This window comes from Haloactinopolyspora sp. (assembly GCF_027324685.1).
Classification (GTDB): domain Bacteria; phylum Actinomycetota; class Actinomycetes; order Jiangellales; family Jiangellaceae; genus Haloactinopolyspora.
Window position 1 is genome coordinate 1 of the sequence record NZ_DAHVSH010000015.1, and the last position, 57,671, is coordinate 57,671.

The window sequence follows — 57,671 nt, forward strand, 5'->3', positions numbered from 1 at the left end:
TCAGCACGTGCCGGAACCGCCACCGGCCACGCTCGTCGGCGTCGAGCAGGCCGGCGTTGGCCGCCTCGGACAGGCCGGCTTTGAACTCCTGCGGCCCCAGCCCGGTGGTCGCACCGAGGACTGTTTCGCTGGACGGCTCGACCAGCGTCGCCGCGGCGTCCAGGACGCGCTGGGCCGCGGGCCCCAGGCGCCCGACCCGTTCCCGCGCGGAGTCTCGCACCGTGGGCGGGACCTGCAACTCGCTGAGGCTCAACCGCACCCATTCGCCGCCACGGAAGACCACGTCAGCGCGGTCGCACAGCAGCCGGACCGACTCCTCCACGGCCAATGGCACGCCATCGGTGCGTTCGTGCATGAACGCGGCGAACTCCGCCGACATCGGCTTGCCGTCCAACATGCTCGACACGAGCGTCGCGGTGTCGTCCTGGTCGAGCGGGGACAGCGCGATCCGCACCAAGGCGCCGCGGGCCGGCGGGCGCGACGACAAGCGCAGCAGCAGCGACTGGTCGTCGACTTCATCGGGCCGATAGGTCACCACGACGTTCATCGCGGGGGCGTGTTGCCGAGAGGCCAGGAACAGCAGGAACTCCAGCGTCACCTCGTCGGCCCAGTGCGCGTCCTCGATGACGAGCACGTCCACGGCGATCGCGTCGATCAACTCCGCGAGTGCACGGAAAAGCCGATGGCGCGCGGCTTTGGCGTCGTCGAGCGGGTCCGGCGACGGCGGCAGGTCGTCGGACCATTCGGGGAACAACGGTCGCAGTGCACCGGCCAGGTCGGTCAGCCCGATGCCGGCAACGCTGGGTCTGGCCACGTGCAGCGCATCGACCACCGGCCCGAGAGTCAGGGATTCACGCAGCGGCGGGCAGACGGCCCGCAGGGCGTGGCGAGTCGACGGTGCTGCCGCGGCCAGTACTTCGTGCAGCAGGCGGCTCTTGCCGATGCCGGCTTCGCCTTCGATCAACACCAACGCGGGTGGACGAGCCAGCGCATCGGTGAGCGCGGCGATTTCCCGGTCGCGGCCCACCAGCTGCGGAACCGCGACGACCAGCGGATTCTCGTCGGCCTCGGAGGCGGAGAGCATGGCCGATGATCTCGCAACCAGCGGCGACGACACAAGGCGCGGTCAGAAACGGGTCGAAACGGGTCGATTCAAGGCCGGGTGGCGCAATCCATTCGGGGTACGCAGCGCGTAGTTGTCATCACGAGGCCGGCGGCATTCGGCGGCGAGGTCCGTCGTCACTGTGGTCGCCTCGGAGGCGACCGGGGAGGGCGCGCGATGGACCACCATGATCCGGCATCGACAGCGATCGGCCAGCACGATGTCCGCGCGGGCATCGACGTGGATCGACGCACCGCATTGATGGGACTCGGCGCGCTCGGGGTCGCAGGGCTTCTGGCCGGCTGCAGCGACGACGACTCCGGCGCGGGTGCACAGAACGACGGTGCGGCGTCGCCGTCGGCGGCTGACGAACCGACTGAGCGCGGCCAGCCGAGCGAGCCGGCCGAGCCGAGCGACGGCGCGGCCGGGGAGGCCGTGGCGACGACCTCCGAGGTGCCGGTGGGCGGCGGCGTGGTCGTCAATGCGCACAGCATGGTCGTGGTCCAGCCGACCGCTGGAGAGTTCCGCGCCTTCAGCAGCATCTGCACTCACCAAGGTTGCTCGGTCACAGCCGTGGCTGACGGGCAGATCGAGTGCCCGTGTCACGGCAGTCGGTTCTCCGCTGCCGACGGCTCGGTGCAAGCCGGACCGGCTACGGCTCCGCTGCCTGAGGTGGCCATCACCGTCGACGGCACGGACATCATCAAAAGCGAGTGAGCGCAGCCGAAGGTGCGGCCCCGGTCGAACCGGGGCCGCACCACGGCGCTGTCTCGGCCCGCCTCAGGCGGGCAGCGACTCGGTGAGCTCGACGAACGTGCTCTCCAGCTCTGCGAGTACATCGGCCACGTACTCGCCGGCCTGCTGGCCACTGATGAACTCATTGCCGACGCCGTTGTCCACCGGCGGCGGTCCGGACCGGTACCCCACCCCGTTCGCGTCGCCGGCCACGGTGATGCTCCCGGCCTCGAGGAAGACGACCTTGTTCTCTTGTCCCGCTGCTTCGATCGTGACGGAGCCGGTGTTGTCGAAGGCCAGCTCGTTGCCGCTGCCGGCGACGGTGACCGAGTCGGCTCGGGCGAAGCCGAGTTGGTTCGATTCACCGCGGACGTTCACATCGGCCGCGATGTTCAGCAGGACGTTGACCGAGTGGGCGTTGACCGCGAGCTCGGTCGGCACGTCGGAGGCCACCAACACGCTCGACTCGGCGCCTTGCACGCTCAGCTCCGGGCAGTCCCCGGTGAGGACGACGGCCTCCAGCGTGGACGCGACGGTGACCGGTTGGCCGCCGCAGTCGTAGGCCCCTTCAGCGGTGACCTGACCACCCTGAGGCCGAGCTTTGATCGTCAGCCCTTCGGCGATACCGGCCGGGTCGGGATCGAAGGCGTCGTCGGCGTCATCGGTCTCGTTCTCGGGCTCGCTGTCGGGCTGGCTGTCGGGCTCATCGGCCGGGGAGCCGACAGTCTCCTCCGGCGGTGTGCTCGACTCGTCGTCGGGCTCGCCGGTGGGAGCCGGGTCGGTGGCCTCCTGGGACTGCGTCGCCGCGGCGTCGGTCTCGTCTTCGAGTCCCACGCTGCAGGCGCCCAGACCGAAGACACAGGTGGCGGCGACGACGGCGACGGACGAGCGGCGGATACGCGAATTCCTCATGATGGATCTGCTCCTTTGCTGGTCACCGGATGCACGGTGGCGATGTGAGCCGTGCTTCTCGTATGACCCACACGCTAGGAACGGTGCATGTCACGGTGGCCGCAGCGATGTCGCAGATCCGCGACACGGCGCACCGATCTCGGCACCGTCGTCGGCGATCACCCGCTCCGGTCGATGGCTGGGATCAGCAGGCGCACCGAGGTCCCCTCGCCGGGGCGGCTGCGCAGTTCCACCGACCCGTCGTGCCGGTGCACGATGGCCCGCACCAGCGCGAGTCCCATGCCGCTGCCAGGGATGGCGCGAACGTCGGCGCCCCGGGACAACTCGTCCCAGACCCCCTCGTGTTCGTCGTCGGGGATGCCGCGGCCGGTGTCAGCGACGTCCACGGCCACCCAGGCCCCGTTCACGTCACTGGCGCGTACCTCGATGGTGTCCCCGGGCGTCGAGTACTTGATCGCGTTGGTGAGGAGGTTGAGGACGGCGGTGTGCAGGAGGTCTTCGTCGCCCAGCACCTTCGGGATCGGCCAGGGTGCGCGGGGGACCGACGTGGTGATGGTGCGCTCGTCGGCTCCGGGTGCCGTCCCGGCGTCGTCGACGACGACGTCGATCAACGCTGCGACGTCGACGGGGCGACGGTCGATGTCGCGGGTCTCGATGTCGGTGAGCTTGCGCAGGTCGGCCAGCAGCCTGGCGATCCGCCGGGACGACGTGCCGATGGCGGCGATGGCCGCCTCCACGTCGGGCCGCTCGTCATGCTCAGCGGTGACGAGCTGCTGGGTGGACGCCGCGGCCGTCTGCAACGCGGTGAGCGGGTTCTTCAGTTCGTGATCGAGCCGGGTCAGCAGCCGCGCCCGCGCGGTGGCCGCGGCGTCGGTGGCTTCGGCGTGGGCCCGGGCTGCGGCACGGTCGCGGCTGCGGCGGGCCGCGACCACCGCGCCGAAGATCACCACGACCGCGAGCACCACCATGGCGATCGCCGCGGGGACCGACGTCGTGAAGTAGACGGTGCGATCCATGATCAGGACCGCCCGACCGGTGGCGACACGTCAGCGGCGAAGCGGTAGCCCGCACCCGGCACCGTGACGATCCAGCGCGGGTCGGTGGCGTCGTCCCCGAGTGCACGCCGCACCTCGGCGATGCGGTTGTCGACCGCGCGGGTGCCGACGGCATCGGCGAAACCCCACAGCACGCCGAGCAGTCGCTCTCTGGACAGCGCCTCGTCCGGATGGACCATGAGGTACTCGAGCAACGTGAAAGCCTTCGGCGTGAGGGTGAGCTCGCGCCGCCCGAAGGTGGCGCGCCGGCCGACGCGGTCCAGGCGCAGCTCTCCGCTGCACAGCACCGACGCTGTGGCCAACGAGCCGCGCCCGGCGCCGGAGCGCCGCAGGACCGCACGGATACGCGCGACCAGCTCGTGCGGATCGAACGGCTTGTTCAGATAGTCGTCCGCGCCTTCCTCCAGGGCCATGGCGCGCTCGACCGCCTCGCCGACCTGGGTGAGCAGCAGCACCGGCACCCAGTCGTCGCGCTTACGCAGCCGCCGCAGTACTTCACGGCCGTCGGCGCCGGGCATCAGGATGTCGAGGACGCACACGTCCGGGGCCCGGCGGTCCACCTCGTCCAGCGCGAGCAAGCCGTCGGTGGCCGTGATGACGTCGAAACCACTGCGGGTGAGAAACGGCTCGACAGCGTCCAGGACGTCGGGCTCGTCGTCGGCGAGCAGCACAAGGGGACGCGGCGGGTGCTGATCCTTGCCGTTCACGGTTGGGCAGCGTACCTGCTGCCCAACCGGGCGACGGCGGTTCGCGACGATTTCGGGCCGGGCGCACCTGTGCACCCGGCCCGAAAGGCACCGTCGTCAGAACGAGGTCGGCGACTCCGGCGGCTCCTGCCCGCCGGCTCCGTATCCGCCGGCCGGGGTGCCCGGGGTACCCGGGGTGGTCGGCGCACTCGGGGCGCCGTCGTCCGGGCGAGGAGCGAGCTTGGCCCACCACTGCTGCGCGGTCTTGATCCCGCCGACTCCGAAGGCGATCGTCCCGGCCACGAGCACCGCCAGGGGCAGGTACTGCAGGAGCGTGTTCTCGATCTTCGCTGTCACCGACGGGGCGAAGTTCAGCGTGTCGAGCGCGGCGAGGACACCGATGACGAGCACGCCGACGCGGATGGCCGTGCTGATCCAGCCCATGTTGCGGCTCTCGGCGAAGGGCCGGACCACTCGCGCGGCCCAGTCGGCGATGGCCGCGGCGATGAACAGCACGAGCAGCGCGACGGCGATCAGCGGAATGTAGGCGATGAGCTCGTTGAGCATCGAGGTCAGCTGCTCGATGCCGAGCACCTCGGCGGCGATCTGGATGAAGACGACGAAGATCAGGAAGTACACGACCTGCCCGATCAGCTGCACCCCGGACGTCCCGGCCTGCTGCAGCGGCCGCTCCAAGCCGGTCGCCTCGGTCAGCCGGCCGGCACCGAGTTTCTCCAGTGCTGCGACGAGGATTCGTCGAATGAGTTTGGCGATCCAATGGCCGACGAGTAGCAGTAGAAGTGCGACGACGAGTCGCGGTACGAAGTCTCCGATGTCGGAACCGAGCTCGGTGAACGAGTCGGTGAGTTCATCGACGAAGTCCACGTCTGTCTTGATCATTGCACCCATCAGGCCTCCAAGATTCATTGCGTGCAGGGCAAAAGATAGTTCTGACGGCGCCGGGCCAGCAGTCGAATCCGTATTGTTCGAATGTTTGCCGTCGACACCCCGGTTGAAAAATGCGGATTGTGCCCGGTTCGACACCGGCGAACTTCGCCGTGGCTGATGTCGAGCCGGTCGTCGCGCGGGGGAGCGGGCTGCGCCCGGACACGTCGGCCCGGCGGCCGGCGATGAGCCGGTGTCGGTGCCGTTGCATAGGCTTGGAGGCGTGGCCGACCCGTCGACGTACCGCCCGGCGCCCGGGTCCATCCCGGTCGAGCCGGGTGTCTACCGTTTCAGCGATTCGAGCGGCCGTGTTCTCTACGTTGGCAAGGCCAAGAGCTTGCGTGCACGGCTATCGTCGTACTTCCAGGACCTCTCGGCTCTGCATCCGCGCACCCTGGCCATGGTCACCGCGGCCGCCAAGGTCGAGTGGACCGTCGTGCGCACCGAGGTCGAGGCGCTGCAGCTGGAATACTCCTGGATCAAGGAGTTCGATCCCCGCTTCAACGTCCGCTACCGCGACGACAAGTCCTATCCGTACCTGGCAGTCACCTTGAACGAGGAGTATCCGCGCGTTCTGGTGATGCGCGGGGCGAAACGGCGCGGCGTTCGATATTTCGGGCCCTATGCCCATGCGTGGGCGATTCGCGAAACGCTCGACCAATTGCTCCGGGTGTTCCCGGTTCGTAGTTGTTCCAAAGGTGTATTCAACCGTTCGCGCCAAATCGGCCGGCCGTGCCTTCTGGGGTATATCGGCAAATGTTCGGCCCCGTGCGTCGGCCGCGTGGATGCCGATGAGCATCGGGCCATCGTCGAAGATCTGGTCGCTTTTCTCGAAGGAAAGACGACGGCGTACGTCCGTCGTCTCGAGCGCGAGATGAAGCAAGCCGCAGCCGAGCTGGACTTCGAGCGTGCCGCCCGGTTGCGCGACGACATCGCGGCGCTGGAGCGGGCCATGGAGGCCAACGCCGTCGTGCTGGGCGACGGTACCGACGCCGACGTCATCGCCCTGGCCGACGATCCGCTCGAGGTGGCCGTGCAGATCTTCTACGTCCGAGGCGGGCGTGTGCGCGGACAGCGCGGCTGGGTCGCCGACAAGGCCGACGACGTCAGCGCGGGCGAACTCGTCGAGCGGTTCTTGCTGCAGCTGTACGGCGAGCTCGGCGGCGAGGCCGTCCCGCGCGAGATCCTCGTCTCCGATCTGCCCGACGACCCGGACGAGGTCGGTGCGCTGGGTGAACTGCTCGCCGACCTCCGGGGTGGCAAGGTCGACCTGCGGGTTCCGCGGCGCGGCGACAAGCGCGCCCTGCTCGAGACGGTGGCGGCCAACGCTGCGCAGGCACTCAAGCTGCACAAGTCGAAACGCGCGAGCGACCTGACCACACGCAGCAAGGCGATCGAAGAGATCCAGGAGGCGCTGGAGCTCGACGCGCCACCGCTGCGCATCGAGTGCTATGACATCTCGAACCTGGCCGGCACCGAAGTCGTCGGCTCCATGGTGGTGTTCGAGGACGGCCTGCCGCGCAAGAAGGAGTACCGCAAGTTCACCGTCCGGGGCGATCAGGGCTTCGACGACGTCTCCGCGATCCGTGAGGTGCTGTCCCGGCGCTTCCGGCGCCTGAGCGAATCCGGCGGTGAGGGCCGTCCCGGCCTCGACGCCGAGACCGGGCGGCCGAGGGCGTTCGCCTACGCCCCGGGCCTGGTGGTGGTCGACGGCGGACAGCCGCAAGTCGATGCTGCGCGGGAAGCCATGGACGAAGCCGGGGTCAGCGACATCCCGGTCGTGGGGCTGGCCAAGCGGCTCGAAGAGGTGTGGCTACCCGACACCGACTCGCCGGTCATCATGCCGCGCACCAGCGAGGGTCTGTATCTGCTGCAGCGAGTTCGGGACGAAGCACACCGGTTCGCCATCACCTTCCATCGTCAGCGCCGGTCCACGTCCATGATCGACAGCGTCCTCGACTCCGTGCCGGGGCTGGGGCCGCAACGACGCAAGGCGCTGCTGGCGGAGTTCGGTTCGCTCAAGCGGCTGCGAGCTGCGAGCATGGAAGACATCGCAGCCGTTCCCGGGTTCGGTCCGGCCACGGCGAAGGCCGTCGTCGAGGCGTTGGCGCAACGCCCGGCGACACCGGAGGTCAACACCGCGACCGGCGAGGTTCTGGAATCATGATCGCCGCCTGGCCATCACCACGGTGCCCGACGGCTCGGCGATCAAGGCGGGGGAGACGTATGGAGGGGGACTCAGGCGATGACCACCGTCAACACACCTGACGATCGGGACGACACGCTGGAACTGCTCTTGGTCACCGGCATGTCCGGTGCGGGGAAGACGGCGGCCACGGCGGCTCTGGACGACATCGGCTGGTTCGTGGTGGACAACCTGCCGCCGTCCCTGCTCATGGACCTCATCACGCGAGTCACCGATCGTGCCGAGCTGCGGCGGGTCGCGGTCGTCGCCGACGTGCGCGGTGGCGTGTTCTTCGGCGAACTGCGTGGAGCACTCGACCTGCTGCGCGAGAACGGTATCGAGCCCACCGTGCTCTTCCTCGAAGCCAGCGACGAAGCTCTGGTGCGCCGGTTCGAGTCGGCCCGACGCCCGCACCCGTTGCAAGACGGCGGCCGGGTGGTGGAGGCCATCGAACGCGAGCGCGAAGAGCTGGCGTCCCTGCGCGCCGCCGCCGACGTGGTGGTCGACACCTCACTGCTCAACGTGCATCAGCTGGCCGCACGGGTGCGGGCATCGTTCTCCGGGCCCGAGGTGGGCTTGCGCGCCATCATCGTCTCGTTCGGTTTCAAGTACGGCCTGCCGGTCGATGCCGACCTGGTCGCTGACATGCGGTTCCTGCCCAACCCGCACTGGGTGCCGCATCTGCGGCCGCAGAGCGGGCGCGATCCGGAGGTCAGCGACTACGTCCTCGCCCAGCCTGGTGCCGAACAGTTCCTCGATCATTACGATGAGCTGATCGCGATGGTCTCGCAGGGCTATCTGCGCGAAGGCAAGCGGTTCGTCACCATCGGTATCGGCTGCACCGGTGGCAAGCACCGCAGCGTCGCGATGAGTGAGGCGCTGGCGCAGCGGTTGCGTAAGCAAGGAATCGAGACTCTGGTCGTGCATCGCGACCTCGGACGGGAGTGAACGCTCCGGCATGAGCGAGCTGCCACCGGCCGCGTCCAAGCTGGCCGGGCCCAAGGTCGTCGCGCTCGGCGGCGGGCACGGCCTGGCCGCGTCGCTGTCCGCCTTGCGGCGGATGGCCGGGCGGCTCACGGCGGTCGTCACGGTGGCCGACGACGGCGGCTCGAGCGGCCGGCTGCGCGGCGAGCTGGGGGTGCTGCCGCCGGGCGATCTGCGGATGGCCTTGGCCGCCTTGTGCGGTGACGACGACTGGGGACGCACCTGGGCGCGGGTCTTGCAGCACCGTTTCGCCAGCGGTGGTGAGTTGCACAACCACGCCGCCGGGAACCTGCTGATCGTCGCGTTGTGGGAACTGCTCGGCGGGCACGTCGAGGGGTTGGACTGGGTGGCTCGGCTGCTCGGGGCGCAAGGGCGGGTGTTGCCGATGTCGCTGGTGCCGATGGACATCGAGGCGATCGTCGGCACCACCGAGCGGCTGCCCGACGGGCGCCGAGAGATCCGGACGGTGTCCGGGCAGCACGCCGTCGCCACGGTCGAAGGCGACGTCGTCGCCGTGTGCCTGGTCCCCAAGGACCCGCCGGCCTGCCCGGAAGCGCGGGAAGCCATCGCCGACGCCGACTGGATCGTCCTCGGGCCGGGGTCGTGGTTCACCAGTGTGATCCCGCACCTGCTCGTGCCCGAGCTGCGGGCGGCGTTGACCGCTACGCGGGCGCGGATCGCCGTGACGCTCAACCTGGCCGACGAAGGCGGCGAGACCACCGGGTTCACCCCGGAGATGCACCTCGAGGTACTCGGCGCGTACGCGCCGGAGCTGACCGTCGACCTCGTCATCGCCGAGCGGTCGTCATGTCCGGACGAGAAGTTGCTGCGGCGGATCGCCGGCGAGATGGGCGCCGAGCTCGTCGTCGCCGACGTAGCCCTGGGCGACGGCACCGCTCGGCACGATCCTGAGCTGCTCGGCGCGGTCTACGCCGAGACACTCGGTGCTCCGCGCACCTCGGGAGGCCTGTCCACTCGTCCGGGCGCTCGTCTGCGTGCTTGAGCCTCGCGGACGGGCAGGCCGGTCAGTGTGATTCAACGACCCCGGGGCATCGTCGCCACGATCGCCACGTCGGCACGTGCCGCGTCCGGGTGTGGCAGGATCACGGTATGGCGATGACCGCATCCGTGAAGGACGAGTTGGCTCGCCTCGAGGTCACCAAGACGTGCTGCCGTAAGGCCGAGGTCTCGTCGCTGCTCCGGTTCGGCGGCGGCCTTCATATCGTCAGCGGCAAGATCGTCATCGAGGCCGAGCTTGATACGGGGGTAGCGGCCCGCAGGCTGCGACGTGACATTGCGGAGGTGTTCGGCCACGACAGCGACCTCGCCGTCGTCGCCGCCGGAGGGCTGCGTAAGGGAAGCAGGTACGTCGTACGTGTCGTACGCGACGGGGAGCAGCTGGCCCGGCAGACCGGACTGGTCGACGGCAGCGGCCGCCCCGTTCGCGGGCTGCCGCCACAGGTCGTCAATGGCGCCGACCACGATGCCGAGGCGGCGTGGCGAGGCGCGTTCCTGGCCCGGGGGTCGCTGACCGAGCCTGGGCGCTCGTCGGCGCTGGAAGTCACCTGTCCTGGGCCCGAGGCCGCCCTGGCGTTGGTCGGCGCGGCCCGGCGGCTTGAGATCCAAGCCAAGGCCCGGGACGTGCGCGGCACCGACCGGGTGGTCGTGCGTGACGGCGACGCGATCAGCGCGCTGCTCACGCGGTTGGGCGCGCATGACAGCGTGCTCGCCTGGGAGGAACGTCGGATGCGCCGCGAAGTGCGGGCCACGGCCAACCGGCTGGCCAACTTCGACGACGCGAACCTTCGGCGCTCGGCGCGTGCGGCCGTGGCCGCAGGGGCCAGAGTCGAGCGTGCGATGCAGATCTTGGGCGACGACATCCCCGAGCATCTGCGTGTCGCCGGGATGCTCCGGCTGGAGAACCGTCAGGCCAGCTTGGAGGAGCTGGGACAGCTGTCCGATCCCCCGATGACGAAGGACGCCGTCGCCGGGCGGATCCGGCGATTGCTGGCGATGGCCGACCGCAAGGCCGCCGAAGATGGCGTGCCCGGCACCGACGCCAACCTGACACCGGACATGCTGGCGCAGTGACCGCTCGCGGCCCGGCTGCGGCGAATGTGGCGGCCGGTTGCGGGTACGGGCCGACTACCACGTGGCGAGGCGCCAGGCGCGATGTTCGACGTCGGCGTGGATGCCATAGTCTTTGACGTTGGGTCACCACGACGGGGTGGGACGACCAGCCGATCCGCGGCCCGGCGTCGGAGCGTGCCTCGGCCGCTGAACTACACATCACCCTGAATCTCTTTGAAGGAGCAAGTCCCATGACCGTTCGTGTTGGCGTCAACGGCTTCGGCCGCATCGGACGCAACTTCGCCCGGGCCGTGTTCGCGCAGGGCGGCAACGACATCGAGATCGTCGGCGTGAACGACCTCACCGACACCAAGACGCTGGCCCACCTGTTCAAGTACGACTCCATCCTCGGCACGCTCGGCGACGTCACCGCGACCGACGACTCGATCTCGGCAGGGGGACAGACGTTCAAGGTGCTGGCCGAGCGCGACCCGGCCCAGCTGCCGTGGAAGGACCTCGGCGCCGATGTCGTGCTCGAGTCCACCGGCATCTTCACCGACGCGACCAAGGCCAAGGCGCACATCGACGCCGGCGCGCAGAAGGTCGTCATCTCGGCTCCCGCGAAGAACGAGGACGTGACCCTCGTGCTGGGGGTCAACGACAGCGCCTACGACCACGCGGCGCACTCGATCATCTCCAACGCCTCGTGCACCACGAACTGCCTGGCGCCGATGGCTAAGGTCCTCAACGACACGTTCGGCATCGAGCGTGGCCTGATGACCACGATCCACGCCTACACCGCCGACCAGAACCTGCAGGACGGGCCGCACAAGGACCTGCGCCGCGCCCGTGCGGCGGCGACGAACATCGTGCCGACCAGCACCGGCGCGGCCAAGGCCATCGGCCTGGTGCTGCCGGAGCTCAAGGGCAAGCTCGACGGTTTCGCCGTGCGCGTGCCCACGCCGACCGGTTCGGCCACCGACCTGACCGTGACCCTCAACCGCGAGGTCACCGTCGACGAGGTGAACGCCGCGTTCAAGGCCGCCGCCGAGTCGGGCCCGCTGAGCGGCTACCTGCGCTACACCGAGGACGAGATCGTGTCGTCCGACATCGTCACCGACCCCTCGTCGTGCATCTTCGACGCCGGCCTGACCAGGGTCATCGGTGACCAGGTGAAGATCGTCGGCTGGTACGACAACGAGTGGGGCTACGCCAACCGCTGCACGGACCTGGTGCGCCTCGTCGGCTCCTCGCTGTGAGCGGCGGGGGACTGCCGGCCATGAAAGGGATCGACGCTCTGGGTGACCTGCGGGGCAAGCGGGTTCTGGTGCGTTCGGACCTCAACGTTCCACTGGATCAGCAGGCAGACGGTGCCGTCATCACTGACGACGGACGCGTCCGCGCGTCCGTGCCGACCATCCGGGACCTGGCCGACGCCGGGGCCCGGGTGGTCGTCGTGGCGCACCTCGGCCGACCGAAAGGCGAGCCGGATCCCCAGTACTCGCTGGCGCCAGTGGCCGAGCGGCTCTCGGAACTACTCGGTCGAAACGTCGCGTTCGCGACCGACACCGTCGGCGAGAGCGCCCGCCAGACCGTGGCGGCCTTGGCCGACGGCGACGTCGCCCTGCTGGAGAACCTGCGTTTCGACGCGCGCGAGACCAGCAAGGACGACGCCGAACGGGCCGCGTTCGCCGATGCGCTGGCGGAGTTGGCTGATGCGTTCGTTTCCGACGGATTCGGCGTCGTGCACCGCAAGCAGGCCAGCGTCTACGACATCGCCTACCGGCTGCCGCATGCCGCCGGTGGCTTGGTGCTCGCCGAGATGGAGGCCTTCTCGAAGGTGCTCGACGATCCCGAGCGTCCGTACGTCGTCGTGTTGGGTGGTTCGAAGGTCTCGGACAAGCTGGGCGTCATCGACAACCTGATCGACACGGTCGACCGGTTGCTCATCGGCGGCGGGATGGCCTTCACGTTCCTGGCCGCCCAAGGGTACGGCGTGGGTGGTTCACTGCTGGAGGCCGACCAGATCGACACCGTGCGCACCTACCTCGACCGCGCGGCCGAGGCCGGCGTCGAGGTCGTGCTCCCGGCCGACGTGGTCGTCGCCGCCGACGTCTCCGCGGATGCGCCCACCAGCGTGGTGCCGGCGACCGAGATCCCGGACGACCAGAAGGGTCTCGACATCGGCCCGGCCACGGTCGAGCAGTTCCGGGCCAAGCTGGCCGATGCGAAGACGGTGGTGTGGAACGGGCCGATGGGCGTGTTCGAGCTCGCCCCGTTCGCCGACGGCACCCGGCGCGTAGCCGAAGCGGTCGCCCAGGTGGACGGCACCAGCGTGGTGGGCGGAGGCGACTCCGCCGCGGCGGTGCGCCAGCTCGGACTCGACGAGTCGGCGTTCACCCACATCTCCACCGGCGGGGGAGCATCGCTCGAGCTTCTCGAGGGCAAGACCCTGCCGGGGCTGACGGCGCTGCAGGACACGCCGAGCTGAACCACAAGCGACGTGCGGGCCCGCAGCCCGGGCGTCACGACGAAGAAGGACAGCTGTGTCGAAGAGCACCCGCCGGCCGTTGATGGCCGGCAACTGGAAGATGAACCTCAACCATCTCGAAGCCATCGCGGTGGTGCAGAAGCTCGCCTTCTCGTTGACCGACGAGGACTTCGAGCGTGTCGATGTGGCGGTCCTCCCGCCGTTCACCGACATCCGCTCGGTGCAGACCCTGGTCGACGGCGACAAGCTGCGCATCGCCTACGGCGCCCAGGACGTCTCGGTGCACGACTCCGGCGCGTATACCGGCGAGATCTCCGCGGCGTTCCTGGCGAAGCTCGGGTGCACGTACGCGGTGGTGGGTCATTCCGAGCGCCGCCAGTATCACGGCGAGAGCGACGAACTGGTCGGCGCGAAGGCGGCGGCTGCTCTGCGCCACGAGCTGACCCCGATCCTGTGCGTCGGCGAAGGTCTCGAGGTCCGCCAGGAAGGCCGACACGTCGAGCACACATTGGCCCAGCTCGACGGAGCGCTGGAGAAGCTGTCCGCCGACCAGGTGGCCAAGATCGTCGTCGCCTACGAGCCGGTCTGGGCGATCGGCACCGGCGAAGTCGCCACGCCGGAGGATGCCCAAGAGATGGCCGCGGCGATCCGGGCCCGGTTGGGGGAGTCGTACTCCGCCCAGGTGGCCGACAGCGTGCGCATCCTGTACGGCGGGTCGGTGAAGTCGTCGAACATCAAGCCGATCATGGCCGGCGACGACGTCGACGGCGCATTGGTCGGGGGTGCCAGCCTCGACCCGCAAGAGTTCGCGCTCATCGCGCAGTACTACCGCACGCCCTGAGGCCGAGTGAATGATCATGTCCGCTGGGCGGTTCGAGGGCGCCGATCCGGCCCAGCGGACATGATCACCGGCCCTCGTGAGCGGGGTACCATTGTCATGGAGCGGGTTCGAGCGCGTAAGCTATGGCCCGCGTGCACGGCGCCCCCTGCCGTCGCCGTTGAGGAAGGACAAGGCTGACCACCGTGGAACTGGCATTCTCGATCCTGCTCGTCATCACCAGCCTGTTGCTGATCCTGTTGGTGCTGATGCACAAGGGCAAAGGCGGCGGCATCTCGGACATGTTCGGTGGCGGCGTGTCGTCCTCGGTCGGTGGTTCGTCGGTAGCTGAGCGCAACCTTGACCGGTTGACTGTCGCGCTCGGGCTGATCTGGGCTGCGGCGATCATCGCTCTCGGCCTGATGCACGCGGGATAGGTCGACAGGAAGGACTCGCCGTGGTCGGTGGCAACGCAATTCGTGGAAGCCGAGTCGGTGCTGGTCCCATGGGCGAAGCGGAGCGTGGTGACGCCGCGCCGCGCCGCCAGGTGACCTACTACTGCGAACATGGTCACGAGAGCTCACCAAGCTTCGCGGCCGAAGCCGTCATCCCCGAGTCGTGGGACTGCGTGCGCTGCGGACTCCCGGCGAGCCAGGACCGCGACCATCCGCCCGCGGCGCCGCGGATCGAGCCGTACAAGACGCACCTGGCTTACGTGAAAGAACGCCGCAGTGACGAGGATGGCGCGGCGATCCTCGAGGAGGCACTGCAAGCGCTGCGTAAGCGTCGCAGCCTGTAGCACGCCACCTGCGCCGTGGCTCGAGTTGATCCGCGTGCATGAGGTGATCATGAGCCGTCTACGGCGCGCGGTGGCCGTGGGCGCCTCATCATTCGCTGGTGACGCTGCTGCGCACTGAGGTCACAGGAACTCGATCACCTCGCGCGCGTAGTTCACGACGATTCCCAGCACCACCAGGTACCCGACGACTCCAACGACGGTGACCCACGGCCTGTTGGCATACCTTCCCATGATGTCTTTGTCGCGCGCGATCGAGAGAACCAGGAAGGCCAGCAGCGGGAACGCCAGCACAGCCAGCGCCTGAGCAGCGCGCAGCAGCTCGATGGGGCTCTCGCCCGCGACCAGGACGACCGCGAAACCGAACAGCATGGCTGTCGTCGACCACAGCCGCACCTGGCGCCCGCCCATTGACGGATCACCGCCGAATCCGTCGACCAGCAGCGTCGCGCCGATGAGCGCATTGACGACGAGGGACGACAGGCTGGCGAAGAAGAACCCCAAGGTGAACAGATAGAAGGCGCCTGCTCCGGCGATGGGTTCGAGCTGGCTGGCCATGGCTTCCGCGGAGAAGACAGGGCCGGTCTGCCCGTAGGTGACGCTCGCGCTGGTCAACATGATCACGACACTGATCAGGCCGAGAACAGCCAACCCGACGAACGTGTCCAACGCTTGGCTGCGCAGTCGCTCCGGCCCCCATTCCTTCTCCCGCATGAGGTGCGAGATGTAGACCGCGGCGGCGATCGAGAACGTCGTCGCGGCGATCCCGAGGCTGAGGAAGACGCCGTCGACGTCTGGGAACGTCGGGACCAGGCCTCGGGCTGCCTCCCCTGGATCGAATCCGACGATGACGAGTGTCCCGACGAATGCCAGGAGCATGATGCCGACCACGACGCGGACCAGCCATTCGATCTTGGCATAGAGCTCGGACAGCCAGATGAACCCGATCGCCAAGGCGGTGAAGACGCCGGCCCACAGCCGGACATCCAGACCCAACAACGCCTCGGTCGCGAACCCGATGCCGGCGTTGTTGCCGGCTTGGAAGGCGAGGATCGTCAAGAATCCAGCGATGCCACCGAGGCGCGCCATGGTCGGCCCGAACTTCTGCCGAGTCGCGCCGAACAGCGTCCGGCCCGTCACCAGCCCGATCCGTGCCGCCATCCAGGTGTACACGATCATGAAGCCGATGGCGGCCACCGGAACCCAGAGCAACTGGTACCCGTAGGTGCTGCCGGCGATGGTCGCCAGCGCTATGCTGCCAGGACCGATGACGACCGCCGCCAACAACAACGCCGGACCGATCACCTTGAGCTTCGGCAAGATCCGACCGGTCTCTCGGCCTGCCACTGATTCTTCCGTCATGCCTACCGCCCATCACGTGCTCGGCTGGTCGTCGTCGATGCGCTGCTGTTGATCGGTGCGGATCTCAGCCTTCCGGATTGGGCCGGTCCAAGCCGTCCCGGTACTCCTCCCACTGACCGCGGGTGAAATCGGGGACCCGGACGGGCCGGTTGCCCCGCCTGATCGACTCTGTGCTCAGGGGGATCTGCACCGACCACGTGGCGGAGTCGTACACGTCGATGTCGGGCACGAGCCCGAGGCGCATCGTCTGGAACAGACGGCGGAACATGTGCTCTTCGAGGGGTGCGTCGATCTCCCAGAGCCAGTGATCGTAGTGTCCGTAGTCGTCGAGGTCGTCCCAACCGTTGTCCGACGTGCCGTCGACGAAGATGCGAGGCGGGTCGTCGTTGAACGTGGCCTGCGTGCCCGCCAGCCAGTTGACCCTCGTGTAGGGCTGGGGCACCGTTTCGTCGTGCGACACCTGGATGACGCGACCTTTCGCTGTCATGACCTGCGACAGTGTGCGGTCGCCCTTGATGTAGGGAGGGTCATTCCACCCTGCGTCCTCCGGGGGCACGTGTTGCTCCCGGAACGCGGTCAGGCCAATGGCCGGACTGCTCATCGACACGATGCTTTCGAAGCGGTCGCCCCGGTTGATGTCCATGTAGGGGGCCACCGGGCCAACGCCGTGCATGCTGTAGAAATCGCCGTCACGGCGGTACCACCAGCGCCGCCGCCAGCCTTCGGGATACCGGGTACCTCCGGTCGAGTTGAAGGCCGCGGCGCGACCCTCGTTGTGATAGCCGCCCGCACCGACCAGGAGATCGCCGAACAGACCGTCGTGCGCCATGCGCAGCAGCCGCAGCTCGGTTCGTCCATAGACGACCTGCTCCAGCATGATGCAATGCCGCCGCATCGCCTCCGACGTGTTGACGAGGTCCCACAGGTGCTCCAGCTCCATGGCCAGGGGAACCTCGGTGGCTGCATGCTTGCCGTTCAGCATGGCGGTCATGCAGACCGGGTGGTGCCATTCCCATGACGAGGCGTTGACGACGATGTCGACGTCGTCCCGAGCGCACAGGGCGCGGTAGTCGTCGTCGGCGTCCGGGTCCGGCCGGGTACCGGCTCGCACCAGCTTCGAGTGGTGGACAGCAAGTTCGTAGTTCTCCTGCGGCGTCTGCCAGTGACCGCCCCGGCCGCTGTAGCGAGCGGGTTCCGGCTGCCCGGTAGCCTGCACCATCTCGGCAGCATGGTGCACCCTCGGCGGATTGATGTCGCAAACCGCCGTGACGCGCACCTCCGGGAACTGCAGCATCGCTTCCAGTAGGCGCGTGCCGCGATTGCCGACCCCGACGATCCCGACGCGCACCTGGTCGCCGTAGGCATCGAACGGCACACCGATCATCGATCCGGGACTGCCGACCGGCCTCGGAGGCGCGGCACCGGTGTCTTCATCGGCCGCCGCGCTGCTGATGCCGAGACCAGCGGCCCCGATGACGCCGCCTGTCGCAGCGCCAGCTTTGAGGATTGACCGACGTGAGGGGAGTTGAGGACCCATCGTGCGCACACGCTCCTTCGCCATGATCGACGCCGGCTGCCATGGAGCTCGGCCGCGACCGGCTGATCGCCGACCGCCTCACTGGCTTCGAGCGGGATCAGCGCCGTCCAGCCTGTCCGGTTGGTGAAGTTGGCGGCAATCTTTCGGACTTGACCGATAATGGTCGACGCTGTCTGCGACGCTGTCAAGAGTGGATCATGAAACGGTGCCTACACCACGAGGCGTTGTGCTGCATCAAGAGGCGTGCATGGGTGGTGCGGCAGGCGTTTTCCTAGTGAACATGATCATTTGAGTGGTGTCAGGGCGAAGCGGGGCGAGGGAGGTCGGCGGGGATCTCGGCGGCTGCGGCGCGGTCGAGTAGCCACCGAGTGGCGCGCCGTCCTCGTGCGCCGGCCGCCGGGATCTGTACCTCGCCCGCGCCGCCCAGGGCCATCCGCACCGCCGGCGCCTTGTCCTCGCCGGCGACGACGAGCCACACTTCGTCGGCCAAGGCAATGGTCGGCAGCGTCAGGCTGATCCGGGTGGGCGGCGGCTTGGGCGCCCCGTGGACCGCGACCACGGGACGATCGTCATACAGCGCCGGCTGCTCCGGGAACAACGACGCCACGTGACCGTCCGGGCCGACACCGAGCAGCAACACGTCGAAGGCCGGAGCCCCGGTGTGCTCAATGGCTCGCAGGTACTCGGTCACCTGGGCGGCATAGCGCTCCGCGCCCGCCTCCGGGCTGTCAGTACCGGCTGCGGGCATCGGGTGCACGCGCGACTCGTCCACGTCGACGTGATCGAGCAGGGCCGCGCGGGCCTGGGTTTCGTTGCGTTCCGGATCGCCCGGCTCGAGAAAGCGTTCGTCGCCCCACCAGACGTCCAGGGCCGACCAGTCGACCGCTGGACACGCCGGCGACGCGGCGACGGCGCGCAACGTCGCGATGCCCACCCGGCCACCGGTGAGCACCACCGAGGCATGCCCGCGGGTGGCTTGGGCATCGACCAAGCGGGTGATCAGGCGCGCCGCGACTGCCTCGGCGAGGAGGTCGGCGTCGTGGTGGACAACGACGGTCGGTGCGGTGCTCATCGCCCCACCTTCGCCTTCGCCCGGGTGACCTTGCCCGTCTCTGCTTGGCGGCGGAGTCCTTCGGCCAGCACCTCACCGTAGATCTCGTCGGGATCGAGGCGACGCAGCTCCTCGGCCAGGCAGTCAGCGGGTGTGCGCCGCGGCAGGGCGACCCGCCGGTCGGCTCGTCCTGGAGCGCGCAGGACGGCCAGCTCGTCATCGTCGCGCTCGATCGAGATCGGGCCCGACTCACGGTCGAGGCGGACGCTGCGTAACCCGTCGACGCCGGACGCCTTGGTCCGGGTCACCGGGACGTCGAGGCACAGGGCGAGCCAACCGGCCAGCAGGTCCGCGCTGGCGTTGTCCGGGCCGCCGACCACCCGGGCGGACAGGACCGTTTCGTACGGCGGCTGGTCGAGGGCGGCCGCCAGCAACGCGCGCCACAGCGTCAGCCGCGTCCACGTGAGGTCGGTGTCGCCGGGCCGGTATCCGGCGACCCGGTCGCGTAGCGCTGCGATCGGCCGCTTGCACCCTGCGACGTCGGTGATACGTCGCTGCGCCAATCGCCCGATGGGATCGTCCGCGGGCACGGCCGGCGCCTCGGCCGGCCACCACGCCACCACCGGGTTGTCGGGCAGCAACAGCGGGATGACCACAGATTGGAGGTGCTGAGTGAGCGGGCCGAACGCACGCAGCACGACCACTTCACTCGCACCGGCGTCCCCGCCGACGCGGATCTGGGCGTCGAGTCTGGCCGAACCGCGCGAAGTCCCCCTGATCAAGACGATGATGCGGCTGGGATGTTCGTGACTGGCGTGGTTGGCCGAGGCGATGGCGTCCTCGGCGTCAGCTTCCTCCACCACGACGATCAAGGTGAGCACGCGCCCCAGCGCGACGGCGCCGTGCAACTCGCGCAGCTCCACCATGCGCCTGGCGACGTCCGAGGCCGACGTCGACGGAATGTCGATGATCATGGACGCCTCCAATGCCGACCGTCACGGGCGAGCATCGCATCCGCCGACGGCGGACCCCAACTGCCGGACGTGTACTGATCGGGCTTGCCGTTGCTCGCCCAGTGCTCCTCGATCGGGTCGAGGATCTTCCACGACAGCTCGACCTCCTCGTGCTGCGGGAACAGCGGCGGGTCGCCGAGCAGCACATCGAGAATGAGCCGCTCGTAAGCCTCCGGGCTCTCCTCGGTGAACGCGTAGCCGTAGCCGAAGTCCATCGTGACGTCGCGGACCTCCATGGAGGTCCCCGGCACCTTGGAGCCGAAGCGCAGGGTCACGCCTTCATCCGGCTGCACCCGGATCACCAGGGCGTTCTCGCCGAGCTCGTCGGTGGCCGTGGACTCGAAGGGTAGATGTGGCGCGCGCTTGAACACGATGGCGACCTCGGTGACCCGGCGGCCCAGGCGCTTGCCGGTCCGCAGGTAGAACGGGACCCCGGCCCAGCGGCGCGTGTCGATGTCCAGACGCACCGCGGCGTACGTCTCGGTCGTGGAGTCCGGCGCGATCCCGTCCTCCTCGAGGAACCCGGCCACCTGGACGCCCCCGGCCCAACCCGCGGTGTACTGGCCGCGAGCGGTGTAGCGGTCGAGATCGTGCGGCAGCCGGACTGCGGAGAGCACCTTCTCTTTCTCCGCACGCAGGTCGGCGGCTTCGAACGAGACCGGTTCCTCCATGGCGACCAACGCCAGCAACTGCAGCAGATGATTCTGCATCACGTCGCGGGCGGCGCCGATGCCGTCGTAGTAGCCGGCCCGCCCACCGATCCCGATGTCCTCAGCCATGGTGATCTGGACATGGTCGACGTAGTGGGCGTGCCAGATCGGCTCGAACAGCTGGTTCGCGAACCGCATCGCCAGGATGTTCTGGACGGTCTCCTTGCCGAGGTAGTGATCGATCCGGAAGATGCTGTCCGCCGGAAAGATCGCCTCGACGGTTCGGTTCAGCTCGCGTGCGCTGGCCAAGTCGTGCCCGAAGGGCTTCTCGATGACGACGCGGCGCCACTGGTCTTCGTTCTCCGGCTCGGCCAAGCCCGAGCGGGCGAGCTGCTTGCAGACGGTGTCGAAGAAGCCCGGCGGGATGGACAGGTAGAAGGCATGGTTGCCGCCCGTTCCCTGCTTCTCGTCGAGCTCGCGTACTGTCTCGGCGAGCTGGTCGAATGCGTCGTCGTCGGAGAAGTCACCGGGAACGAACCGGAAGCCGTCGGCGAGCTGCTTCCACGTCGACTCCTTGAACGGCGTGCGTGCGTGGGCGCGGACGGCGTCGCGAACCTGCTTGTGAAAATCCTGCTGAGCCCAGTCGCGGCGAGCAAAGCCCACCAGCGAGAAACCCGGTGGCAGCAGGCCCCGGTTGGCCAGGTCGTAGACCGCCGGCATCAACTTCTTGCGGGCCAGATCGCCGGTCACGCCGAAGATCACCAGCCCGGACGGGCCGGCGATGCGGGGCATCCGCTTGTCGCGCTTGTCGCGAAGCGGATTGCGGGCCATGCCGGCGTTCATCGGAGGATCGCTTTCAGCGTGTCGATGCCGGCCTGCCGGTCGGTGAGGTGCAGCCGTAGCACCGGGCGGCCGAGCTCGGTGAGCACCCGGGCGTCGCCGGCGGCTTGGGCGCTGATCAGCTCACCGAAGGTGAACGGCCGGTCCGGGATGGCCACGTCGTTCGCCGGCGCACCGGTCACCTGGAGGAACACGCCCTGCGGCGGGCCGCCCTTGTGGTACTGGCCAGTGGAGTGCAGAAACCGCGGACCCCACCCGAACGTGGTGGGCCGGCCGGTGCGGACGGCCAGCGGTTCGCGGACGTCGGCCAGCGACGCGTCGGCGCCTTCGCGATCGAGGTAAGCCATGACGGCCAGGTAGCTGTCGTCCTCCAGGCGCGAGAGCAACGCTTCGACGGCGCCGGCGACGGTCGTGACGCCTTGGAGAAGGTCTTCGGGGCCGCGCACCTCGATGCCGCCCTCGGCGAACGCCGGCGGTGACGGCTGTGGCGGTGCGTCGAGCAAGCCACGGGCCGCGGCCTTGGCGCTTTCGACATCCGGCTGATCGAACGGATTGATCCCCAACAATCGCCCGGCGACAGCGGTGGCGAACTCCCACAGCAGGAACTGCGCGCCCAGCGAGCCCTGCACGCTGATCGTCGGCGCCGCACCAGAGGTGACCGCCGCATCGGGCTGACCGAGCAGCGCCACCAAAACGTCCGAGGCAGGCTGGCGCACCTCCGGGGCGTCGACACCGGAAACCGCGATGGGCAACACACCGGTGCCGTTCTTACCGGTCGACTCCGCGAGCAGCTGCTCGGCCCAATCGCCGAATCCGCTGATCCCAGACCCGGCGTCGGCGATGGCCACCTTGTCGCGCCCGGAGGCACCCAGCGCCGCACCGAGGATCAGCGCGGGGTTGTCCGGTGCATCGGCGGCGAGCTGTGCCGCGACCGACGCGGCACCGTCCAACAGCGCCGCGACGTCAGCGCCGGCCAGTCCGCTGGGAACCAAGCCGAAAGCGGTGAGCGCCGAGTAGCGCCCACCGACATTCGGATCAGCGAGGAACAGTCGCCGATACCCGGCCTCCGCGGCTCTGTCGGCCAAACCGGATCCCGGGTCGGTCACGGCGACGATCCGGCTGGCCGCATCGATGCCGGCCGCGGTGAACGCAGCCTCGAACACGCGGCGCTGACTGTCGGTCTCCACCGTCGAACCGGATTTGCTCGACACCACCAGCACCGTGCGTTCCAGCCGGTCGTGCAGCGCACGCTGAACCGCTCCCGGGTCGGTGGTGTCGAGCACCGTCAGCTCGACACCGGCGGTGCGCGTGATGACTTCCGGCGCCAGCGACGAGCCGCCCATGCCGGCCAGCACGATCCGATCGAGGCCCTCGGCGCGGAGCTCAGCCGACAGCGCTTCGATCTCGGCCAGCAGCGGCCGGGAGGTCTCATGCAGATCGGTCCAGCCCAACCGGATGGACGCCTCGGCCTCGGCGTCCGGGCCCCACAGCGTCGCGTCCTTCGCCGCGATGCGCGAAGCCACCTGCTCGGACACGAGCTTCTCGACCGCTTCCGGCCAGCCGCCGGAATGGACGGTGACAGCTAGTGGCTCACTCGTCACTTCGCCGCCTCCATCCCACTGGTCGGCGCTACGTTCCTCGTCGTCACTTCGCCGCCTCCAGCTTCCCCGCGGTCGACTCCAGCAGCTCGTTCCAACTCGACTCGAACTTCTCGACACCTTCACGCTCGAGCACGGCGATGACGTCGTCGAGGTCGATGCCCACCTCGGCCAGCCTGGCCATCGTCTGTCGGGCGTCGTCGTAGTTGGGGCGCACGGTGTCGCCGGTGATCTCACCGTGATCGGCCACGGCCTCCAGCGTGGACTCCGGCATGGTGTTGACGGTGTCCGGCGCCACCAGTTCGGTGACGTACATGGTGTCGGGATAGTCCGGGTTCTTCGTCGACGTGGACGCCCACAGCGGGCGCTGCTTCGTCGCCCCGGCCGCCTCCAGGCGCTGCCACCGCGGGTCGGCGATGACGTCTTCGTAGGCCGCGTAGGCCAGCCGGGCATTGGCGATGGCCGCCTTGCCGCGCAACGCCAGCGCGTCGTCGGTGCCGATGGTCTCCAGGCGCTTGTCGACCTCGGCGTCGACCCGGCTGACGAAGAACGAGGCGACCGAGGAGATGCCGTCGAGCGAGTCACCTGACTCCAGGCGCTGTTCCAGCCCGGCCTGGTAGGCGTTCATCACCTCGCCGTAGCGCTGGATGGAGAAGATCAAGGTGACGTTGACGCTGATGCCGGCGGCAATGGTGGCCGTGATGGCCGGCAGGCCCGCCTTGGTCGCCGGGATCTTGATGTAGATGTTGGGTCGGGAGATCTCGGTCCACAGGTCGGCCGCCTGCGCGATGGTGCCCTCGGTGTCGTGGGCCAAGCGTGGGTCGACCTCGATCGACACCCGGCCGTCACGCCCGCCCGTACGACGTGCGACCGGCGCCAGAACGTCGGCAGCGGCCCGCACGTCGGCCGTGGTCAGGTCACGCACGGCGGCGTCGGCGTCGGATCCCTCGGCCGCGTGGCGGCGGATGTCGTCGTCGTACAGGCTGCTCTTCGAGATCGCGTTGTGGAAGATCGTCGGGTTGGACGTGATGCCCACGACGTGCCGGTCGTCGATGAGCGACTGCAGGTTTCCGGTGGTGATGCGGTCGCGGGACAGGTCGTCGAGCCAGATGGCGACACCTTCGTCCGAGAGGCGACCGAGAGGATCGGACATGAGAGCGCTCCTGTCGTGGTTAGGCGCGAGAGAGAGAATCACGAGCCGCGGCCACCACGGCGTCGGCCGTGATGCCGAACTCTTCGTACAGGGTCGAGTAGTCCGCCGACGCACCGAAGTGCTCCAGGCTCACCGCACGCCCGGCGTCACCGAGGTAGCGGTGCCAGCTCATCGCCACACCAGCCTCGACCGACACCCGGGCGCGAACCGAGGACGGCAGCACCGACTCGCGGTAGGCGTCGTCCTGCGCCTCGAACCACTCGTGGGACGGGAACGACACCACCCGGGTCGCGATGCCGTCGGCCTGTAGCCGCTCGCGAGCCTCGACGGCCAGTTGCACCTCCGAACCGCTGGCCATCAGGATCACCTGGGGAGTACCCCCATCGGCCTCGGCGAACACGTAGGCACCTCGCGCGGTGCCCTCGGCCGAGGCGAACTTCGTGCGGTCGAACACCGGGACGTTCTGGCGGGTCAGGGCGATGCCCGCCGGACGGTCGCTGTGCTCCAGGATGGTCCGCCACGCCACGGCCGTCTCGTTGGCGTCGGCCGGCCGGACGAGGTCGAAGCCCGGAATGGCCCGCAGCGACGTGAGGTGCTCGACCGGCTGGTGTGTGGGCCCGTCCTCGCCCAGGCCGATGGAGTCGTGCGTCCACACGAACGTCACCGGGATGCCCTGCAACGCCGCCAACCGGACCGCGGCGCGCTGGTAGTCGCTGAACACCAAGAACGTGGCGGCATACGGCCGCGTCAGGCCGTGCAACGCGATGCCGTTGGCGATCAGGCCGGCGGCGAACTCACGTACGCCGAAGTGCAAGGTACGCCCGTACGGGTGCCCCGGGAACTTGGCGCTGGACCGCTTGACCGGCAGGAAGCTGGGCTCGCCCTCGATGGTGGTGTTGTTCGAGCCGGCCAGATCCGCCGAGCCGCCCCACAGTTCAGGCAGCACCGGCGCGATGGCGTTGATGACCTTGCCCGAAGCGGCTCTGGTCGCGATGCCCTTCTCCGAGGGCTCGAACTCCGGCAGGCTCTCGGTCCAGCCCTCGGGCAGTTCCCGGGCCCGCAGCCGGTCGAGCAGGGCGGCGCGCTCGGGGTTGGCCGCACGCCAGGCCGTGAACCGTTCGTCCCACTCCGCGCGCAACTTGCGCCCGCGCTCCACGGCCTGCTGGGTGTGGGCGAGGACCTCGGGGTCGACGTCGAAGGTGCGGTCCGGGTCGGCGCCGAGGAGGCGCTTGGTCGCCGCGACCTCCTCAGCCCCGAGGGCGGAGCCGTGGATGCCGCCGGTGTTCTGCTTGTTGGGTGCCGGCCACCCGATGATGGTGCGGACCCGGATGAACGTCGGGCGGTCGGTGACGGACTTGGCTTCGGCCAGCGCCTCGAAGACCGCCCGCGGGTCCTCCCGGTAGTCCCCGCCGGCGGTGAAATCGACCTCCACCGTGTGCCAGCCGTAGGCCCGGTACCGCGCGACGGTGTCCTCGGTGAAGGCGATGCTGGTGTCGTCTTCGATGGAGATGCGGTTGTCGTCCCAGATGACGACCAGGTTGCCGAGCTCCTGGGTGCCCGCCAGCGAGCTCGCCTCGCCGGAGACGCCCTCTTCCAGGTCGCCGTCAGAGGCGATCACGTAGATGTGGTGATCGAAGACACTTTCGCCGGCCGGCGCATCGGGGTCGAGCAGCCCGCGTTCGCGTCGAGCGGCGAAGGCCAAGCCCACGGCCGAGGCCAGCCCCGATCCCAACGGGCCGGTGGTGACCTCGACGCCCTCGGTGTGTCCGTATTCGGGGTGCCCGGGCGTCTTGGAGCCCCAGGTACGCAGCGCCTTCAGGTCGTCCAGCGACAACGGGTAGCCCGCCAGGTACAGCTGGATGTACTGCGTCAGGCTGCTGTGCCCGGCGGACAGGACGAATCGGTCGCGCCCGAGCCACTGCGGGTCGGTCGGGTCGTGACGAAGGATGCGCTGGTAGAGCGTGTACGCCACCGGAGACAGGCTCATCGCCGTGCCCGGGTGGCCGTTGCCGACCTTCTCGACGGCGTCCATGGCCAGCAGCCGGCCCAGGTCCACCGCGCGATCGTCGAGCTCGGACCACTCGAAACTGCCCGGGGAGGCGGACGGACTCGCGGAGGTCGGGGTGGGAGGTGTCGTATTCACCGGCGTGACATTCCTCTCGGCGTGCGGATCCGGACAATGGTGCTCAGCCGCCGTACGCGTGACGGCACGTGGCACGGACGAGCGTATCGGCGGCGGCGTCGACGCGCCCGGACACTCGGCCGTAAGGGCCCACGGTTAGACTCAACAGGCAGAACGCGACGGAAGATTCCGTCCAGCTTGTCTCTTCGATCACATGAGGATGATTGGTGACGTCCCTCGAGCCGAGTCGCGTCCGCCCTGACGCCGGGGTGCGCAGCTCCGTCTCCGGATGGGCGCGCATGCGCGAGGTCGTGGCCGCCTACCTGTCGTTGATGAAGCTGCGAGTGGTCGAACTCCTGCTCATCACGACCTTGCCGGCCATGGTCCTGGCGCAACGAGGCATCCCACCGCTGGGGCTCGTGCTGGCGACGCTACTGGCCGGCACGCTGGCCGGGGGGAGCGCCCACGCCTTCAACCAGGTGCTCGAGCGAGACATCGACGCGGTGATGCATCGCACCCGCCGACGGCCGCTGGCGCGAGCGACGGTGTCGCCCCACCGCGCGTTCGCCTTCGCCTCGCTGCTTCTGGCCGGAGCCACGGCCATCATGCTCATCTGGGTCAATGCGCTGGCGGCGGCGTTGACCATCGCAGCCAACCTGTTCTACGTCCTGATCTACACGATGCTGCTCAAGCGGCGGACCGCCCAGAACATCGTGTGGGGCGGCGTGGCCGGCTGTGTGCCGACGTTGATCGGCTGGGCGGCGGTGACCGGCTCGCTCGCGTGGCCGCCGGTGCTGCTGTTCCTTGTCGTCTTCTTCTGGACGCCGCCGCACTATTGGCCGCTGGCGATGCGATACCGCGACGACTACGCCCGCGCCGGGGTGCCGATGCTGCCGGTGGTGGCGCCGGCCACGACCGTGGCGTTGCAGATCATGGCGTACTCGTGGGCCATGGTCGTCACGACCCTCGCGTTGTGGCCCGTCGCCGACCTGGGGTGGATCTTCGGGCTGGCCGCTGTCGCCACCGGAGCCTGGTTCCTGCTCGAGGCGCACCGCCTGTACGGACGCGCACGGCGGCAACCCGACGGTGCGGGGCTGACCGCCATGCGCCTGTTCCACGGTTCCATCACGTATCTGACCGTGGTGTTCGTGGCCGTGATGGCTGACGTGCTCATCCTCGGCTGAGCAACGCCGCCGGTACACGTGTGCTGACCACACATCCGGCCGCGCGAGACTGTGTTGCGCAGGACCATCGAGCGTCGTGCGAGCGCGTACAAGGCGGCGTACGTGGCCGGCCAAGCATGCCCTGGAAGGTCTCTCGAAAGTCCTGGCTCTGGAGTGCGCCGTGTACGGGGTGACGAGCAACTGTGTCAACCCGGGCTATGCGCGTACTCCACGCGAGAGCCTTGCCCGGAGATCATGAGGCGTTTGCGGCTCCCGAGCGCCGCAAACGGCTCATGATCGCCGCATTTAGCAGACCTGGCCAGCCCTTGGCCGACTCTGCCTCATGATCACGTATGAGGCGCGATCATGAGGCAGAATCCGTCGCAGGATCAGCCCAGAAGGACGATCATGAGGCGTTTGCGGCCGTGATCACTGGGGGTTGGTGGCCGGTGCAGCCTCATCCCGCCGGGGCGATGTTCTGGTTGACGCGGAACAGGTTGCCCGGGTCGTAGACCGCCTTGATCGCGGCCAGGCGCGGGTAGTTGTCGCGGTAGCTGGCCCGGACCCGTTCGTTGCCCTCGTCCATCATCATGTTCACGTACGCTCCGCCGGCCGAGTACGGATGCAACGCCTCGTGGTAGTCGACGGACCACTCGCGGATGGCGTCCGCGTTGGCCGGGTCCGGATCCACACCGGCGAAGACCGAGCCCCAGGTGGCGTCGCGGTAGCTCCACGCGGTTGCGGTCGGCGCGATGTCGTGGACGGCGCCGTCGATGGGATACATGTGCATGGTCGACTTCCAGGTCGGCAGTTGCGCGCCGAACCTGGCGTGCAGGTCGACAGCGGCGTCGGGGATCTCCTTGACGAAGTCCGCCCGCCAGTACCACTGCTCGCCGGCCGGGTACAACGCGTCGAAGGCGCTCTGGATCGCCGGATGCGGCATGGCCGCGGGGCCGTGCAGGAGTGGTTCGGGTAGGGAGTCGAGCAACGGGGCCATGGCGGCTTGCGCCTCGGCTTCGCCGCCGACGTAGCACCAGACGACGCCGCAGACCGGCCGGAGGTGCAGCGACTCCGGGAACGGAGGGGCCGGAGGCACCTTGGCCACCGCGAAGAACCCGTTCAGCTCACGCGGCGCGCCGGGGAGGAACTCGCGGTAGGCCGAGAGCACCTCCGGCGTGGACTCGACCGGCCAGAACGTCGGCCCGGCGACGACCGTGTCGACCTCGTGCACGCGGAACAGGAACGACGTGACGACACCGAAGTTCCCGCCGCCGCCGCGAATCGCCCAGAACAGGTCAGGGTGCTCCTCGGCGTTGGCGCGGACCTGTTCACCGCTGGCCAGGACCATCTCGGCCTCGAGCAGATTGTCGATGCTCAGCCCGAACTTGCGGGTCAGGTGTCCGAGTCCGCCACCCAGCGTGAGCCCGCCGACACCGGTGGTCGAGATGATCCCGCTCGGCGTGGCCAGCCCGTGAGCGTTCGTGGTCCGGTCGACGTCCCCCCACGTGCAGCCGCCGCCCACGCGTACCGTGCGGGCCTGCGGGTCGACGGTGATGTCGCGCAGCGGCGCCAGGTCGATGACGACGCCGTCGTCGACGGTGCCCAGCCCGGCGCCGTTGTGGCCGCCGCCGCGCACCGCCAGCGGCAGCTCGTTGTCTCGGGCGAACCGGACCACCTGCGCGACGTCGTCGGGCGTCGTACAGCGGGCGATCAGAACCGGCCGCTTGTCGATCATGCTGTTGTACACCCTGCGCGCTTCGTCGTAGCCGGCGTCGTGCGGGCCGGTGAGGTGGCCGTTGAACCCGGTCAGCTGCTTGTGCGCGATCTTGGCGATGTCGATGGTCGTGCTCATGTCGCTTCCCCCAGGCAGCGCTGGCCGCGGCCCCTTGGGCCGCGCGGTCCCGGCGAACATGACACGTCGGTGTTGCGGTCTGGTTGCGCTACTTCTGCAACGGTGGGGCCGGTGCTGGGACCAACGGTCCTTGACCCGCCCACGACGACCGGCGTACGACGGTCGGTGTGACGCATGTCGACGCGCGCGACCTGCATCTTCGCCTCGTAGGGGGTTTCTCGGCCAGCAGGGCGGGGCGGGAGTTGACGCGCGCGGAGATCGGCGACCGCAAAGGCAGGCGGCTGCTGGCGATGCTGGCCACCGAGCCCGGCGTCATCGTGCCGATGGACCGGATCGTGGAGGCCCTGTGGGGCGACTCGCCCCCACGAGCGCCGTCGAGGAGCGTCGCGACCTTGGTGAGCCGGTTGCGCGCCACCATGGGCGGGGACATCGTGATCGGCGACCGGTCCGGCTACCGACTCGCCGAGACCCAACGGGTCGACCTCTCCCACGCCGGCGAACTGGTGACCGAGGCCGAGACGCGGGCCCAGGACGGCGAACCGGCCTCCGCGCTCGCCGCAGCACAGGCCGCGCTGGCGGTGATCGACGCGGCCCCGGTCCTGGCCGACGAACCCGACGCACCGTGGGCCGAGGACGCCCGCCGCAACCAGGCCGCGCTCGTTCGCCGGGCCAGACTCGTGGCAGCTGAACAGGCGGTGCACACCGGCGACGTCCCGGCGGCCGTGGCTGCTGCCGAGGCCGCCGCACGGGTCGACCGCTTGGACGAGCGAGCCGGGCGTGCGTTGATGCGCGCTTACGCCGCCGCAGGAGAACAGGGCAAGGCGCTGACGGCCTACGAACGCCTCCGGGCCGGCCTGTCGACCGAGCTCGGTGTCGATCCGTCCCCGACGAGCCGCGCGCTGCACGTGGCGATCCTGCGTGAACAAGCCGCCGCCGTGGCCGAGCCGGCTCCCGCCCCGCTGTCGAGCGGTCAGCCTGAGCTCGTCGGGCGTTCCGACGAGGTGGCGCGACTCGTCGGCGCCTGGGAACGCACCGTGTCGCGCCACGGATCAGTCCTGTTGATCACCGGAGAAGCCGGTATCGGCAAGACCCGGCTGGCCGACGAGGCGCTGCAGCTCGCCCAGCGCACCGGCGGGCTGGGCGTCAAAGCTCGGTGTTACGAGGTCGAGCGGTCGCTGTTCCTCCAGCCGATCGTGGAGGCACTGGCCTGGCTCGTCGAACATCTACCGGCACGAACGCTGCGTGAGGTCGTGCCCGACCGCGCTGGTGCGCTGGCCGCGCTCGTGCCGGAGGTCGCCGCGTTGCTCGGCGACAGCGAGGTCGAACGGGGCAGCGCCGACGTCGAGCGGCGCCGGACCTATGACGCCGTCGCCCGGTTTCTGCGCCGGCTGGCGGTGAAGCGCCCGGTGATGTTGGTCGTCGACGACGTTCACCAGGCCGGCGAGGCGACCATCGAGCTGCTCCATTACCTCGCCCGGCGCAGCGAGGGCAGCCGGGTGCTGGTCGTGGCCACCGTGCGCGCCGAGGAGGACGAACACGTCGTGGCCACCCTGGGGGCGGTGTCCGAGCACATCGACCTCGGGCCCCTCGGGCCCGGGGCGATCGCGCGGCTCGCCGCCGCTGCCGGGCAACGGGGACGGGGCACCGAGATCGCCCGCCGGACCCGCGGGCACACGCTGTTCGTCGTCGAGACGTTGCGGGGGCTGCGCTCGGGCGTGGGTGGCATCCCGCCATCGCTGCGCGCCGTGGTGCTGGCGCGGGTGCGACGGGCCGGCACGGCAGCCGACGAGGTCCTTCGCGCCGCGGCCGTGCTCGGTTCACCGTTCGCTCCGGCGACCATCGCCGGGCTGCTGGGCATCAGCACCGAGGAGGCCGCTCGGCGGTGTGAACGGCTGCTGGAGACCCGGTTGACCGTGCCGACCGGTACGGCCTACGAGTTCGCCAACGACCTCATCCGAGAGTCGCTCTACGACGCCACGCCGTTGCCGACTCGGCAGGTGTACCACCTACGCGCCGCCGATCTCCTGGCCGACAACCCCGAAGCGCTCGCGCGGCACGCCAGTGCGGCCGGCGACTGGCGGCGGGCCGGACGCGGGTGGTTGGCAGCGGGGGAGCGGGCTTTGCTCCGCCACGCCGTCGGTGACGCCGACGCACTGTTGACCAAGGCGGTCAAGGCGGATCGGGAAGGCTTGGATCTCGATGTCGCCGGCCGTGCCCACCTGGCCAGAGGCCGGTCGCGAGAAGCGATGCGCCGATACGACGAGGCGGTAGCCGATCACGGCGAGGCGCTTCGGCTGGCTCGCGAAGCCGGTGAACGCGAACTGGAGATGCGTGCCCTTCGGGCCCTCGGCGGACCCGCGTGGTCGGGCAGTGGTCGCGCGGTCGCGCAAGGCGGTGCCTACCTGGTCGAAAGCCTGTCGCTGGCCGAGCAGCTCGGCGACCGGGCCGCCCAGACGAACCTGCTGTCCTGGCTGGCGGTGCTGTCGGCCAATCGGCTGCGGTTCGACGACGCGCTCACCTACGGCCGGCAGGCGTTGCGCATCGCCGAGGGCATCGGCGAGCCGGACGTGCTGGCGGTGGCGCTGGACGGGCTGAAGACCGCGTACGCCTACCAGGGTGAGCTCGCCTGGCTGCACGTGGTCCTGGACCGGCTCGAACCGTTGTGCCGCGCCGGTGGCGATCTGTGGTTGTTGCAGTGGTGCGTGTTCGAGTCCGCGTTCCCGCTGCTCGCTCACGGCGCCTGGGACGCCGCCACCGCCAAGATCGAGGAGGCGTTGGCGATCAACCGGCGCAGTGGCTACGCCGGAGACGAGTCGTGGTACGTGTCGAATCTGGGGTGGATCGCGCGGCTGAAAGGCGATCACGCCGAGGCGCTGCGGCATGGTCGTACGGCCGTGGCCATGGACTCGCACGCCTGGTGGACGGCGGCTGCTGCTGCCATGTACGGCACCACTCTGCTCGAGACGGACCGCCGCCGCGAGGCGATCGACGTGCTCGAACGAGGTCTGGCCGGATGCGAACGGCACCGCACCGAGGCTTACCGGCTTCGGTGCCTCGCGGCGTTGGCCGAGGCCACCGCGTCGAAGCCGCTCCTGCTCGAGGCCGAGGCGATGATCACCTCGATCGGGGCGCCTGCGGGAGCGGCCTGGTTACACGGCGCCGATGCCTACATCGCCGTCGCACGAGCCTGGCAGCGCCACGACGAGGCGCAGCGGGCCGAGACGATCCTCACGCCGTTGCTGGCCGCGTCGCGGCGTACCGGCTGGACCGCCCCCGTGGCCCCGGCGCGGACGCTCGCCGACGCACTGCGGCGGGCCTGACCCGACCGAGGGCCGTGCGCGGTCGCCGGCGGGCATGAGGCACCATACGGTCCCGTGAGCTCCCCCGGTCAGCCACCCAGGTCATCGCTGCAACCCCCGGGCGGATGGGAGAAGCGCCCGCTTCTTGCGCGACCGAAGATTCACTTCGCCCCGGCCCGCGCGGTGCGCATCGACATCGACGGTGTTCGCACCGCTGGGATCCGATTCGCGGTGCGCCCGCCGTCGCGGCCGGTCAGCATCACGTTGGTGGTCGCCGGTCTCGGCTTCGTCGCGTTGGGCGGCACCGCGGCGGTGCTGGCGCTGCGCGACGGGATGGCGACAGGGATCATCGGATTCGTCGTGCTGGCAGGTCTCGGGTCGATCTTTCTGCTGGGTGGCCTCGCCGGGCTGCGCTCGTCGCGCACCGACCTCGGGGTCGACCTGACCGAGAGCCATGTCGTCGTCGGCCTGGGGTTCGACCGTCTCGCTGTGCCGTGGGACGACATCGCGCGCATCGATGCGACCACGCTGCGCTACACCGGCCGGCTCGGGATGCGCGGCCAGGTGCAGCATTGGCTGCTCATCGTCGGCACGCCGTCGTCGCCGCTGGTCCGGAGGCGACGCGAGCATCCACGCATGCTCGGGCGCGCCGTCGGCTGGGTCACCGGCGACGCGGTGGTGGCGATGCCGACCGGGCGCCTGGGCAGTGACCCGGTCGTGGTGTTCCATGCGTTACGGCATTACCTCGAGCGACCGGACGAGCGGATCCACCTGAGGACCGGCGCCGCCGCTACCGCGTGGTCGGCCTCGACCCAGCCACGGTGAGCATCGGCGTCAACGCACCGGCTGGACCGATGGCAACCAGCGGGTGGCGTACCAGGCGTCGACGGCGGCGAACACCATCGCCGCTGCCCCGAGCATGTGCAGGCCCACCAGGAGTTCCGGCAGCTCCAGGCGGTACTGGACCACGCCGATGAGCCCTTGCGCGAACTCCACCGCGACCAAGACCGCGGCGGCTGCGGCCGAGCGCCCCGGCGAGCCGAGCGCACGAGCGGTGAAGTACAACCCGATCGACAGCCCGACGAGCAGCAGGACGGCGTCGCCGTGCAGTTGGGTGACCACGGCGACGTCGAGCCCGGTACGACGGGCCTCGGGGTCCCCAGCGTGCGGGCCGCTGCCGGTCACGACGGCACCGAGGTAGACCACGGCCGCGGTGGCCGCCAGTACGAGCACCGCCAGCCGCTCCAGCCACGGATGGCCGACGCGAGCAGGCGCCATACGGGCCGGGCGGGCGGCCCGGCGGACCAGGACCGTCGCGACGCCCACCAGGACCGCCGACACCAGGAAGTGGAACATCACCACCCAGGGATTCAGGTCGGTCCACACCGTGATGCCGCCGATCACCGCTTGGGCCGGGATCACGCACAGCAAGAACACCGACGGGACCAGCAGGTCGCGCCGCGCACGGTCGCTGGACAGCGTGCGCACGACCGCGACCAGCATCGCCGCGGCCACGAGACCGAGCACGAAGGTCAGCAGGCGGTTGCCGAACTCGATGGCGCCGTGCAGGCCCATCTCGGGGGTGGCCGCGATGGAGCCGGACGTGCAGTGGGGCCAGTCGGGACAACCCAGACCGGAGTCGGTCAGCCGCACGGCACCGCCGGTGACGATGATGCCGCCCTGAGTGAGCAACGACGCGACGGCCAAGCGCCGGAGCGTGGCCTCCGACGGCAGCGGCACCCAGCGGGTGAAGCGGCCCCCGTCGTCCTGGGCTCGCGGTGTCCGTGCCGTGGTCGTACTCACCGAGTCATCGTATGCAACCTGCAGGTGAGCTGCGAAAGTCGGGTACGCCTCGGCCGCGGCGCGGATATTCTCACCCCGGTCGACCACATGAGGAGAGATCGCGGTGACGAACGCGCCGAGGCTGCGGGCGCCTCGCCAATGGCTCGATCCACGGGTCACGACCTGGTGGCGGGTGCTGGTGGCGCTGCCCGTGGCCGCGATGTCGGCACTGTTGTTGCTGCTGGGCCTGGTGATCGAGGCTGCTCGCTGGTGGTTGGTCGCGCCGGGGCTCGCCGTGGCCGCGGTAGGCGGCATCGCCGCGGTGGTGCTGCCGCGTTGGTGGTACCGCCTGCACCGGTGGGAGGTGACCGACACCGCGGTGTTCACCCGCACGGGGTGGTTCTGGCAGACCTGGCGGGTGGCTCCGATGTCGAGGATTCAGACCGTGGACACCACCCGGGGACCGCTGCAGCGCATGTTCGGGCTGGCGACGGTCACCGTGACGACGGCGTCCTCGGCCGGACCGGTGGTCATCGCGGGCTTGGCCGACGAGCAGGCGCGCGACCTCGCCGAGGAATTGACCCGCATCACCGACGAGACTCCCGGCGATGCGACGTGAGCACCGCCGAATGGCGCACGCTGCACCGACACACGCTCGTGGCGACCGCGATCGTCCTGACCGGGCTGGCCATGGCTGCCGGTGTGCCCACGGCCATCGGGATCGCGGCGGGCACGTCCGCACAGGTGGCGCTGGCTTGGGTGCTGCCGGGCGTGGCCGTGCTCGTCGGCGGCGGGGTCGCGGTGGATCATCTGCGGTGGCGGCGGACCCGCTACCGGGTGTCACCGACGTCGATGGAGCTTCGCCGGGGCATCGTCGTCGTGGCGAACCGGTCGCTGGCGCGCGAGCGCATCCGGTCGGTCGACCTCGGAGCGAGCCCTGCGCTGCGGATACTCGGGCTGGTCAAGGTGACCATCGGCACCGGGGACGGCCGTCAGGGCGGTGCCGGGGAGCAGACCCTCGTGCTCAACCCGGTGTCCCGGGACGAAGGTGAACGGCTGCGCACGCTGCTGCTCGATCGCGGTGACCCGGCGTCCGGCGGGGAGCGGGCCGATCAGCCGTTGGCGACGTGGAACCCGGCGTGGACCGGCTACGCGCCGTTGTCGTTCCTCACGCCGCTGCTGGCCTCGAGCGCCGTGGGTGCGGTGTTCCAGGTGAGCGAGTGGTTCGGGCGGCAACAGGTCCCGATCCAGGTGACCCGGGACCTGGCCGAGGCGATCGGTCCGTGGGAGACACTGGCGGGACTCGTGGCCGGATTCGCCGTGGTCGGCGCGGTGGCGTCGTCGGCGTTGTTCGTCGAGGCGTGGTGGGGCTGTCGGCTCGATCGCGAGCCCAGTGGCACGTTGCGCGTTCGGCGCGGCCTGCTGACCACGCGATCGGTGAGCCTGGAGGAGCGCCGGATCCGCGGCGTCGAGGTCGTCGAGCCGTTGGGGGCGCGATCGGCCGGGGCTGCGCGGCTCGACGTCGTCGCGACGGGTATCTCCTCAGATCGCAAGAAGGAGCTCAGTGTGCTCGTGCCCGCCGCGCCGCGCCGGTTGGTCTGGGCGGTCGCGCGCGAGGTCGCTGGGTTGCCGGACGCGGTGGCGTTGCGCGCCCACCCGGTGCGGGCGCGGTCCCGGCGGCTGTGGCGCGCCGGTGTCGCGGTCGTGGCGATGGCCGCCGTCGTCGTGGCCGCGGCCGCGGGACCGCTGCCGCGATTCTGGACGTGGGTGATCGTCGGTGTCGCCGCGCTGGTCAGCGCGGGCGTCATCGGGCTGGCGTGGGACGGGTACCGCGGCCTGGGGCACGGCCTGGACGAGCGTCACCTGGTGGTGCGGCGGGGCAGTCTGCGGCGCTCGACCGTGTATCTGCAGCGCAGCGGGATCATCGGGTGGCGCATCCGGCAATCGCTGTTCCAGCGCCGTGCTGGGCTCATGACGTTCACCGCCACCACCGCTGCGGGCAGGGGCCGCTACTCGATCGTCGACGCTGACGAGCACGAGGGGCTGCAGTTCGCCGCCGGAGTCGTTCCCGGCCTGCTCGAGCCGTTATTGATCCGCGGCGGCGACGCCGGGGTCTCACTCCCAGCGGAACCACCGCGCCGCGGCGGCGAAGCCGACAACAGCCCAGGCGATCAGTACCGCGCATGACCGCCACGGCAGGCCCGCGCCGTCGGCCAGCACCGAACGCAGCCCGTCGGCCAGGGCTCCGGTCGGGGTCGACTCGAGTACGGGACGGATGGCGGCCGGGAACTGCTCGAACGGGATGACGACGCCGCCGAGCACCAGAAGAAGCAGATAGACGAGGTTGGCCGCGGCCAAGGTGGCCTCGGCGCGCAGCGTGCCGGCCATGAGCAGGCCGAGCCCGGCGAATGCGGCGGTGCCGATGACGACGAGGATCACGACGGACACCGGCGATCCCTCGGGACGCCAGCCGAGTGCGAGGCCCAGCCCGCACACCAGCGCGATCTGCAGGGCTTCCACGACGCTGACCATGATCGCTTTGGCCGCGAGCAGCGCCCACCGCGGCAGCGGTGACACCGCCAGGCGTTTCAGCGCGCCGTACCGTCGCTCGTATCCGGTCGCGATGGCCAGTGAGGTGAACGCCGTGGACATGACCGACAGCGCGATGATGCCGGGGACGAGGAAGTCGACGCGCTCGTGGCCGGCGGTGTCGAACGCCGGTACGGCGCTCAGCAGAGCCAGCAGGACCACCGGGATCACGGCGGTCAACAGGAGCTGCTCGCCGTTGCGCAGCAGCAGCTTGATCTCGAAGGCGGCCTGAGCGACCAGCATGCGCGGCAGCGAGGCAGCGCCGGGAGCGGGAGAGTACGTCATCAGCGTGCCCGGCCCGTCGCCTCGAGGTAGATGTCTTCCAGGGATCGTCGTCCCACCTGCAGCCCTTCGGCGAGGATGTCATGGGTGGCACACCACGACGTCAACGTCGCCAGCAGGTGCGGATCCACGCTCGCGGTGACTTGGTAGCCGCCGGGTGTGACTTCGCGGACCTCCGCGGTCTCGGGCAGCGCCGCGCGCAGCGACGACAAGTCGAGACGAGGCGGGCCGCCGAAGGTGATGACTCCGTCGCCGACACCCGCGGTCAACTCCTGCGGGCTGCCCTCGACGGCCAGCCGGCCGGCATCGATGATGACGACGTGGTCGGCGAGCTGTTCGGCCTCGTCGATCAGGTGCGTGGTCAGCACGACGGTGACGCCGTCGCTGCGAAGCTCGCTGATCAGGTCCCAGGTCGCGCGGCGTACATGCGGGTCGAGCCCGGCTGTCGGCTCGTCGAGGAACACGAGCTCAGGCCGCCCGATCAGCGCCGCCGCCAACGCGACTCGCTGCCGTTGGCCGCCGGAAAGCCGGCGCAACGGCGTGCCTGCGGACTGTCGTAGGCCGAGTCGCTCGATCAACTGGTCGGCGTCGAGGGGGGTGCGGTGCAGCCGGGCCAGGTGCGTGAGCATGTCGATGGCCCTCGCGCCCGGATAGAAGCCGGCGCCTTCTTGCAGCATGACGCCCACGCGTGGGCGCAAGACGGCCCCGTCGCGCAACGGGTCGCGGCCCAGAACCCGGACGCGGCCGGAGTCCGCGCGTCGCAATCCCTCGCAGATCTCGACCGTCGTCGTCTTGCCGGCGCCGTTGGGACCCAGCACCGCCGTGACCGCGCCGGCGGGGAACCGCACCGACAAGCCGTCGACGGCCGTCGTGTGGCCGTACCGTTTGACCAGTCCGTCGATGTCGACCGCGGGCGAGACGTTCACTCGGCGAGTTTCGCACGCAGCCGCGCGACGTACCGGACAGGGCCGTGCCGGTTCAGGGTTCGTCGACGGGGTCGTCGATCGCGTGGGGGTCGATCTCGTGGCGGGCCGGACCCACGACGAACGAGAGTGCGAACACCAGCAGGCCCACGCCGAAGAAGATCCACCCGATCATGCTCAGGTCGAAGGCGCCGGCGCGGTCGCTGACCGCCAGTGCCAGGATCAGGCCGAGCGCCATCAGGAAAATGCCGCGCCCCAGCGTCATCGGATCACCTCGGTTTCGGGATGTCTCCGGGATACCCGCGAGCTGCGGCGGCAAACGGCTGTGGAGGTCACGCGTGGCGCCAGACGTCGCGTGAGACGTGCTCCAGCACGCCGATCATGCGGTCGAGCGAAGCGGCGATGCCCGCGGCGTCCAAGCGCCCCTTTTGGAACGAGATCATGGTGTCGTCCTCGAATCGCCAGTTCCACCGCCCGGCCTGTTTGAGGTGTTCCAGCAGCGGCGGTTGCAGGACCTGTGCGACGAAAGCGTCGTCGGCGCATTCGACCGCGAACATCTCGTCGAACTCCGGATCGCCGGTCGCCACGTGCGCGCCGCCGAACCACGTCACCTTCTGAGCGCTCACCTTCGGGCTGAGCACGTGCCGGGCGGTGACGGACAGTGTCGGCACCGACGCCGGCAGCGGCAGCGCCCACACGGCGAACCGGTGGGGGATCGCGGTGTCGGCGTTGGGCGTCGGTTTGGCCGTGAACACATAGTCGAACGCGGCGAAGTCATGCCCGCGGTGGCTTCCCCGGACGACGTTGCGAGGATGCCCGGCGCGAGCACGGAAGGGCTCGCCGCGCCATCGCATGCCGATGTCGTCGTCCGTGGCAGCCAGGCTCCAGCCGCGCGCCCGGACGCCCTCGCGCATGGCCGAGGCGTGACGTCGTGCCGACCGGCGCGCACCGTGCACGCCCAGGCCGACGACACCGGCGATCACGATGAACGCCGTCACGACGACGATTTCCATCCCTACCTCCTGGAAGAACGGTTCCGGTTGGGTGGAGACGTTCCACGAAACGACTCGAGGCATGTATCGCCTCGAGTGGCCGTGAGCGGAGGGCACGTGCCGGTCAAGGTGGAGGTACAGAGGAGGTAAGGGTGACCTGCGTGACGCAACACACGATCAGCAGGTTGAGAGTCGCCCGGAAAAAGAGCACGATGGTGTTGTGAAAAACACGCATGAGCAGGTGCCGGCGACGGGGAGCGGTCCCGTCGCCGCAGATGCTCATGCTCGCACGCGTGAGCGGGTGGCGCGTGCGGTGCTCGAGAACGGCCCGTCCACGGCGGCGGCACTGGCCGAGCTGATCGGCTTGACCCCGGCGGCGGTCCGTCGGCACCTGGACACTCTGGTCGCCGAGGGCATCCTCGAGCCGCAAGAGGAGCGCGTCTACGGCCAACGGGGCCGTGGCCGGCCGGCCAAGGTGTTCGTGCTGACGCCCGAGGGTCGTGACGCCTTCGAGCATTCGTACGACGACCTCGCGGTCGGAGCGTTGCGGTTCCTGGCCGACACCGGCGGTGACGATCTGGTGCTGGAGTTCGCCCGCCGCCGCATCGCCGACTTGGAGGAGCGCTACCGCCCGGCGCTCGAGGCCGCAGCTCCGGAACGGCGTGCCGCCGTTCTCGCCGAGGTATTGTCGACTGATGGCTATGCTGCCTCGGTGCAGGCGGCACCGGTGGGCGGCGGCGAGCAGCTGTGTCAGCACCATTGCCCGGTGGCGCACGTTGCCGAGCAGTTCCCGCAGTTGTGCGAGGCGGAGACCGAGGCTTTCGCCCGGCTGTTGGACACCCACGTGCAGCGCATCGCCACCATCGCGAACGGCGAAGACGTCTGCACCACGCACGTTCCCGGAGTCCGGAGATCTCCGGCGCAGCACGACCTGATGCACGACACGAATCCGCGGAGAGGATCGCATAGATGACCACCACCGCTCATCCGGAGCTCGAAGGGCTCGGCCGCTACGAATACGGCTGGGCCGACGCCGACGACGCCGGCGCCACCGCCAAGCGGGGCTTGAACGAAGACGTCGTCCGCGAGATCTCCGCGCTCAAGGACGAGCCGGAGTGGATGCTCGAAACCCGGCTGAAGGCGTTGCGCCTGTTCGAGAAGAAGCCCGTGCCCACGTGGGGTGCGGATGTGTCGAACATCGACTTCGACAACATCAAGTACTTCGTGCGCTCGACCGAGCAGCAGGCCACCTCGTGGGAGGAGCTCCCCGAGGACATCAAGAACACCTACGACAAGCTGGGCATCCCCGAGGCGGAGAAGCAGCGCCTCGTCGCCGGTGTCGCCGCGCAGTACGAGTCCGAGGTCGTCTATCACAAGATCCGGGAAGACCTCGAGGAGCAGGGTGTCATCTTCCTCGACACCGACACCGGCCTGCGCGAGCACCCCGAGCTGTTCAAGGAGTACTTCGGCTCGGTCATCCCGGCCGGCGACAACAAGTTCTCGGCGCTGAACACCGCGGTCTGGTCCGGCGGATCGTTCATCTACGTGCCGAAGGGTGTGCACGTCGACATTCCGTTGCAGGCCTACTTCCGCATCAACACCGAGAACATGGGCCAGTTCGAGCGGACCCTGATCATCGTCGACGAAGATGCCTACGTGCACTACGTCGAGGGATGCACCGCGCCTATCTACTCCTCGGACTCGCTGCACAGCGCCGTGGTCGAGATCGTGGTCAAGAAGGGCGCCCGGGCGCGCTACACCACCATCCAGAACTGGTCGAACAACGTCTACAACCTGGTGACCAAGCGCGCCACGGCTGCCGAAGGCGCCACCATGGAGTGGATCGACGGCAACATCGGCTCCAAGGTCACGATGAAGTACCCCGCGATCTGGCTGATGGGCGAGCACGCCAAGGGCGAGACGCTGTCGCTGGCCTTCGCCGGCGAGGGGCAGCACCAGGATTCCGGTTCGAAGATGGTGCACATGGCGCCGCACACGTCGAGCTCCATCGTGTCCAAGTCGGTGGCACGCGGCGGCGGCCGTACGTCGTACCGCGGCCTCGTGCAGGTCATGCCCAGGGCCACCGGCAGCGCCAGCACGGTGCTGTGTGACGCCCTGTTGGTCGACGGGATCTCGCGCTCGGACACCTACCCGTACAACGACATCCGCAACGACGACGTGTCCATGGGCCATGAGGCCACGGTGTCGAAGGTCAGCGAGGAGCAGCTGTTCTATCTCATGAGCCGCGGCATCCCCGAGGACGAGGCCATGGCGATGATCGTGCGGGGGTTCATCGAGCCCATCGCGCGCGAGCTGCCGATGGAGTACGCACTCGAGCTGAATCGCCTGATCGAGCTGCAGATGGAAGGCGCGGTCGGGTGAGTGCTTGCTCACGAGCCCAGTCCCGAAGCCCACGGATGAAGATGGAAGCGAGTAGATGAGCATCGATACGGCTCAGCACGGCCTGGTTGAGCACTCCCACGGCGCCGGCGCCGAGGCAGCGGAAGGGGCACTCGACCGCTTCGCCTCCTTCGACGTCGACGCCCATGAGGTACCCCGGGGTCGCGAGGAGGAATGGCGGTTCACGCCGATGTCGCGACTGCGTGGACTGCACGACGACACTCCGCTCGACGGCAGTGTCGACGTCTCCGTCGACGCCGACCCGAAGGTGGCCGTGACGACGGTGGGCGCCGACGACCCGCGCCGGGGCACGTCGACGTACGTACCTGTCGACCGGCCGAGCGCCCGCGCCTGGGCCAGTGCCGAGAAGGTCGTGGCTGTCGACGTTCCCGCCGACACCGTCGTCGATCAGCCGACGGTGCTGACGTTGACGGGGCGGTCGGCCGAGCAGGGCGCGGCCGGCCACGTGGTCGTCACCGCGGGCCGGCACAGCAAGTCGGTGCTGATCCTGGAGTACCTCGGCTCGGCTGCGCTGGCTGACAACGTCGAGGTCGTCGTGGGTGACGGTGCCGAGCTGGTCGTCGTGACGGTGCACGACTGGGACGACGACGCCGTTCACCTGTCGCACCAGCACGTCCACGTCGGACGAGACGCGACGGTGCGGCACGCGGTCATCTCCTTCGGCGGTGATCTCGTTCGCACCGGAACCACGCTGGACTACGCCGGCCCGGGCGGCGACGCGACGCTGCTGGGTCTGTACTACGTCGACGCCGGCCAGCACATCGAGAACCGCCTGGTCGTCGACCACAACACACCGAACTCCAGGAGCGACGTCGAGTACAAGGGCGCGCTGCAGGGCAAGGGTGCGCACGCGGTGTGGATCGGCGACGTGCTGATCCGCAAGCAGGCTCTGGGCATCAACACCTACGAGCTCAACCGCAACCTCGTGCTCACCGACGGCGCCCGCGCGGACTCCGTGCCCAACCTCGAGATCGAGACCGGCGAGATCGAAGGCGCCGGGCACGCCAGCGCCACCGGCCGCTTCGACGACGAGCAACTGTTCTACCTTCAGGCGCGCGGGATCCCGCCCGAACTGGCCCGCAAACTCGTGGTTCGCGGGTTCTTCGCGTCGTTGATCAACCGCGTCGGCGTCCCGGCGATCTCCGAGCGGCTCATGGCCACCGTCGAGCGCGAACTGGCCGTGGCCGAGGAGCTCGCGGCCCAAGGCGCCTGATGATGCTCCCTGCCAGCACTGCACTGACGAACTACGGACACGAAGGAACACCCACGATATGAGCAACCTGGAGATCCGCGACCTGCACGTGTCGGTCGAGACCGAGGCCGGCCCGAAGGAGATCCTGCGCGGTGTCGACCTCACGATCGAGAGCGGCCAGACCCACGCCATCATGGGCCCCAACGGGTCGGGCAAGTCCACGCTGGCCTACTCCCTGGCCGGGCACCCCAAGTACACGGTCACCAGCGGCAGCGTCCGCCTCGACGGCGAGGACGTGCTGGACATGACCGTCGACGAGCGTGCCCGGGCCGGGCTGTTCCTCGCCATGCAGTACCCGGTCGAGGTTCCGGGTGTGTCGGTGTCGAACTTCCTTCGTACCGCCAAGACCGCCATCGACGGCGAGGCGCCGAAGCTGCGTACGTGGGTCAAGGACGTCAAGGAGTCGATGCAGAACCTGGCCATCGACGACGCTTTCGCCGAGCGCGACCTCAACACCGGCTTCTCCGGTGGTGAGAAGAAGCGGCACGAGATCCTGCAGCTCGAGCTGCTCCAGCCGAAGTTCGCCGTCCTCGACGAGACCGACTCCGGCCTCGACATCGACGCGCTGCGGATCGTGTCCGACGGGGTCAACCGCTTCACCGCGAACGGCGACAAGGGCGTGCTGCTGATCACCCACTACACGCGGATCCTGCGCTACATCAAGCCCGACTTCGTCCATGTCTTCGTCGGCGGGAAGATCGCCGAGGAGGGCGGCCCGGAGCTGGCCGACAAGCTCGAGGAGCAGGGCTACGTCGACTACGTCGGCGCGAGCGCCTGAGTTGCGGATCGGTGCGCGGATGATCCGGTCTTCGATCCAGAGGAGCGCATCGTGGCACGTGAAGTGACCAGCCCGCTCGACGTGGACCGGGTCCGCAAGGACTTCCCGATCCTGCAGCGGCGGCTGGCCGGCGATCACCCCTTGGTGTATCTGGACTCGGCCAACACGTCACAGAAGCCGCAGCCCGTCCTCGACACACTCACCGAGCACTACACCCGCCACAACGCCAACGTGGCCCGGGCGGTGCACCAGCTCGGTGAGGAGGCCACCGCGGCCTACGAGGGCGCGCGCGACACGATCGCGACGTTCATCGGGGCTCCCTCGCGCGACGAGGTGATCTTCGCCAAGAACGCCTCCGAAGCGCTCAACCTGGTGGCGAACACGTTGGCCAGCGGGCTGGCCGACGATCCGAGGTATCGCCTCGGCCCGGGCGACGACATCGTCATCACCGAGATGGAGCACCACTCCAACATCGTGCCGTGGCAGCTCGCCGCTCAGCGCACCGGCGCACGGCTGCGGTGGTTCGGCATCACCGACGAGGGTCGACTCGACCTCGCCCAGCTCGACGAGCTCATCACGCCCCGCACGAAGGTCGTCTCGCTCGTGCACCAGTCGAACATCCTGGGCACGCTCAACGACGTCGCGCTGATCGCCGCGCGCGCTCACGAGGTCGGTGCGCTGGTGTTGGTCGACGGTGCTCAGTCGGTGCCGCACATGCCGATCGACGTTCGCGAGCTCGGCGTCGACCTGCTCGCTTTCACCGGACACAAGATGTGTGGGCCGACCGGCATCGGCGTGCTGTGGGGTCGCAGCGAGGTGCTCGACGCGCTGCCGCCGTTCCTCGGCGGCGGGGAGATGATCGAGACCGTGGCGATGGAGGGGTCGACGTTCGCGGCTGCTCCGCACAAGTTCGAGGCCGGCACGCCACCCATCGCCCAGGCGGTGGGGCTGGGCGCCGCGGCGGACTACCTCAGCGGTCTGGGCATGGCCCATGTCAACGCGCACGTGGAGTCCATCACCGCCTACGCGCTGAACATGCTCGCCGACGTCGACGGCGTGACGATCATCGGTCCGGATTCACCAGTCGACCGCGGCGGCACCATCTCGTTCACCCTCGACGGCATTCATCCGCACGACGTGGGACAGGTCCTCGACGAGCACGGCGTGGCCGTGCGGGTCGGGCACCACTGCGCCCGTCCGGTCTGTGTGCGCTACGGAATACCAGCCACCACCCGCGCGTCGTTCTATGTGTACACCACCACTGACGACATCGACGCGCTGGCCGATGGCCTGGAGCGGGTGAAGAGGTTCTTCGGGTGAGCGACAGCCTGTACCAGGAGATCATCCTGGACCATTACAAGAACCCGCACGGGCGCGGGCTGCGGGAGCCGTTCGACGCCGAGGCTCACCACGTCAACCCCACCTGCGGTGACGAGATCACCGTGCGGGTGGCAACCGACGGTGCGACGCTGAACGACCTGTCCTACGACGGGCAGGGCTGTTCGATCAGCCAGGCCTCGGCCAGCGTGCTGTACGAACTGCTCAACGGGCGGCGCATCGAGGACGCCTTCGCCGTCGAGAAGTCGTTCGTGGAACTGATGCAGAGCAAGGGCGCCATCGAGCCCGACGAAGCCGTCCTGGGTGACGGCATCGCCTTCGTCGGCGTGGCGAAGTACCCCGCTCGGATCAAATGCGCGCTGCTGTCGTGGATGGCGTTCAAAGACGCGCTGTCTCGCGCCGTAGCTACGACCGAAGGAGGCTCACCCTCATGACAGCAACCGTTGATGTCGAAGACGTCAAGGAAGCCCTGCGTGACGTCGTCGATCCCGAACTGGGCATCAACGTCGTCGACCTCGGCCTGATCTACGGCGTGTCCGTCGACGACGACGGCGTCGCCACCATCGACATGACGCTCACCAGTGCGGCCTGCCCGCTCACCGACCTGATCGAGGAGCAGGCGGCTGCGGCCACCGACGGTCTGGTGAACCAGTTGAAGATCAACTGGGTCTGGATGCCCCCGTGGGGCCCGGACAAGATCACCGACGAGGGACGGGAGCAGTTGCGGGCTCTGGGCTTCAACGTATGACGGTGCAGCAATCGCCGACGGTCGTGTTCGACCTGGGTGGGGTGCTCGTCGACTGGGATCCGCGCTATCTCTATCGCAAGCTGCTGCCTGATGACGAAGCCGTCGAGAAGTTTCTCGCCGAGGTCACCACGCCGCAGTGGAACCGCGAGCAGGATGCCGGGCGGAGCTGGGACGAGGCCGTGGCCGTATTGAGCGAGCAGTTTCCGGAGCACTCGGAGCTGATCGCGGCCTACCACCATCGCTGGACGGAGATGATCAGCGGCCAGATCGACGGCACCGTGACGACGCTTCGAGCGCTGCACGAGGCCGGGGTACCGCTGTACGCCCTGACGAACTGGTCGGCGGAGAAGTTTCCGTACGCCAGAGACACCTTCGAGTGGATGTCGTGGTTTCGGGGCATCGTGGTCTCCGGAGCCGAACGCCTCGTGAAGCCCGACCCGCGGATCTATCACACGCTGCTCGACCGGTACGGTGTGCAGGCGTCGTCGGCGGTCTACATCGACGACAGCCTGCCCAACGTCGAGGCCGCGCGCGTCCTCGGCTTCACCGCGATTCATTTCACCGGGCCCGATCAGCTCGCTGCGGACTTGGCGGCGGTCGGTCTGCCCGTGAACGGCAAGGAGGCCTCGGCGTGACCATCATGCCGATCCGCATCTGGGGTGACCCCGTGCTGCGCACCCCCTGCGACCCGGTGACGACGTTCGACAGCGACCTGCGCCGGTTGGTCGACGACATGTTCGAGACCATGTACGACGCGCCTGGGGTGGGGCTGGCGGCCAACCAGGTCGGCGTGTCGCTGCGGCTGTTCGTCTACGACGTCGGCGACGGGCTCAAGGGCGTCGTGGCCAACCCGGAGCTGGAACTGTCCGAAGAAGAGCAGGTCGGCGACGAAGGATGCCTGTCGGTGCCGGGGCTCGCGTACAACCGGCGCCGGGCGATGCATGCGACGGTCACCGGTCAGGACGTCAACGGTGAACCGCTGACGTTGACCGGCAGCGGCCTGTTGGCGCGCTGTTTCCAGCACGAGACCGACCACATCAACGGCGAGCTCTACGTCGACAAACTCGACCGTGACGAGCGTAAGGCAGCGCTGAAGGCGATCCGCGAGGCCGACTGGGCGCGCGAGCCGTCCGTCGGCTGACGAGCGCGCCGCTCAGCGCAGCCCGTACGGCTTGCGGGCGCCGTTGACGTTGGTGATGATCGAATACACCGACGTGGTGGCGCAGATGAACAGCCGATTGCCCTTGGCCCCACCGAAGGTGAAATTGGCCGCGACCTCGGGTAGACGCAGCTTGCCCACCAGTGTCCCGTCGGTTTCGAAGCAGTGCAGACCGTCGGCTGCGGCGGCCCAGACCCGGTGCCGATCGTCGAGGCGGATGCCGTCGAAGGTGCCGGCCGTGCTGGTGGCGAAGACGTCGCCGCCGGACAGGGTGGCGTCGTCAGCGACGTCGAACACGCGGATGTGATCGCGGCGGCTGTCGCCGATGTAGAGCTTGCGCTCATCGGGCGAGAACGCCAGCCCGTTCGGTCGGTCGAAGTCGTCGGCGACGATGCGCACGGTCGCATCGGCCGGGTCGACCCGGTAGACGTGGCAGGCGCCGATCTCGGACTCGGCGCGGTGACCTTCGTAGTCACTGTCGATGCCATAGGCGGGGTCGGTGAACCAGACGGAGCCGTCGGAGTGGACGACGACGTCGTTCGGGCTGTTCAGGCGCTTGCCGTCGTAGGCGTCGGCGAGCACGGTGATGGTGCCGTCGTGCTCGGTGCGGGTGATGCGCCGCGTACCCTGCTCGCAGCTGACCAGCCGGCCCGCCGGATCGAGCGTGTGGCCGTTGGTGTAGTCGGCCGGCTCTCGGAACACGCCGACGGCGCCGGTCGTCTCGTCCCAGCGCAGCATCCGGTCGTTCGGGATGTCGCTCCACAGCAGGTATCGCCCGGCGGGAACGTAGACCGGGCCTTCGGTCCACCGGCACCCCGAGGCGAGGCGCTCGACGTGCTTGTCGCCCTTGAAGTCGAACCGTTCGTCCAGGACGTCGAACACCGCTGGAATCGTCTCGGTCATAGGGAGATCAGATCACATCACGACGGCATGCGATGATCGGGCACCATGACCGATCTGCCGAGAGCCGTCCTGGTCATGGACCACGCTGCCACGAACCGGTTGTTCCACGACCGTTCGCTGGAGGCCCTGCGCGCCGTCGCCGACGTGAGATGGTGCGCACCGAATGATCCCAACCTGGCCGACGACGCGCTCACCGACGCTGAGATCGTGGTGACGACGTGGGGGAGCCCGCCGCTCGATGACGCCCTGCTGCGTGCCGCACCGCGTCTTCGAGCCGTGTTCCATGGCGCCGGGTCGGTCCGGCATCTGGTCACCCCGGCGTGTTGGGAGCGCGATCTGGTCATCGTCTCCGCCGCCGAGGCGAACGCGGTGCCGGTGGCGGAGTTCACCCTCGCCTCCGTGCTCTACGCGGGCAAGCGCGTTCAGGGCTTCGCACACGACTACACCCAGTCCCGTGGGCAGGGTTGGGACTTGCGGCTGGACCGGCTGCCGCCGACGAACTACGGGTTGGTTGTCGGGCTCGTGGGCCTGTCCAAGATCGGTCACCGCGTGGCGCAGTTGCTGCGCCCGTTCGACATCGAGGTACTGGTGACCGACCCGTACGCCGCGTCCGTCGACGCCGAGGCTGTCGGCGCGCGCCTGGTCGAGCTCGACGAGCTGTTGCGCCACAGCGACGTCGTGTCCCTGCACGCACCCCTGCTGCCCGCAACGCAGAACATGATCGGCGCCGGGCAACTGGCGTCGATGCGCGACGGCGCGACGCTGATCAACACCGCCCGCGGTGGTCTGGTGGACACCGAGGCGTTGACGGCCGAAGCGGTCTCGGGACGGCTGAACGCGATACTCGACGTCACCGAGCCGGAACCGCTGCCGGCCGACTCAGCGCTCTACGGCCTGCCCAACGTCCAGCTCACACCGCACATCGCCGGCTCGATCGGCGCCGAGGTGCAGCGGATGGGCGAGCTCGTCGTCGACGAGATCGAACGCTTCCTGACCGGCCGGCCGCTTCAGTACCGCGTTCGACGAGAGGACATGCACCGTGTCGCCTGACCCGCGTTCCCGATACACCGGGTGGGCCCGTACCGATTGGGAGCGTGTGGCCGATACGTTGCTGCTGGCACCACGGCCTTACGCCACACCGGGACACGCGCTCATCCACCTGCCCGGCCCGGCGAGCGCGTCCGGACGATGGAGTGACGGGTTGGAAGGCTTCGCCCGGACGTTCCTCCTGGCGGCGTTCCGCCTCGCCGGCGCCGACGGCGCCGATCCGCATGGCCTCGCGCAGTGGTACGCCGACGGGATCCGCGCCGGTGTCGACCCGTCGTCGCCGGAGCGGTGGCCGCGCCTGACCGAGTGCAGACAGGCCGTCGTGGAGGCGGCGTCGGTCGCCATCGGTCTGCACGAGACCCGGCCCTGGGTGTGGGACCGGTTGCCCGCGCGAACCCGGGAGCAGGTCGTCGACTGGCTCGGCGACATGGTGGGGCTGGGCACGTACGAGAACAACTGGGTCTGGTTCCAGAACGTCGTGGAGGCGTTCTTGCGCTCGGTGGGCGGACCGTGGGACCCGGCGGACATCGACAGCAACCTGCAGGCGCACGAAAGCTGGTACGTCGGTGGCGGCTGGTACACCGACGGCGGCACGCACAACTACGACTACTACGCCCACTGGGCCATGCACCTGTATCCGCTGTGGTACTGCCGCATGCTCGGTGAGCAAGCCGACGCGTCGATGCGCGAGACCTATCGCGACCGGCTGCGGCAGTTCCTGCTCGACGCTAGAGAATTGGTGGCCACCGACGGCGCACCGGTCTTTCAGGGCCGGTCGCTGACCTACCGGTTCGCCATGCTGGCGCCGTTCTGGGTCGGTGCCGTGTTCGACGCCACGCCGCTGCCGCCAGGACAGACTCGCCGGCTGACCAGTGGCGTGCTGAAGTACTTCGCCGAGCGAGGCGCGCCCGACGCCGACGGGTTGCTGCCCATCGGCTGGCACGGCGCGTTCGTCAACGTGCGCCAGCCCTACTCCGGTCCCGGCTCGCCGTACTGGGCCAGCAAGGGCTTCGCAGGGCTGCTGCTGCCGGCCGAACATCCGGTGTGGACCGAGGACGAGGTGCCGCTGCCGGTCGAGCAGGCCGACTCGGTGCGGGTGATGCACGAGCCGGGTTGGGTGGTGTCGAGCACCGTGGCTGACGGCGTCGTGCGCGTGTTGAACCACGGCTCGGACAAACGCGCCGGTCCGGCTGCCAGCGTCGACCTGCCGTTCTACGCCAGACACGGGTACGCCACCCATTCCGCGCCCGAGTTGTCCCAGGCCGACGCGCAGCGGCCGGTCGATTCACACGTCGCGCTGCTCGACGCCGAGGGCGTCCCGTCGCATCGCACCCCGTTGACGCCGGTCGGCATCGGTTCGGCCGGGCTGGCTTCGCGCAGCCGGGCCCACTGGCTCGATCTGTCCGACCGGGGCGGCAACACCGGGGGCTGGGAGAGCATCCGCGTGGGCCCCTGGCTCACCACCGCCTCGGTGGTACGCGGGCCGCTGGAGGTCCGCCTGGCCCGCGTCGATCCGGTGGATCCAGGCTTCGGTGTGCCCGGCACGGCCGACAACGACGACCCGGACGCGTGGCGGTTGGTCGACGCCGGCCCGTGGCGGCTGCACATCGGCGGCTGGTCGGTGGCCACCGATACCGGGGCGCCGGGCGAGCGGTCGGCGGGGACCACCGCGTCGGTCGCGGTGGACAGCGGGTTGACCAGCGCCGTCGTCGCCGTCTCCGGCGTTGACGAGGTGGGCGTCCAGCATCGTGACGGCACCAACCCGCTGGGCCGGCTGTCCGCGGCGCCGTGGGCCCGCACCACGACGCCGGTGTCGTTCGGGCAGGTCTACGCTGCCGTGGTGGTGTTGACCGGCGTGCCCGGCGTCGTCGACGAGGCTCGGCGGGTCGGCATGGTCGCCGACGGCGACGCGGTCACCGTCACGTGGCCGTCCGGCGACGTCGACAACCTGGTTCTACCAGCGCCGACGCACTGACTCGTCCCGTCGGCGTAGCGTTGGGTCATGGTGGACACTGCGTACACAGGTGACATCGCCTCGCCCGAGGAGCTCGCGGCACGCCTCGACGAGGCCGGTTATCTCGCCGACGACGGGTTGGCCACTGCCGCGTTCCTGGCCTTGCGGATGTGCCGGCCGCTGTTCGTCGAAGGTGCGGCGGGCGTGGGGAAGACCTCGCTCGCCCAGGCGCTGGCGGTGGTGCTCGACGCGCCGCTGATCCGGCTGCAGTGCTACGAGGGCGTCGATGCCGCTCAGGCGCTCTACGACTGGGATTTCCCGCGCCAGGTGCTGCATCTGCGTGCGGCCGAGGCCGCCGGGGTCACCGACGTCGGCCGGATCGAACACGAGTTGTACGACCGGCGCTTCTTGCTGGCCCGCCCGCTGCTGCAGGCGCTCGAGACGACGCCGTCGGTGCTGTTGGTCGACGAGGTCGACCGCGCCGACGACGAGTTCGAGGCGTTCCTGCTCGAGGTGTTGTCCGACTTCACGATCTCCATTCCCGAGATCGGCACCATTCGCGCCGAGACGCCGCCGACGGTGATCGTCACCAGCAATCGCACCCGCGAGGTGCACGACGCTCTCAAGCGGCGCTGCCTGTACCACTGGCTGGCGCATCCGACGTTCGAGCGCGAGGTCGCCGTGATCCGCCGCCGGCTCCCCGGCATCAGCGAGCGGCTGGCCGACGACGTCGCGCGGGCGGCGCACCGGCTGCGCGACGCCGGGCTGCTCAAACCGCCCGGACTGGCCGAATCCATCGACTGGGCGGCGGCGCTGTCTGCGCTGGGCGCCACCGAGCTCGATGCCGACCTGGCATCGCGCACGCTGGGCGCGGTGCTGAAGTACCAAGAGGACACCGAGCGGGTGCTGGAGTCCGTCGGCGACCTGGTGATCAGCGGGGGCCAGCCATGATCACCACCGATGCGCCGCGCGACGCCGTCGAGGTGATCGTCGGTTTCGCGCGGCGGCTGGGCCAGGACGGTTTGGCGGTCCCGCCGACGAGGGTGCACGCGATGCTCGAGGCCCTCGGCGAGCTCGGCGCGGAGTCGTTGGGCGCGGTCTACTGGGCCGGGCGGGTGACCCTGTGCGCGTCGCCGGAAGACATCGAATGCTACGACCGGACGTTCGCGGCGTACTTCTCCGGGCGACCGCCGCCTGCGGTCCGCCGAACCGCCGTGACGCCGATCTACCGCCCCGGCGCGGTCCCGGCCGACCCGGCCGCCCCCGGGCAGGGCGACGACGTCGATTCCCCGCCGCAACGCCTGGCCACGGCGAGCCGTATCGAGGTGCTGCGCCACCGTGACCTGGCCGGGCTCACCGCGGACGAGAAGGCCGAGGTGCACCGCTTCATCAGCGCGCTCACCCCGGCCGTGGCCGACCGGGTGTCCCGGCGGATGCATGCGGCGCCGTCAGGACGCGTCGACCCCCACCGCACGGTCCGAGCGATCCTCCGCCACGGCGGCGAGCCGGTCGACTTGCGCCGGCAGCGTCCGCTGCGGCGGTACCGGCGGGTGGTGTTCCTGGTCGACGTCAGCGGCTCGATGGCTCCTTATGCCGACACCATGTTGCGGTTCGCGCACGCAGCCTGCCGCACACGGCCTGGCACGGAGGTCTTCACCGTCGGCACCCGCCTGACTCGCGTGACCCGGCAGTTGCAGGGCCGCGACCCGAGCGCCGCGCTGAGCGCAGCGATGGCTGCGGTGACGGACTGGAGCGGCGGCACGCGCCTGGGCGATGAGTTGGCGGCGTTCCTCGATCAGTGGGGGCAGCGCGGCACCGCGCGCGGCGCCGTGGTCGTCATCGGCAGCGATGGCTGGGAACGAGGTGACCCGACGCTGCTGGGGGAGCAGATGGCCCGGCTGGCCAGACTCGCGCGGGCGGTGGTGTGGGTGAACCCGCACCGCGGCCGGGAAGGTTTCGTGCCCAGCACGGGCGGGATGCGAGCGGCTCTGCCGCACCTCGATCACCTGGTCGCGGGCCATTCGTTGGCGGCGTACGAAGAGCTGGCCGGGCTGCTGGGCGGTACGGGCCAGGCACGTGAACGACATGGGGGCCGTCATGCGTGAGGTGATGAAGGAACTCGTCGAGACCGTGGACAGTGGGCAGCGCGCTGGTCTGGTCACCGTCGTCCGGACGTTCCGATCGGCGCCCCGGCCTCCGGGCGCCGCGCTGGCGGTCACGCCTACCGGCGCGGCTGTGGGCAGCGTGTCAGGCGGGTGCATCGAGGGGGCGGTGTACGAGCTGGCCGGCGAGGTGATCGCCGGGCGGGCGCCGACGCTGCAACGTTACGGCGTCAGCGATGACGACGCGTTCGCGATCGGGCTCACCTGCGGCGGGATCATCGACGTGTTCGTCGAACCGGTGGATGCCGAGACCTTCCCGGAGCTGCCGGCGGTGTCGGCGGCCATCGAGGCCGGCGAGCCGGTCGCGGTGGCGACTGTCGTCGGCGGGCCCGGCCCGGTGGGGGCGCACCTGGTGGTGTGGCCGGACCGGGTGAGTGGCACGTTGGGCGGCGAGCGCCTCGACGACGCCGTCGCCGCCGACGCCCGCGGCATGCTCGACCAGGGCATGACCGGTGTACGGCATTACGGCGCCGACGGTGAACGCCGGATGGACGAGCTGGAGATCTTCGTCCATGCGTTCGCCCCACGCCCGCGGATGTTGGTGTTCGGGGCCATCGACTTCGCCGCCGCCCTCGTGCGAGTCGGCCGGTTCCTGGGCTACCACGTCACCGTGTGCGATGCGCGTCCGGTGTTCGCGACCCCTCGGCGGTTCCCCGATGCCGACGAGGTCGTGGTCAGCTGGCCGCACGACTTTCTCGCCAGCGCCACGATCGACGAGCGGACCGTCATCTGCGTGCTCACACACGACCCGAAGTTCGACGTCCCGCTGCTGGAGGCGGCGGTGAAGTCGCCGGCCGCCTACATCGGCGTGATGGGCTCGCGGCGCACCCACGACGACCGGATGGCTCGGCTGCGCGAGCGCGGGGTGAGCGCCGACGACCTCGCGCGGCTGTCGTCGCCGCTGGGCCTCGACCTCGGGGCACGAACTCCGGAGGAGACCGCGGTGTCGATCGCCGCGGAGATCATCGCGGCTCGGTGGGGCGGCACCGGTCAGCGGCTGAGCAAGCTCAGCGGACCGATCCATCGCGATCACGGCGAGTCGTCGTGATCCCCGCGGCCGCTGCGGGCCTGGTGTTGGCCGCCGGGGAGGGCCGGCGGTTCGGCGGGCCGAAAGCCGTCGTCGAGCTGGACGGCGAACGCTTGGTCGACCGCGCCGTCCGACTGCTCGCCGACGGCGGGTGCGCGCCGGTCGTGGTCGTCGACGGGGCGGTACGGCTGACGGTTCCCGGGGCGAAGGTCGTGCACAATCCGGACTGGCGGACCGGGATGGGGTCGTCGGTGCGTGTCGGGCTGGCGGCGCTGGCGGCAGAGGAAGCCAACGCGGCCGTGGTGGTGCTCGTGGATCAACCGTGGCTGGGGTCGCGATGCGTGCGGCGGTTGCGGGAAGCGCGCGCCGGCGGTGCGTTCGTCGCCGCGGCGACCTATGACGGCAGGCGCGGTAATCCGGTCCTGTTGGCGCGCGAGGTATGGGACGACGTCGCTGCCGCCGCGCACGGCGACCAGGGGGCGCGCGGGTTCATGGCTGCGCATCCGGAGTTGGTGACGTTGGTGGACTGTGACGGCACCGGACGCCCCGACGACGTCGATCGGCCGGCAGACCTGGAGCGCCGTTGACCCGGGATGCCAACTCGATCTGGTGATTCGGACTGGTGTTCGATAAGATTGGATCATGGATTCGCCGCCGCCAACCCCGGAGTGGGCCGACTACCCGCCGGGCGTGGAACTGGCGGCGGTGTTGGAAGAGGTCGACGTGGCGGGGCTGGACGACGACTCGCCCGTGGTGGACCTCATCGTGGCCGTGGAGCGTCAGGTCGCGCATCTGCGAGCGGTGCAGATGCGGGCGATCGTGGAGCTGTCGCAGCGGGAGAACTACCGATTCTGCGGTGGGTGTGACGACGACGCGGAGATGCACTCCACGCGGCATTGGCACGACCCGATCCGCGCTGTGGGATCGGAGCTCTCCGCGGCGCTGTCGTGTACGCCGGCCCAAGCCGATGCCCGCGCGGCGTTGGCGGTGGAGCTGACCGACGACTTGCCGGCCACGCTGGACGCACTGGACGCGGGACGTATCGACGAGCGCCGCGCCGAGCTGATCGCGAGTCGTACACGGGTCCTTGAGGGCGACAAGCAGCGCTTGGTGGAGCAGCGAATCCTGCCGGACGCGGGGCAGCTGACCACGCGTCAGCTGGCCCGGCGGCTCGATCGTGAAGTGATCGCCGCCGACCCGGCCGCAGCCGAGCGGCGCCGGCAGGAGGGCCAGGCCAGGCGCAGAGTGGAGATGCCGCGCTCATACCCAGGCGGGGACGGCATGGGCGAGATGGTCCTCGTCGGGCCGATGGAGGACCTCGCGGCGCTCTACGCTGCCATCGACGCCGCCGCACGGTCCGCGCGCAGTGCCGGTGACCAGCGCACCCTGAATCAGCTTCGGTTCGACATCATCACCGGACTCGGCTGGAACGCGCTGCGGTCCGGCTTTCTCGGTGGGTGTCGCCCCACACCCGGCACCAGCGGACCGGACGAGGGCGACTGCGACTCCGATGACGCAATCGACGCCGACGACGCACCCGACGGCGACAGCGGCCAGGATGCTCCTGAGGCACCGCGTGCCGGTAGCGGCTGCTGCCGCGGCGACGGATACCGCACCGATTCCCGCCAGCACGGACGTGCAGCCACCGTGAACGTCACCATGGCGTTGTCGACCCTGCTCGGCCGCGACGACCGGCCCGCGGAACTCGAAGGCTACGGGCCCATCACGGCCCAGGCTGGACGGATGATCACGACCAAAGGTGCCGGCCTGCGGCGCATGCTGACCGATCCGGTCGACGGCCAACTGTTGGAGTACGGCCGCACCAGGTACACGCCCCCGCAAGCACTGATCGATTTCATCATCGCCCGCGACCGGACGTGCCGTTTCCCGACCAACGACACGCCCGCGCGCGCCTCGGACATCGACCACCGCATTCCCTACCAGCGCGGCGGCACCACCGGGGCCGGCAACAATCAAGCACTGGCGCGCCGCTTCCATCTCGACAAGACCTTGCACGGCTGGGAGCTCTATCAACCTGCGCCCGGTGTGTACGTGTGGGTCAGCCCCGCCGGGCGCATCTACCGCACGCTGCCCGAAGTCATCGGATTCATCGAAGAATCGCCGCCTGGGCCAGAGCCGCCGCCGGATCCGGAACCGTTGCCTGATCCGCTCGAGGCCCCACCGTTCTGACCCGCCGGACAACCTCGTCCTGAGGGCCACGACGGGCTGGTGAACTCACGGCAGCCACGTCCGCGCGGCGGCCTCGCGGCTGCCGGACGAGTCGAACGCCTGCAAACCTCGCACCTGAACAGCGCGGCTGATGTCGCTGGGCGAGATGATGCCGACGACGCGATGCTCGTCGTCGAGCACGACCGCCCGCCCGTCGGTGCCGTGCTGCATCCGTCGCAGCAGTTCCACCAACGGCTCGTTCGGCTCGCTGATCGGCAGCTCCTCCGGTGGGCAGGCGATGTCTCGAAGCCGGGTGGTCGCGCGGTCCTCGTGGCGCACCTCCCGGACTCGGTTCAACGTGACCAGCCCCAGCAGGCGCCGATCGGCGTCGAGCAACGGGTACGAGGAATGGCGGTGCGTCCATGCCTGGTCGGCGATGAACCGGTCCAGCGGCAGGTCCGGATCCACCGCTATCGGGTCGGTCGTCATCACGTCACCCGCGCGGACGCCACGCAGGGTCTCGCTGAGCCGGCTCTGGTACTCCTCGGCGGTGGCGACGTTGACCAGGAACAGCCCGATGAGCACCAGCCAGAGTCCACCCAGCCCAGGTGTGAAGAGGACCTCCACGATGCCCAGCACGATCAGGAACACCCCGAAGAACCGCCCGGCCTTGGCGGCGGTCACCGCCGCTCGTGCCCGATCGCCGCGCCAGGCCCACAGCGCCGCGCGCAGCACCCGGCCGCCGTCCAACGGGGCTGCCGGGATCAGGTTGAACACGGCGAGCAGGACGTTGATGCCCGCGAGATAGGCGAACATGCCGACCACCAGATCGTCGGCCCCTGCGGCCAGCAGGATCGCGGCCACGATCATCGAGACGACCGCGGCGGCCAGGCTGGTCAGTGGCCCGACGACGGCGATGCGGAAGTCAGCTCCCGGGGTCCGGGGCTCGCCTTCGAGTTCGGCGACGCCGCCGAGCAGCCACAGCGTGATGCGCCGCACGTTGATCCCGTTGCGGATCGCGACGACGGAGTGCGCAATTTCGTGCGCCAGCAGGGAGACGAAGAACAGGATCGCCGTCACGACCCCGGCGACCACGTAGGCCCACGTACTGCGGTCCGGATACACAGCCGGGAACCGGCCAGCGGCCAGTCCGACCACGATGATCGCGCCGATCACCAAGACGCTGACATTGAGCCCGACCCGAACGCCGTAGATCGTCCCGAGACGTATCGACTCCCGCATCACGCCTCACCCACCTTCCCTGGTCATCCGATGATGTTGGTGTACCCGGGAGCGCGCCGGCTCAACGGCGACGTATCACCATTGTCGCTCAGGCCGGCGGCGCAGCGAGATCAGCCAGCGCGGACAGCGCCGCGGTGAAGCACGCTTGCGGCGGCTTGACCAGACCGGCGCCGACCTGGCCGGTGCCCGCCACGCGGCCGGCCATGCCGGTGTTGATCTGCGGCAGGATGCCCGTGCGAGCGACGCGCGTGACGTCGATGCCGGTCGGGGCGCCGCGGAAGTCCAGGATGGGGAATGCGTAGGCAGGATTCTCGGCCAGCGTGATCTCGTACATGAGCCGGCTGGTCGACAACGCGTCGGGCACACTGCCGCCGACGAAGCGCACGATCGCCGGCGCCGCCGCCATCGCGAAGCCGCCGAGCCCCATCGTCTCGGTGATCGCGGAGTCGCCGATGTCGGGGTTGGCGTCCTCGGGCCCATATCCG

53 protein-coding genes and 1 pseudogene (1 of these 54 running past the window's edge) are annotated in these 57,671 nt (G+C 69.5%); 32 read left to right on the forward strand and 22 right to left on the reverse strand.

Going from position 1 to position 57,671, the window contains the following annotated elements:
• Positions 1-1,084, reverse strand: a 1,084-nt coding sequence (locus tag M6444_RS02175) for an AAA family ATPase (protein WP_298322521.1), incomplete at its 3' end; no start/stop codon positions are given.
• Between the two features lie 195 nt (positions 1,085-1,279).
• Here M6444_RS02175 and M6444_RS02180 point away from each other — a divergent pair.
• Complete coding sequence (locus M6444_RS02180) at positions 1,280-1,819, forward strand: Rieske (2Fe-2S) protein (RefSeq protein WP_298322524.1); 540 nt, start codon at positions 1,280-1,282, stop codon at positions 1,817-1,819.
• 63 nt (positions 1,820-1,882) lie between these two features.
• On the opposite strand, the gene M6444_RS02185 is transcribed toward M6444_RS02180, so the two are convergent.
• The 4 genes from M6444_RS02185 to M6444_RS02200 form a co-directional block, all read right to left on the reverse strand.
• Positions 1,883-2,749 carry a hypothetical protein gene (locus tag M6444_RS02185; RefSeq protein WP_298322527.1) on the reverse strand — a complete coding sequence of 289 codons (867 nt, stop codon included), beginning with the start codon at positions 2,747-2,749 and terminating at the stop codon, positions 1,883-1,885.
• Between the two features lie 158 nt (positions 2,750-2,907).
• Positions 2,908-3,765, reverse strand: coding sequence for a HAMP domain-containing sensor histidine kinase (locus M6444_RS02190; protein WP_298322530.1), 858 nt, complete (start codon positions 3,763-3,765; stop codon positions 2,908-2,910).
• Positions 3,766-3,767: 2 nt separating this feature from the next.
• The gene (locus M6444_RS02195; RefSeq protein WP_298322533.1) at positions 3,768-4,511 is read right to left on the reverse strand and encodes a response regulator transcription factor; all 744 of its coding nucleotides are present in this window, start codon (positions 4,509-4,511) and stop codon (positions 3,768-3,770) included.
• A 96-nt stretch (positions 4,512-4,607) separates the two neighbouring features.
• A complete protein-coding gene (locus M6444_RS02200; RefSeq protein WP_298322536.1) occupies positions 4,608-5,390 on the reverse strand; it encodes a hypothetical protein in 783 nt (260 codons plus the stop codon).
• Between the two features lie 268 nt (positions 5,391-5,658).
• Here M6444_RS02200 and uvrC point away from each other — a divergent pair, with 268 nt between their 5' ends.
• From uvrC to M6444_RS02245, 9 genes are all read left to right on the forward strand, one after another.
• Positions 5,659-7,602: an excinuclease ABC subunit UvrC gene (uvrC, locus tag M6444_RS02205; RefSeq protein ID WP_298322538.1), complete on the forward strand. Its 1,944-nt coding sequence runs from the start codon at positions 5,659-5,661 to the stop codon at positions 7,600-7,602.
• Positions 7,603-7,680: 78 nt separating this feature from the next.
• Entirely contained in the window at positions 7,681-8,568 is an 888-nt protein-coding gene (rapZ, locus tag M6444_RS02210) for an RNase adapter RapZ (RefSeq protein WP_298322541.1), read from the forward strand.
• A gap of 10 nt (positions 8,569-8,578) precedes the next feature.
• The gene (gene yvcK / locus M6444_RS02215; RefSeq protein ID WP_298322543.1) at positions 8,579-9,607 is read left to right on the forward strand and encodes a uridine diphosphate-N-acetylglucosamine-binding protein YvcK; all 1,029 of its coding nucleotides are present in this window, start codon (positions 8,579-8,581) and stop codon (positions 9,605-9,607) included.
• A gap of 107 nt (positions 9,608-9,714) precedes the next feature.
• Positions 9,715-10,695, forward strand: a complete 981-nt coding sequence (gene whiA / locus M6444_RS02220) for a DNA-binding protein WhiA (RefSeq protein WP_298322546.1) — start codon at positions 9,715-9,717, stop codon at positions 10,693-10,695.
• Between the two features lie 230 nt (positions 10,696-10,925).
• Complete coding sequence (gene gap, locus M6444_RS02225) at positions 10,926-11,933, forward strand: type I glyceraldehyde-3-phosphate dehydrogenase (RefSeq protein WP_298322549.1); 1,008 nt, start codon at positions 10,926-10,928, stop codon at positions 11,931-11,933.
• A 20-nt stretch (positions 11,934-11,953) separates the two neighbouring features.
• Positions 11,954-13,165 carry a phosphoglycerate kinase gene (locus tag M6444_RS02230; RefSeq protein WP_298322552.1) on the forward strand — a complete coding sequence of 404 codons (1,212 nt, stop codon included), beginning with the start codon at positions 11,954-11,956 and terminating at the stop codon, positions 13,163-13,165.
• 82 nt (positions 13,166-13,247) lie between these two features.
• Entirely contained in the window at positions 13,248-14,006 is a 759-nt protein-coding gene (tpiA, locus tag M6444_RS02235) for a triose-phosphate isomerase (protein ID WP_363326209.1), read from the forward strand.
• A 182-nt stretch (positions 14,007-14,188) separates the two neighbouring features.
• The gene (secG, locus tag M6444_RS02240; protein WP_298322557.1) at positions 14,189-14,419 is read left to right on the forward strand and encodes a preprotein translocase subunit SecG; all 231 of its coding nucleotides are present in this window, start codon (positions 14,189-14,191) and stop codon (positions 14,417-14,419) included.
• 20 nt (positions 14,420-14,439) lie between these two features.
• Complete coding sequence (locus tag M6444_RS02245; RefSeq protein WP_298322560.1) at positions 14,440-14,781, forward strand: RNA polymerase-binding protein RbpA; 342 nt, start codon at positions 14,440-14,442, stop codon at positions 14,779-14,781.
• A gap of 120 nt (positions 14,782-14,901) precedes the next feature.
• Here the strand turns inward: M6444_RS02245 and M6444_RS02250 are convergent, their stop codons facing one another.
• The 8 genes from M6444_RS02250 to tkt all read right to left on the reverse strand — a co-directional run bounded on the left by M6444_RS02250 (position 14,902) and on the right by tkt (position 26,125).
• Positions 14,902-16,140 carry an Nramp family divalent metal transporter gene (locus M6444_RS02250; protein WP_298322563.1) on the reverse strand — a complete coding sequence of 413 codons (1,239 nt, stop codon included), beginning with the start codon at positions 16,138-16,140 and terminating at the stop codon, positions 14,902-14,904.
• Positions 16,141-16,204: 64 nt separating this feature from the next.
• A complete protein-coding gene (locus M6444_RS02255) occupies positions 16,205-17,524 on the reverse strand; it encodes a Gfo/Idh/MocA family oxidoreductase (RefSeq protein ID WP_298322566.1) in 1,320 nt (439 codons plus the stop codon).
• Positions 17,525-17,975: 451 nt separating this feature from the next.
• Positions 17,976-18,749, reverse strand: coding sequence for a 6-phosphogluconolactonase (gene pgl / locus M6444_RS02260; RefSeq protein WP_298322568.1), 774 nt, complete (start codon positions 18,747-18,749; stop codon positions 17,976-17,978).
• Positions 18,746-19,702, reverse strand: coding sequence for a glucose-6-phosphate dehydrogenase assembly protein OpcA (gene opcA / locus M6444_RS02265; protein WP_298322570.1), 957 nt, complete (start codon positions 19,700-19,702; stop codon positions 18,746-18,748). Before opcA ends, pgl begins: the two co-directional genes overlap by 4 nt.
• Entirely contained in the window at positions 19,699-21,234 is a 1,536-nt protein-coding gene (gene zwf / locus M6444_RS02270) for a glucose-6-phosphate dehydrogenase (protein WP_298322573.1), read from the reverse strand. Before zwf ends, opcA begins: the two co-directional genes overlap by 4 nt.
• A complete protein-coding gene (locus tag M6444_RS02275) occupies positions 21,231-22,832 on the reverse strand; it encodes a hypothetical protein (RefSeq protein WP_298322576.1) in 1,602 nt (533 codons plus the stop codon). The genes zwf and M6444_RS02275 overlap by 4 nt, the downstream gene beginning before the upstream one ends.
• A gap of 43 nt (positions 22,833-22,875) precedes the next feature.
• Positions 22,876-23,982, reverse strand: coding sequence for a transaldolase (gene tal / locus M6444_RS02280; protein WP_298322579.1), 1,107 nt, complete (start codon positions 23,980-23,982; stop codon positions 22,876-22,878).
• A 19-nt stretch (positions 23,983-24,001) separates the two neighbouring features.
• On the reverse strand, positions 24,002-26,125 hold the full coding sequence (gene tkt, locus M6444_RS02285; protein WP_298322582.1) for a transketolase: 2,124 nt from the start codon (positions 26,123-26,125) through the stop codon (positions 24,002-24,004).
• A 206-nt stretch (positions 26,126-26,331) separates the two neighbouring features.
• Between tkt and M6444_RS02290 the strand changes: the two genes are divergently transcribed.
• Both M6444_RS02290 and M6444_RS22850 read left to right on the forward strand, forming a co-directional pair.
• The gene (locus M6444_RS02290; RefSeq protein ID WP_298322584.1) at positions 26,332-27,288 is read left to right on the forward strand and encodes a heme o synthase; all 957 of its coding nucleotides are present in this window, start codon (positions 26,332-26,334) and stop codon (positions 27,286-27,288) included.
• A 75-nt stretch (positions 27,289-27,363) separates the two neighbouring features.
• Positions 27,364-27,499, forward strand: a pseudogene (locus M6444_RS22850) (SDR family NAD(P)-dependent oxidoreductase); the annotation flags it as partial.
• Between the two features lie 225 nt (positions 27,500-27,724).
• Here the strand turns inward: M6444_RS22850 and M6444_RS02295 are convergent.
• Positions 27,725-29,119, reverse strand: coding sequence for an FAD-binding oxidoreductase (locus M6444_RS02295; protein ID WP_298322587.1), 1,395 nt, complete (start codon positions 29,117-29,119; stop codon positions 27,725-27,727).
• Between the two features lie 167 nt (positions 29,120-29,286).
• Here M6444_RS02295 and M6444_RS02300 point away from each other — a divergent pair, with 167 nt between their 5' ends.
• Both M6444_RS02300 and M6444_RS02305 read left to right on the forward strand, forming a co-directional pair.
• Complete coding sequence (locus M6444_RS02300) at positions 29,287-32,439, forward strand: AAA family ATPase (protein WP_298322590.1); 3,153 nt, start codon at positions 29,287-29,289, stop codon at positions 32,437-32,439.
• Positions 32,440-32,493: 54 nt separating this feature from the next.
• Positions 32,494-33,243, forward strand: a complete 750-nt coding sequence (locus M6444_RS02305; protein WP_298322593.1) for a hypothetical protein — start codon at positions 32,494-32,496, stop codon at positions 33,241-33,243.
• A 9-nt stretch (positions 33,244-33,252) separates the two neighbouring features.
• On the opposite strand, the gene M6444_RS02310 is transcribed toward M6444_RS02305, so the two are convergent.
• A complete protein-coding gene (locus tag M6444_RS02310; protein ID WP_298322596.1) occupies positions 33,253-34,221 on the reverse strand; it encodes a COX15/CtaA family protein in 969 nt (322 codons plus the stop codon).
• 103 nt (positions 34,222-34,324) lie between these two features.
• On the opposite strand from M6444_RS02310, the gene M6444_RS02315 reads away from it, so the two are divergent.
• Positions 34,325-34,819, forward strand: a complete 495-nt coding sequence (locus tag M6444_RS02315) for a PH domain-containing protein (protein ID WP_298322599.1) — start codon at positions 34,325-34,327, stop codon at positions 34,817-34,819.
• Positions 34,816-36,387, forward strand: coding sequence for a PH domain-containing protein (locus tag M6444_RS02320; RefSeq protein ID WP_298322601.1), 1,572 nt, complete (start codon positions 34,816-34,818; stop codon positions 36,385-36,387). The genes M6444_RS02315 and M6444_RS02320 overlap by 4 nt, the downstream gene beginning before the upstream one ends.
• Here M6444_RS02320 and M6444_RS02325 read toward each other — a convergent pair.
• The 4 genes from M6444_RS02325 to M6444_RS02340 all read right to left on the reverse strand — a co-directional run bounded on the left by M6444_RS02325 (position 36,316) and on the right by M6444_RS02340 (position 39,007).
• A complete protein-coding gene (locus M6444_RS02325; protein WP_298322604.1) occupies positions 36,316-37,074 on the reverse strand; it encodes an ABC transporter permease in 759 nt (252 codons plus the stop codon). The two genes, M6444_RS02320 and M6444_RS02325, sit on opposite strands and share 72 nt — an antisense overlap.
• Positions 37,074-37,997, reverse strand: coding sequence for an ABC transporter ATP-binding protein (locus tag M6444_RS02330; protein ID WP_298322606.1), 924 nt, complete (start codon positions 37,995-37,997; stop codon positions 37,074-37,076). Before M6444_RS02330 ends, M6444_RS02325 begins: the two co-directional genes overlap by 1 nt.
• A gap of 52 nt (positions 37,998-38,049) precedes the next feature.
• Complete coding sequence (locus tag M6444_RS02335) at positions 38,050-38,259, reverse strand: DUF6458 family protein (protein ID WP_298322610.1); 210 nt, start codon at positions 38,257-38,259, stop codon at positions 38,050-38,052.
• Between the two features lie 67 nt (positions 38,260-38,326).
• A complete protein-coding gene (locus tag M6444_RS02340; RefSeq protein ID WP_298322613.1) occupies positions 38,327-39,007 on the reverse strand; it encodes a DUF3137 domain-containing protein in 681 nt (226 codons plus the stop codon).
• A gap of 220 nt (positions 39,008-39,227) precedes the next feature.
• On the opposite strand from M6444_RS02340, the gene M6444_RS02345 reads away from it, so the two are divergent.
• The 9 genes from M6444_RS02345 to def are packed head-to-tail and all read left to right on the forward strand — an operon-like array spanning position 39,228 to position 46,664.
• Complete coding sequence (locus M6444_RS02345) at positions 39,228-39,959, forward strand: metalloregulator ArsR/SmtB family transcription factor (RefSeq protein WP_363326210.1); 732 nt, start codon at positions 39,228-39,230, stop codon at positions 39,957-39,959.
• On the forward strand, positions 39,956-41,368 hold the full coding sequence (sufB, locus tag M6444_RS02350) for a Fe-S cluster assembly protein SufB (protein WP_298322618.1): 1,413 nt from the start codon (positions 39,956-39,958) through the stop codon (positions 41,366-41,368). Before M6444_RS02345 ends, sufB begins: the two co-directional genes overlap by 4 nt.
• A gap of 55 nt (positions 41,369-41,423) precedes the next feature.
• Complete coding sequence (gene sufD / locus M6444_RS02355; protein WP_298322620.1) at positions 41,424-42,620, forward strand: Fe-S cluster assembly protein SufD; 1,197 nt, start codon at positions 41,424-41,426, stop codon at positions 42,618-42,620.
• Positions 42,621-42,678: 58 nt separating this feature from the next.
• A complete protein-coding gene (gene sufC, locus M6444_RS02360) occupies positions 42,679-43,437 on the forward strand; it encodes a Fe-S cluster assembly ATPase SufC (protein ID WP_298322623.1) in 759 nt (252 codons plus the stop codon).
• Between the two features lie 51 nt (positions 43,438-43,488).
• Positions 43,489-44,757, forward strand: coding sequence for a cysteine desulfurase (locus M6444_RS02365; protein ID WP_298322626.1), 1,269 nt, complete (start codon positions 43,489-43,491; stop codon positions 44,755-44,757).
• Entirely contained in the window at positions 44,754-45,209 is a 456-nt protein-coding gene (sufU, locus tag M6444_RS02370) for a Fe-S cluster assembly sulfur transfer protein SufU (RefSeq protein ID WP_298322629.1), read from the forward strand. The genes M6444_RS02365 and sufU overlap by 4 nt, the downstream gene beginning before the upstream one ends.
• Positions 45,206-45,523: a metal-sulfur cluster assembly factor gene (locus tag M6444_RS02375; RefSeq protein ID WP_298322632.1), complete on the forward strand. Its 318-nt coding sequence runs from the start codon at positions 45,206-45,208 to the stop codon at positions 45,521-45,523. The genes sufU and M6444_RS02375 overlap by 4 nt, the downstream gene beginning before the upstream one ends.
• Positions 45,520-46,158, forward strand: coding sequence for an HAD family phosphatase (locus M6444_RS02380; RefSeq protein ID WP_363326207.1), 639 nt, complete (start codon positions 45,520-45,522; stop codon positions 46,156-46,158). The genes M6444_RS02375 and M6444_RS02380 overlap by 4 nt, the downstream gene beginning before the upstream one ends.
• Positions 46,159-46,163: 5 nt before the next feature.
• The gene (gene def, locus M6444_RS02385) at positions 46,164-46,664 is read left to right on the forward strand and encodes a peptide deformylase (RefSeq protein ID WP_298322730.1); all 501 of its coding nucleotides are present in this window, start codon (positions 46,164-46,166) and stop codon (positions 46,662-46,664) included.
• A gap of 12 nt (positions 46,665-46,676) precedes the next feature.
• On the opposite strand, the gene M6444_RS02390 is transcribed toward def, so the two are convergent.
• Positions 46,677-47,585 carry an SMP-30/gluconolactonase/LRE family protein gene (locus tag M6444_RS02390; RefSeq protein WP_298322637.1) on the reverse strand — a complete coding sequence of 303 codons (909 nt, stop codon included), beginning with the start codon at positions 47,583-47,585 and terminating at the stop codon, positions 46,677-46,679.
• A gap of 45 nt (positions 47,586-47,630) precedes the next feature.
• Here M6444_RS02390 and M6444_RS02395 point away from each other — a divergent pair, with 45 nt between their 5' ends.
• The 7 genes from M6444_RS02395 to M6444_RS02425 are packed head-to-tail and all read left to right on the forward strand — an operon-like array spanning position 47,631 to position 55,965.
• Positions 47,631-48,635: a hydroxyacid dehydrogenase gene (locus tag M6444_RS02395; protein WP_298322640.1), complete on the forward strand. Its 1,005-nt coding sequence runs from the start codon at positions 47,631-47,633 to the stop codon at positions 48,633-48,635.
• Between the two features lie 46 nt (positions 48,636-48,681).
• The gene (locus M6444_RS02400) at positions 48,682-50,607 is read left to right on the forward strand and encodes a DUF2264 domain-containing protein (protein WP_363326211.1); all 1,926 of its coding nucleotides are present in this window, start codon (positions 48,682-48,684) and stop codon (positions 50,605-50,607) included.
• Between the two features lie 27 nt (positions 50,608-50,634).
• On the forward strand, positions 50,635-51,537 hold the full coding sequence (locus tag M6444_RS02405; protein WP_298322647.1) for a MoxR family ATPase: 903 nt from the start codon (positions 50,635-50,637) through the stop codon (positions 51,535-51,537).
• Positions 51,534-52,691, forward strand: a complete 1,158-nt coding sequence (locus M6444_RS02410; RefSeq protein ID WP_298322650.1) for a VWA domain-containing protein — start codon at positions 51,534-51,536, stop codon at positions 52,689-52,691. Before M6444_RS02405 ends, M6444_RS02410 begins: the two co-directional genes overlap by 4 nt.
• Entirely contained in the window at positions 52,684-53,796 is a 1,113-nt protein-coding gene (locus M6444_RS02415; protein ID WP_363326212.1) for an XdhC/CoxI family protein, read from the forward strand. The genes M6444_RS02410 and M6444_RS02415 overlap by 8 nt, the downstream gene beginning before the upstream one ends.
• A complete protein-coding gene (locus M6444_RS02420) occupies positions 53,793-54,362 on the forward strand; it encodes a nucleotidyltransferase family protein (RefSeq protein ID WP_298322653.1) in 570 nt (189 codons plus the stop codon). Before M6444_RS02415 ends, M6444_RS02420 begins: the two co-directional genes overlap by 4 nt.
• Before the next feature lie 55 nt (positions 54,363-54,417).
• Positions 54,418-55,965 carry a DUF222 domain-containing protein gene (locus tag M6444_RS02425; protein WP_298322656.1) on the forward strand — a complete coding sequence of 516 codons (1,548 nt, stop codon included), beginning with the start codon at positions 54,418-54,420 and terminating at the stop codon, positions 55,963-55,965.
• Positions 55,966-56,010: 45 nt separating this feature from the next.
• Here M6444_RS02425 and M6444_RS02430 read toward each other — a convergent pair whose 3' ends face one another.
• Positions 56,011-57,186, reverse strand: a complete 1,176-nt coding sequence (locus M6444_RS02430; protein WP_298322659.1) for a site-2 protease family protein — start codon at positions 57,184-57,186, stop codon at positions 56,011-56,013.
• Positions 57,187-57,274: 88 nt separating this feature from the next.
• Positions 57,275-57,671, reverse strand: the final stretch of a protein-coding gene (locus tag M6444_RS02435; RefSeq protein ID WP_298322661.1) for a DUF1116 domain-containing protein. The gene runs 1,025 nt beyond the window's last position; only the last 397 of its 1,422 coding nucleotides appear in the window; the start codon falls outside the window, past its right edge — the gene reads right to left on this strand; it ends in the stop codon at positions 57,275-57,277.

What these genes read in the sequence shown, in the direction of transcription:
- M6444_RS02180 (WP_298322524.1), top strand. Translation starts at nt 1,280, where the DNA reads ATGGACCACCATGATCCGGCATCGACAGCGATCGGCCAGCACGATGTC.
- M6444_RS02185 (WP_298322527.1), bottom strand. Translation starts at nt 2,749, where the DNA reads ATGAGGAATTCGCGTATCCGCCGCTCGTCCGTCGCCGTCGTCGCCGCC.
- M6444_RS02190 (WP_298322530.1), bottom strand. Translation starts at nt 3,765, where the DNA reads ATGGATCGCACCGTCTACTTCACGACGTCGGTCCCCGCGGCGATCGCC.
- M6444_RS02200 (WP_298322536.1), bottom strand. Translation starts at nt 5,390, where the DNA reads ATGATCAAGACAGACGTGGACTTCGTCGATGAACTCACCGACTCGTTC.
- rapZ (WP_298322541.1), top strand. Translation starts at nt 7,681, where the DNA reads ATGACCACCGTCAACACACCTGACGATCGGGACGACACGCTGGAACTG.
- yvcK (WP_298322543.1), top strand. Translation starts at nt 8,579, where the DNA reads ATGAGCGAGCTGCCACCGGCCGCGTCCAAGCTGGCCGGGCCCAAGGTC.
- whiA (WP_298322546.1), top strand. Translation starts at nt 9,715, where the DNA reads ATGGCGATGACCGCATCCGTGAAGGACGAGTTGGCTCGCCTCGAGGTC.
- gap (WP_298322549.1), top strand. Translation starts at nt 10,926, where the DNA reads ATGACCGTTCGTGTTGGCGTCAACGGCTTCGGCCGCATCGGACGCAAC.
- M6444_RS02230 (WP_298322552.1), top strand. Translation starts at nt 11,954, where the DNA reads ATGAAAGGGATCGACGCTCTGGGTGACCTGCGGGGCAAGCGGGTTCTG.
- tpiA (WP_363326209.1), top strand. Translation starts at nt 13,248, where the DNA reads ATGGCCGGCAACTGGAAGATGAACCTCAACCATCTCGAAGCCATCGCG.
- M6444_RS02250 (WP_298322563.1), bottom strand. Translation starts at nt 16,140, where the DNA reads ATGACGGAAGAATCAGTGGCAGGCCGAGAGACCGGTCGGATCTTGCCG.
- M6444_RS02255 (WP_298322566.1), bottom strand. Translation starts at nt 17,524, where the DNA reads ATGATCGGTGTGCCGTTCGATGCCTACGGCGACCAGGTGCGCGTCGGG.
- pgl (WP_298322568.1), bottom strand. Translation starts at nt 18,749, where the DNA reads ATGAGCACCGCACCGACCGTCGTTGTCCACCACGACGCCGACCTCCTC.
- opcA (WP_298322570.1), bottom strand. Translation starts at nt 19,702, where the DNA reads ATGATCATCGACATTCCGTCGACGTCGGCCTCGGACGTCGCCAGGCGC.
- zwf (WP_298322573.1), bottom strand. Translation starts at nt 21,234, where the DNA reads ATGAACGCCGGCATGGCCCGCAATCCGCTTCGCGACAAGCGCGACAAG.
- tal (WP_298322579.1), bottom strand. Translation starts at nt 23,982, where the DNA reads ATGTCCGATCCTCTCGGTCGCCTCTCGGACGAAGGTGTCGCCATCTGG.
- M6444_RS02295 (WP_298322587.1), bottom strand. Translation starts at nt 29,119, where the DNA reads ATGAGCACGACCATCGACATCGCCAAGATCGCGCACAAGCAGCTGACC.
- M6444_RS02325 (WP_298322604.1), bottom strand. Translation starts at nt 37,074, where the DNA reads ATGACGTACTCTCCCGCTCCCGGCGCTGCCTCGCTGCCGCGCATGCTG.
- M6444_RS02335 (WP_298322610.1), bottom strand. Translation starts at nt 38,259, where the DNA reads ATGACGCTGGGGCGCGGCATTTTCCTGATGGCGCTCGGCCTGATCCTG.
- M6444_RS02340 (WP_298322613.1), bottom strand. Translation starts at nt 39,007, where the DNA reads ATGGAAATCGTCGTCGTGACGGCGTTCATCGTGATCGCCGGTGTCGTC.
- sufB (WP_298322618.1), top strand. Translation starts at nt 39,956, where the DNA reads ATGACCACCACCGCTCATCCGGAGCTCGAAGGGCTCGGCCGCTACGAA.
- sufD (WP_298322620.1), top strand. Translation starts at nt 41,424, where the DNA reads ATGAGCATCGATACGGCTCAGCACGGCCTGGTTGAGCACTCCCACGGC.
- sufC (WP_298322623.1), top strand. Translation starts at nt 42,679, where the DNA reads ATGAGCAACCTGGAGATCCGCGACCTGCACGTGTCGGTCGAGACCGAG.
- M6444_RS02375 (WP_298322632.1), top strand. Translation starts at nt 45,206, where the DNA reads ATGACAGCAACCGTTGATGTCGAAGACGTCAAGGAAGCCCTGCGTGAC.
- M6444_RS02380 (WP_363326207.1), top strand. Translation starts at nt 45,520, where the DNA reads ATGACGGTGCAGCAATCGCCGACGGTCGTGTTCGACCTGGGTGGGGTG.
- def (WP_298322730.1), top strand. Translation starts at nt 46,164, where the DNA reads ATGCCGATCCGCATCTGGGGTGACCCCGTGCTGCGCACCCCCTGCGAC.
- M6444_RS02390 (WP_298322637.1), bottom strand. Translation starts at nt 47,585, where the DNA reads ATGACCGAGACGATTCCAGCGGTGTTCGACGTCCTGGACGAACGGTTC.
- M6444_RS02395 (WP_298322640.1), top strand. Translation starts at nt 47,631, where the DNA reads ATGACCGATCTGCCGAGAGCCGTCCTGGTCATGGACCACGCTGCCACG.
- M6444_RS02405 (WP_298322647.1), top strand. Translation starts at nt 50,635, where the DNA reads ATGGTGGACACTGCGTACACAGGTGACATCGCCTCGCCCGAGGAGCTC.
- M6444_RS02410 (WP_298322650.1), top strand. Translation starts at nt 51,534, where the DNA reads ATGATCACCACCGATGCGCCGCGCGACGCCGTCGAGGTGATCGTCGGT.
- M6444_RS02415 (WP_363326212.1), top strand. Translation starts at nt 52,684, where the DNA reads ATGCGTGAGGTGATGAAGGAACTCGTCGAGACCGTGGACAGTGGGCAG.
- M6444_RS02425 (WP_298322656.1), top strand. Translation starts at nt 54,418, where the DNA reads ATGGATTCGCCGCCGCCAACCCCGGAGTGGGCCGACTACCCGCCGGGC.
- M6444_RS02430 (WP_298322659.1), bottom strand. Translation starts at nt 57,186, where the DNA reads ATGCGGGAGTCGATACGTCTCGGGACGATCTACGGCGTTCGGGTCGGG.